Origin of the sequence: Streptomyces sp. NPDC021622 (genome assembly GCF_040640795.1) — a bacterium.
Lineage (GTDB): Bacteria > Actinomycetota > Actinomycetes > Streptomycetales > Streptomycetaceae > Streptomyces.
Map to the genome: position 1 here is coordinate 284,554 of NZ_JBFACK010000005.1, position 56,552 is coordinate 341,105.

Genomic DNA, 56,552 nt, shown 5'->3' on the forward strand with positions numbered 1-56,552 from the left:
CCAGGCGCAGCGCGCGGGCGGCGATCTCCTGAAGAAGCTGGGCGCGGCGTACTACGCGCAGCAGCGCGGGTCCGGCTCCGCGCAGGACACTCAGCAGGCCTTGCAGGCGCTGGAGTCCCACATCGCGGCGCACGGGGACGCGTTCCTGCACGGTGGCGACCACCGCGGCTGACCAAATCGGCTCGCACGGCGCCCGAACAGCCACGGAATACGTCCGAACGGCTGGTCCGGGCACCGTAGTTCCGGTAAAAGCGGACATACAAGACGGTCCGCGACCGGCGGCCGTCGTGCTCCGCAAAGGAGTCGGCCATGGCCCCACCCATGTCCGCGGGCAGGTTCCTCGACATGCTCAAGGACGAAGGCGTGACGGTCGTCGAAGTCGGCGACTGGCCGCACCACAACCGCAACCACAAGGGCCCGTGGGGCCCGGTGCACGGCGTGATGATCCACCACACGGTCACATCGGGCAGCCAGCGGACGGTGGAGATCTGCCGCGACGGCTACGCGTCCCTGCCGGGGCCGCTCTGTCACGGCGTCATCACCAAGGACGGCCGCGTGCACCTCGTCGGCTACGGCCGCGCCAATCACGCGGGCCTCGGTGACGACGACGTACTGCGCGCGGTGATCGCCGAAAAGAGGCTCCCCCCGGACAACGAGGCGAACACCGACGGCAACCGCCACTTCTACGGCTTCGAGTGCGAGAACCTCGGCGACGGCGAGGACCCGTGGCCGGATGCCCAGCTGGACGCCATCGAACGCGTCTCGGCAGCACTCTGCCGCCACCACGGCTGGACGGAACGCTCGGTAATCGGCCACCTGGAATGGCAACCGGGCAAGATCGACCCGCGCGGCTTCACCATGGACTGGATGAGGGACCGCATCGGAGAGCGCCTCAAGTAACCCACCCCTCCCCTGCAACCAGGCGGGCCACCCCGGGCCCGCCTCCACCACGACCACCCACCCAGACCGCCCGGCCGTCCCCGTTGCGGGCAGACGTTCCGCACGACGCCACCCACCCAGACCGCCCGCCCGTCCCCGTTGCGGGCAGACGTTCCGCACGACGCCACCCACCCAGACCGCCCGGCCCGTTGTGGGCAGGCGTTCCGCACGACGCCACCCACCCAGACCGCCCGGCCCGTTGTGGGCAGGCGTTCCGCACGGCGGAACGGGTGGGCACAACGCCACGCTGCCGGGCACCGACACAGCCAGGCGGCAAGCAGCACCGCACCGCAGGGCAACACAGACACAGCCCTGCCCACCGCCCAAGGTGCAGGCACAATGGCAAGGTGAGCACCACCCCGCCGACCAGCCTCCACCCGCACCTCCCGAGCCCCCTACAGGCAGTGGAGGACAGCCGCTTCAACCGGCACGGCGTGCACCTCACCCTCAAGCGCGACGACCTCATCCACCCGGACCTCCCGGGCAACAAGTACCGCAAGCTGGCCCTGAACCTGGCGGCCGCGACAGCGGCGGACCACCCCGCCCTGCTGACCTTCGGCGGCGCCTACTCCAACCACCTCAGAGCGACCGCCGCCGCCGGCCGCCTCCTCGGCATCCCCACCATCGGCATCGTCCGCGGCGACGAACTCGCCGAGCGCCCCTTGAACCCGTCCCTGGCCCGCTGCACAGCGGACGGCATGCGCCTGCACTTCATCGACAGATCGACGTATCGCCAGAAGGCAGACCCCGACACCTTGGCGGCCATCCTCCGCACAACAGGCGCAGAGAACCCCTACGTCATCCCCGAAGGCGGCAGCAACTCCCTGGCCGTACAGGGCTGTACGGCCCTCGGCGAGGAACTCCGCGGCCGCACCGACGTCGCCGCAGTGGCCTGCGGCACCGGCGGCACCCTGGCGGGCCTGGCCGCGGGCCTCGCCCCCGACCAGCGCGCCCTCGGCATACCCGTACTCAAAGGCGGCTTCCTCGGCCCCGAGATACGGACTCTGCAAGAGCGGGCCTTCGGCGCCCCCACCCCCAACTGGCAGCTGGACGACCGCTTCCACTGCGGCGGCTACGCCCGCACCACCCCCGAACTCACCGCCTTCGCCGACGACTTCGAGGACCAACACGACCTCCCCGTAGAGCGCGTCTACGTGGCCAAGCTCCTGTACGCGCTGACCACCCTCTCCGAAGAGGGCGCTTTTCCCCCCGGCTACACCGTAACGGCGGTCATCACAGCAACGGACAAGACGCCGGGACAGGCTCAGTCCTCGACCTCCCGGTAGGCGGCCGCCTCCTCAAGGTCCAGCTTGCGCAGCAGCGTCCGCATCATCTCGTCGTCGATGCGCCGCTCGTCCCGCATCTTCACGAAGACCTCCCGCTCCGCGGCGATCGCCTCCCTGGCGAGCCTGCGGTAGGTGTCGTCCGCCGACTCCCCCGTCACGGGGTTGGGTTGGCCGAGCCGCTCCCACACGGAGTTGCGACGCCGTTCGAGAACGGTGCGCAGACGGTCCTGAAGGGGCTGTGGGAGGCAGTTGCGCTCGTCCCGCATCAGTTCGTCCACCCGCTGCTCCGCGGCCTGCGAGGCGGCGTTCTGGGCCTGCGCCTCGGCGAGGGTCTCCGCCTGGGTGTCCCGGCCCGGCAGTTTCAGGACACGGATCAGCCACGGCAGCGAGAGCCCCTGCACGACCAGCGTGCCGATCACCGTGGTGAAGGTCAGGAAGAGCACCAGGTTGCGCGCGGGGAAGGGCTCCCCGTCGTCCATGACGAGGGGGATGGAGAAGGCGATGGCGAGCGAGACGACGCCGCGCATCCCGGCCCAGCTGACGATCAGCGGCCGCCGCCAGTCCATGTCGCTCTCGCGCTCCCTGATCCGCCGTGAGAAGAGCCGCGGCAGATAGGTCGCCGGATACGACCACACGAAACGCATCGCGACGACGAAGAAGAAGACCCCCAGGGCGTACCAGACGGCCTGCGCCCCGCTGTACTCGCCAAGTCCCTTGAGCACGAGCGGCAGTTGAAGCCCGATCAGTGCGAACACCGCCGACTCCAGGATGAAGGCGACCACTTTCCACACCGCGGCCTCCTGGAGCCGCGTCTCGAAGTCGACCTCCCAGGAGCGGTGCCCCAGGTACAGGGCGACGACGACCACGGCGAGCACTCCGGAGGCCCCGACCTGCTCGGCGGCCGCGTACGCGACGAACGGGATCAGCAAGGAGAGCGTGTTCTGCAGCATCGCCTCCTTCATGCACCTGCGCAGCCAGTGGATCGGCACCATGAGGACGAGCCCGACCCCGACGCCGCCGACCGCCGCCACCAGGAACTCCCTGATCCCGCCCGACCAGCTGGCACCCTCGCCGACCGCCGCCGCGAGAGCGACCTTGTAGGCGGTGATCGCGGTGGCGTCGTTCACCAGCGACTCGCCCTGCAGGATCGTGGTGATCCGCGACGGCAACCCCACCTTGCGCGCGATGGCCGTGGCCGCCACCGCGTCCGGCGGCGCGATCACCGCCCCGAGGACGAGCGCGGCGGTCAGCGGCAGGTCGGGAATGACCAGATAGGCCAGCCAGCCGACCGAGAGGGTGGCGAAGAGCGTGTACCCGACGGAGAGCAGCGCCACGGGTCTGATGTTGGCGCGCAGGTCCAGGTACGAGCTCTCCAGGGCCGCGGTGTGCAGCAGCGGCGGCAGGATCAGCGGCAGCACGATGTGCGGGTCCAGGTGGTAGTCCGGTACCCCGGGCACGTACGCGGCGCCAAGCCCCGCCGCGACGAGGAGCAGCGGCGCGGGCACCGGCGTCCAGCGGGCGGCGCCGGCCACCGCCGCACTCGCCGCGATCAGCGCCACCAGGGGCAGTGCGTCCATCGGCCAGGCCCTCCGCGATACGCGTTCCCGTCGTAACCTGGCAATCATGAACGAGTGCCCGCACGTCGCAGCGCTGCCGCACCCCGAACCGACGCCCCTGACCGATACGTGCCCGGAATGCCTGGCGGTCGGCAGTCACCCGGTGCAACTGCGGCTCTGTCTGGTCTGTGGCCATGTGGGCTGCTGCGACTCCTCGCCCTTCCGGCATGCGACGGCACACTTCAAGGACGCCGGGCACCCGGTGATGAGGACCTTCGAACCGGGCGAGAGCTGGCGTTGGTGCTTCGTGGACGGTTCGATCGTCTGAGGCCTGGGTACGTCAACCCGACGCCCGTACTCTCCAATTGGGCCCGCGCGACCCCTAGCCACTGTCCGTACCCGTAGGCTTACTATGAGTGACAGGAACGGAGCGGGGTCCCCGGGACACGGAACAGGGGAGCGCGGTAGCGTCACCGCTGAACTACGTGGCGCGTTACCCGTGTGACGCTGTACCGGACTGCCGCTGTGCGGTGGACCTGGAGCCCCGAAAGTGCTTGTACCACCTTGGAGGTGAGGGTGTCCCAGATCGCAGGCGAGCCCGGGAATCAGGACTTCGTCGAGGTCCGCCTTCCGGCTGCGGGTGCCTACCTGTCGGTGCTGCGTACGGCCACGGCCGGTCTCGCGGCGCGTTTGGACTTCACTCTCGACGAGATCGAGGACCTCCGCATCGCGGTCGACGAGGCCTGCGCGATCCTGCTCCAGCAGGCCGTGCCCGGATCGGTGCTCAGCTGCGTCTTCCGCCTTGTCGACGACTCGTTGGAGGTGACCGTATCGGCGCCGACGACCGACGGCCGGGCCCCGGAGCGGGACACCTTCGCCTGGACTGTGCTGTCCGCCCTCGCGGGTCAGGTCGACTCCTCGGTGGCCGAGGACAACACCGTCTCGATCAGCCTCTACAAGAAGCGCGGCGCGGGACCCGGGCCGGCGTGAGGAACGGGGACGGACCGGTGCGGGACGAAGAGCGCGGCACACGGGGTCTGCCGGTCGGCAGGGGCGGTACGCCCGCCGGGGGGCGCGAGACGCCCGTGGAGCCGGCCCTCGCGAGCATCCCCGAGCAGCAGGCCAGGCCGCACCCGGAGGACCCGGAGCAACCGGGCCCCTCGACGGTGGCCGACGCGTCGGAGCAGGCAGAGCCGACCGCCCAGGAGGAGCGCGAGCAGCCCTCCGTCCGGGGCGGCGCGCAACGGGCGGGATACATGAGCGAACACGGTGAGCAGCAGCACACCCGGCACGATCCGCAGGACCGCAGCGGTGCACGCGCGATGTTCATCGAGCTGCGCACACTGAAGGACGGCAGCCCCGAGTACGCGGAGCTGCGCAACCGGCTGGTCCGTATGCACCTGCCGCTCGTCGAGCACCTGGCCCGCCGCTTCCGCAACCGCGGCGAGCCCCTTGACGACCTGACGCAGGTCGCCACGATCGGTCTGATCAAGTCCGTGGACCGGTTCGACCCGGAGCGCGGCGTGGAGTTCTCCACGTACGCGACCCCGACGGTCGTCGGCGAGATCAAGCGCCATTTCCGCGACAAGGGGTGGGCGGTCCGGGTTCCGCGGCGCCTTCAGGAGCTGCGGCTCGCCCTGACCACGGCGACGGCCGAGCTCTCCCAGCAGCACGGCCGCTCTCCCACGGTGCACGAGCTCGCGCAGAAACTGGCGATCTCCGAAGAGGAGGTCCTGGAGGGCCTGGAGTCGGCCAACGCGTACTCCACGCTGTCCCTGGACGTCCCCGACACGGACGACGAGTCCCCGGCGGTCGCGGACACCCTGGGCGCCGAGGACGAGGCCCTGGAGGGCGTCGAGTACAGGGAGTCCCTCAAGCCGCTCCTGGAGGACCTCCCGCCGCGCGAGAAGCGCATCCTGCTGCTGCGGTTCTTCGGCAACATGACGCAGTCGCAGATCGCGCAGGAGGTCGGCATCTCGCAGATGCACGTCTCCCGGCTGCTCGCCCGCACCCTCGCGCAGCTGCGCGAGAAGCTCCTGGTCGAGGAGTAGGCCACCACTAGGGGACGGCTATTTCACGTCGTCCGGTACGTTGCCGGGGCCCCGGATGCCGAGGGCCTCGGTCGTGGCGGGGTTGACCAGCAGGACGAGCGCGGCGATGGCGACCGCGGCCAGCGCGATGCCGCCCGGAATGGCCACGCTGTCCGCCTGCAGCAGCTGCCAGGCCACCGGCAGCGCGAGGATCTGCGTGATGATCGCGGGACCCCTGCTCCAGCTGCGCCGCCGCAGCAGACCGCGCGCGGCGAGCAGGGGCACGAGCGCGAGGACGACGAGTGTGCCGCCGCCGGTGATGGCCTGCTGCGGGTTGTCGGGCTCACCGACGAGGCCCATCACGAGCATGTACGCACCCCCGGCGAGGAGCGCGAGGCCCTCCAGCGCGGCGAGCGCCGCGGCAGCCGTCAGGCGTGCGGGGCGCGGGCCTGATTCCGGGGCTTCGGGGGTGGGCTTCGGCTCAGTACTCACCCTTGCAGGGTAGCTGTGCGTATCCACGATCTTCTCCGCGGTCCGGACCCTCGGTCTAGGCCAGGAAAAGACCGCTAGGTACTCTGCTTCGCATGCGTGCACTTCTTGTGGTCAATCCAGCGGCAACCACCACCAGTGCGCGCACGCGTGACGTACTGATCCATGCGCTCGCCAGCGAGATGAAGCTCGAGGCGGTCACCACGGAGTACCGCGGCCACGCCCGGGACCTGGGCAGGCAGGCCGCGGAGAGCAAGGACATCGAGCTGGTCGTCGCCCTCGGCGGCGACGGCACGGTCAACGAGGTCGTGAACGGTCTGCTGCACCAGGGCCCCGACCCTGACCGGCTGCCCCGCCTCGCCGTCGTGCCCGGTGGCTCCACGAATGTCTTCGCGCGGGCCCTGGGGCTCCCGAACGACGCCGTGGAGGCGACCGGCGCCCTGCTCGACGCGTTGCGTGAGGGAAGCGAACGGACGGTGAGCCTGGGCCGCATCTCGGGCACTCCCGGCACGGAGGACGAAGCCGTCCCCGGGCGCTGGTTCACCTTCGCCGCCGGCTTCGGTTTCGACGCGGGAGTGGTCGGCCGGGTCGAACAGCAAAGGGAACGCGGGAAACGGTCCACTCATGCGCTTTATCTGCGCCAGGTGTTCCGCCAGTTCCTCGACGAGCCGCATCGCAGGCACGGAACGATCACGCTGGAACGGGCCGGCGAGGACCCCGTGACGGACCTCGTCCTTTCCATAGTCTGCAACACCTCTCCGTACACCTACCTGGGCAATCGCCCGATGTACGCCTCCCCCGGGGCCTCCTTCGACACCGGCCTCGACGTGCTCGGTCTGAGCAGGCTCTCGACCACCGCGGTGGCCCGGTACGGGACCCAGCTCCTGACCTCGACGCCCGATCGCGGACCGCACGGTAAGCACGCGGTTACGCTGCAGGACTTGACGGACTTCACCTTGCATTCGAAGGTGCCGCTCCCCCTTCAGATGGACGGCGACCACCTGGGACTGCGGACGAGCGTGACGTTCACAGGCGTACGCCGTGCACTGCGTGTGATTGTGTGAGCAGAAGGCGCCAAAGTCCTTTCACTCGAACGTTTAGGCCAGGGTCCACCCCATAGAAGTACGGCTGTGACCCAGTCGACACTGAGGAATCAAAAAAAACTTCCCGGAAGGGGTTGTATCCGCCGCCGAGGTTTGCGAATCTCTACATGGCGATCGGGACGGCCCGCAACATCGGCCCCACAGAGAGCCAGAACCCCCTCCTCAACACACAGGACATCGTCGCGTATGTGACGAAAGTCCCTTCCGTCGTCGAGGGATTCGTGAAAGCGTTCACATTCACAAGCAACCCGCTTGTAATACCTAGGAGAGGTAGCAGCCATGGACTGGCGTCACAACGCCGTTTGCCGCGAGGAAGACCCCGAGCTCTTCTTCCCCATCGGCAACACCGGTCCTGCGCTGCTGCAGATCGAGGAAGCCAAGGCCGTCTGCCGCCGCTGCCCCGTCATGGAGCAGTGCCTGCAGTGGGCGCTCGAGTCCGGCCAGGACTCCGGCGTCTGGGGTGGCCTCAGCGAGGACGAGCGCCGCGCAATGAAGCGCCGCGCCGCTCGCAACCGTGCACGCCAGGCCAGCGCCTGACGCTCACGCCCCCTACGAGCCTGAGCCCGGCGGCGCGTACAGCGAGTACGCATCTCCCGCCCCCGAGCCGCAGCCGCGCAGTACCCCCGATGCGCATCGCAACGTGAGCAGTGAGCCCCGGACCACTTCGGTCCGGGGCTCACTGCTTTTCGTATGCGGGATACGAGATACGGGCTACGGGATGCCGTAGCCCTGCGCGGGCACTACTTGTCGGCGCGTACGGGGATGTCGAGGATGACCTGCGTGCCGCGCTCCGGGGCCCGCACCATGTCGAACGTACCGCTCAACTCGCCCTCGACCAGGGTGCGGACGATCTGCAGGCCGAGGTTGCCCGAGCGGTGCGGATCGAAGTCGTCGGGCAGTCCCACGCCGTCGTCCTGGACGGTGATCAGGAGGCGGGCGTCCTTGCTGGTGCCGCCGCGCACCGCGGAGACCTCGACCGTGCCCATGTCGCCCTCGCGGAAGCCGTGTTCCAGGGCGTTCTGCAGGATCTCGGTGAGGACCATCGACAGCGGCGTCGCCACCTCGGCGTCCAGGATGCCGAAGCGTCCGGTGCGCCGGCCCGTGACCTTGCCCGGCGAGATCTCCGCCACCATCGCGAGGACGCGGTCGGCGATCTCGTCGAACTCCACGCGCTCGTCCAGGTTCTGGGACAGCGTCTCGTGCACGATGGCGATGGAGCCCACCCGGCGCACGGCCTCTTCGAGCGCCTCGCGTCCCGTGGCGGAGTCGATACGGCGGGCCTGCAGGCGCAGGAGCGCGGCGACCGTCTGGAGGTTGTTCTTCACCCGGTGGTGGATCTCCCGGATGGTCGCGTCCTTGGTGATCAACTCGCGCTCGCGGCGGCGCAGTTCGGTCACATCGCGAAGGAGTACGAGAGAACCGATGCGCGGGCCCTTGGGCTTGAGCGGGATCGCGCGGAGCTGGATCACGCCGTCGCCGCCCTCGATCTCGAACTCGCGGGGCGCCCAGCCGCTGGCGACCTTGGCGAGCGCCTCGTCCACCGGGCCGCGGGACGGGGCGAGTTCGGCGGTCGCCGTGCCGAGGTGATGTCCGACCAGGTCGGCGGCGAGGCCGAGGCGGTGGTACGCGGAGAGCGCGTTCGGCGACGCGTACTGGACGATCCCGTCGGCGTCGAGCCGCAGCAGACCGTCGCCCACGCGCGGCGAGGCGTCCATGTCGACCTGCTGGCCGGGGAACGGGAAGGAGCCGGCCGCGATCATCTGGGCCAGGTCGGACGCCGACTGGAGGTAGGTCAGCTCCAGGCGTGAGGGGGTGCGCACCGTGAGCAGATTGGTGTTGCGGGCGATGACCCCCAGGACGCGCCCTTCCCTGCGTACGGGGATGGACTCGACCCGCACCGGGACCTCTTCGCGCCACTCGGGGTCGCCCTCGCGCACGATGCGGCCCTCGTCCAGGGCGGCGTCGAGCAGTGGGCGGCGGCCGCGCGGGACGAGGTGGCCGACCATGTCGTCCTGGTAGGAGGTGGGGCCGGTGTTCGGCCGCATCTGCGCCACGGAGACATAACGGGTGCCGTCGCGGGTGGGGACCCACAGCACGAGGTCGGCGAAGGAGAGGTCGGAGAGCAGCTGCCACTCCGAGACCAGCAGATGCAACCACTCGAGATCGGAGTCACCGAGAGCGGTGTGCTGGCGGACGAGGTCGTTCATGGAGGGCACGTGTGCGAGCGTACCTGGCACCTACCGCGGGTCCGCTCCGGGCGATTCCCGACGAGCCGCGGCGCCAGGGCGGGACCCTCAACCCACCCTCGGCACCGCAGCCCTTCAGGAACACGACCACCGGAATGTGCGGTACCGGCGGCCGATCGGAGGATCCGGCACGGTCAGGGCAGAGAGTGCCGGTTCCTCGGTCCGCCCTCCTGTGCGGGAAGGGCGGATGCTTTACCAACGCATTGTGGACTAGACCATTCACCTGTGTCTATGCGTAGGCGGATGTTTATTGTTGTCTACTTCTTTCACTTCTGCCCCCGGTGCCCCAGGGATCACGCCTCCGCCGACCCGGATGCGGACGCCGGCCAGGCATGCATGGCCAGTTCGGCGACGGCTTCCAGCTCCTGCCTGGTCGCGCCGTCACGGGACTGCTGGGACATGCCCTGCAGGACCGCTCCGGTGTAGCGCGCGAGCGCGGGGGCGTCGATGGTCGAGGGTAGCTCGCCCGCGGCGATCGCGGACCTTATCCGCGACTCGATGGAGCCGACATTCGCGTTGCGCTGGTCACGCAGGCTCGCCTCGACCTCCGGCGTCGCGCAGTTCGTCGCGGCGTAGATGACGAGGCAGCCGCGGGGGTGCCCCGGCTCCGTGTACTTGGCCGCGGCCTCGTGCAGCATGCGCGCGACGCCGCCCCGGACGGTCGGCTCCTCGGCGAAGGCGCGGTCGCCGAAGCCGCCGTACGTCTGGCCGTAGACCCGCACGACCTCCTCGAACAGGGACCGCTTGTCGCCGAAGGCCGCGTACATGCTCGGCGCGCCGATCCCCATGGCCCGGGTGAGGTCCGTGACCGAGGTCGCCTCGTACCCGTGCTCCCAGAACGTGCGAATGGCCTGCTCAAGGGCGGTCTCGCGGTCGAAGGAGCGGGGGCGCCCGCGCTGTTTCGCCGGCTGCTCGGCCGATGGCCGCGCAGGGTCTCTCGTCACCATGGAGTGAATTCTATAGCGGGCGCTAGAAAAACGGGCCGGGCTCGGCTACGGTTTCTTTCTGTAGCGACCACTAGAGAAATCTTTCGACGGGAAGAGGGGGCGGCTCCCATGGGCACGCTTGCAGGGAAGACGGCACTGGTCACGGGCGGCAGCAGGGGCATCGGGCGGGGCATCGCCGAGCGTTTGGGGCGGGACGGCGCACGGGTCGCCGTGCACTACGGCAGCAATGAGGCGGCCGCGAAGGAGACGGTCGCCGCGATCGAGAGGGAGGGCGGCTCCGCCTTCTCCTTCGGCACGGAGCTGGGCGTGCCCGGTGACGCGGAGGCGCTCTGGGCCGAGTTCGACCGGCACGCGGACGGCCTGGACGTCCTGGTGAACAACGCGGGGATCGGGCTCTACAGCCTGGTGGGCGAGGTCCAGGAAGCGGATTACGACCGGGTGTTCGCGGTCAATGTGAAGGCACCGTTCTTCATCATCCAGAAGGGCCTGGACCGCCTGCGCGACGGCGGCCGCATCATCAACATCTCCTCCGGAGTCACCCGGATCGCCTTCCCGATCACCATCGGCTACTCGATGACCAAGGGCGCCCTGAACGTCCTGACGCACACCCTGGCGCAGGACCTGGGCCCGCGCGGGATCACGGTCAACGCGGTGGCGCCGGGGGTCATCGAGACGGAGATGATGGCCGGGATTCCCGACGGCCGGCACAGCGAGATGGCGAAGTACTCGGCCTTCGGCCGCATAGGCCAGCCCGCCGACGTGGCGGACATCGTCACCTTCGTCGCCTCGGACGACGCGCGCTGGATCACCGGCCAGTACATCGACGCGACGGGAGGATCGGCGCTGGGCCTGTGACGGCCCATGGCATCCGGCGTCAGCGGGTCTCCGTCACCTTCGCGAGGGCGCGGGGCGCGTCCGGGTCCTGGCCGCGGGCGATGGTGACCTCGTAGGCGAGCAGTTGGAGCGGGATGATCTCCAGGATCGGCTGGAGCTCTTCCGGTACACCGTCGGTCGGCAGCGCGAAACCGGCCGACGCCTGCTCCACCTGCCCCTTCGGGCCGACGACCACGAGGTCGGCGCCGCGCCCGCGCAGCCGGTCGAGCACGGGCTGGAGGACCTCGCCGCCCTTGCCGTCCGGGACGACCGCGATGACGGGCGAGATGTTGTCGACCATGGCGAGCGGGCCGTGCAGCAGGTCGGCGCCGGAGTAGGCGAGGGCGGGGATGTAGCTCGTCTCCATCAGCTTCAGGGCCGCTTCCTTGGCGGTCGGCAGGCCATAGCCACGGGAGGTGATCACCATGCGTTCGGCGAAGCGGTAGCGGGCGGCCAGCGTCCTGATCTCGGGCTGGCGGTCCAGGAGTTGGGCGGCGAGTTCGGGCAGCGCGGCGGCGGCCGCGACGTCACCGTCATGCAGCCCCTCGACGAAGAGATAGAGGGCCAGGAGGGACGCCGTGTAGGTCTTCGTGGCGGGGAGCGCCTTCTCCGGGCCTGCCAGGACGTCGATGTGGTGTTCGGAGACGGCGGCAAGCGGCGAGTCCGGGTTGTTGGTGACCGAGAGGGTGAGCGCGCCGGCATCGCGGGCGGCGCGGGTCGAGGCCACCAGGTCGGGCGAGCCCCCGGACTGACTGACGGTGATGACCAGGACGTCCCTCAGGTCGGGCTTGGCTCCGTAGGCCGTGATGGTGGACATGGAGCTCAGTCCGCAGGGCACGCCGAGACGGACTTCGAGGAGGTATTTGGCGTACAGGGCGGCGTGGTCGGAGGTGCCGCGTGCGGTGAGGAGGACGAAGCGGGGCTTCTTGGCGGCGACCAGCCGGGCGACCTCGCGGATCTTCGGGGCGCCGGCCTCGAGGATGCGGCGCAGCACCTCGGGCTGTTCGGCCATCTCACGGGACATGATCCGGCCCGGCTGCTCGCTCTGCGGGGCGGTCGTCGTGTCGGTCATGCCTCCACTGTGCTGGCTCGGGGCGTGGCTCGCTTGATGAGAAACCGCGCGAAAACCTCTGGCCCGAAAGCCGTAGCCGCCGGTCGGCCGACGGGCGGGGGCGGGGTGGAGAGCCGAGCATGGAAGGCGGGTACGGCTGGGGGCGGGCCGCGGGAACTCGGAGCTCCAGAACCTGGGGTGGCGGCGAGCCGGTCCTGCTAAATTGGTCTACACCACATAGTCCCTGTGAGCCCCTCTCCAGATCGGCAGGCCCAGCGTGGAAGTTGTCATCGTCCCGGACGCCCAGGCAGGCGGCGAGCTCATCGCGGAGGCCATGGCCGCCTTGGTGCGCCGTAAGCCTGACGCCCTGCTCGGTGTCGCCACCGGATCCACCCCGCTGCCCATCTACGAGGCCCTTGCCGCCAAGGTCGCCTCCGGTGCCGTGGACGCTTCGCGGGCGCGGATCTGCCAGCTCGACGAGTACGTCGGACTGCCCGCGGGGCATCCCGAGTCCTACCGGTCCGTGGTACTGCGTGAGGTCGTCGAGCCGCTGGGGCTCAGCGAGGCGTCCTTCATGGGGCCTGACGGCAGCGCGGAGGATGTGCAGGCGGCGTGCGAGGCGTACGACGAGGCACTCGCGGCGGCCGGGGGTGTCGATCTCCAGCTGCTCGGGATCGGTACGGACGGGCACATCGGGTTCAACGAGCCGTGCTCCTCGCTGGCCTCGCGTACGCGGATCAAGACGCTGACGGAGCAGACGCGGGTGGACAACGCGCGGTTCTTCGACGGGGACATCGAGCAGGTGCCGCATCACGTCATCACGCAGGGCATCGGGACGATTCTCGAGGCTCGGCATCTGGTGCTGCTTGCCACGGGTGAGGGCAAGGCGGATGCGGTGGCCGCGACGGTGGAGGGGCCTGTCGCCGCGGTGGTTCCGGCTTCGGCTCTGCAGTTGCATCCGCATGCGACGGTCGTTGTGGATGAGGCCGCCGCGTCCAAGTTGAAGCTTGGGGAGTACTTCCGGGCCACGTATGCGGCCAAGCCTGCCTGGCAGGGGCTGTAGCACTGCGCGTTACGTGAAGGTGCCGGGGTGCCCCCTTGCTGGGGGTGCCCCGGCACCTTCTGTTTGTAGCCAGTCTGCGAGTGCGCTGGGGCTGAGCGCGCAGTTCCCCGCGCCCCTTCGGGGCGCCGTCTAGGCCCCCGTAATTACCTCCGCCGCCGCCAAACCGCAGACCCTCGCCGCGCCATGCGTTGCGATGTGGAGGGAGCCCTGTGGGCGGGACTGGGGGACGCCCATTTCGACCACCACTGTGTCGGGGCGGGATGCCAGCAGGGTGTTCAGGGCCGACGCCATCCACGCGTGGCGATGGGCGTCGCGGACCACCGCCACGATCCGCCGCTCCCCCGCCTCGGCCAGCGCCAGCGCGCCCGCGTCCGGGCCGGTGAAGCTGCCCGTCTGCGTTCCCGGGAGCAGGCGTTCCAGTTCCGCCGCCACGCCCCACGGGGTCTCGTCGCCCACCGCGATGTTGGCCATCGGCGTGAAGGCGGCGACGTACGGAGCTTCGGTGAGCGGGGCGGTGCAGGAATCGCCGCGGGTGACGGTCAGGGCGCGGCGGGCCGCGACCAGGCCGATCTCGGTGTCGGGCGCGCCCCCCGAACGGTCGGCCGCGCCCGACACCGAGGTCCAGTGGGCCAGCGCACGGACGCGGGCGGCCGCGTCGGCGAGGCGTTCCTCGGAGAGTTCGCCCCGGTGGACGGCCCCCACCAGCGCGTCCCGCAGGCGAAGTACCGTCTCGTCGTCCGCGAGGCCGCCGCCCACGCAGATCGCGTCGGCGCCCGCGGCGATGGCGAGGACACTGCCCCGCTCGATCCCGTACGTCGCGGAGATGGCCTGCATCTCCATGCCGTCCGTGACGATCAGGCCGTCGTAGTTCAGTTCCTCGCGCAGTACGCCGGTCAGGATGCGGTGCGAGAGCGTTGCCGGGTACTCGGGGTCGAGCGAAGGGACCAGGATGTGCGCGCTCATCACGGCCCGCGTGCCCGCGGCGATCGCCGCGCGGAACGGGGCGAGGTCTCGGGCCCGGAGCACCTCGGGGTCGACTCCGATGCGCGGCACGTCGTGGTGTGAGTCGACCGCCGTGTCGCCGTGCCCGGGGAAGTGCTTGGTGCAGGCGGCGACGCCGGCGGACTGCAGGCCCTCCACGTAGGCGGCGGTGTGCCGGGCCACCAGAAGCGGGTCGGCGCCGAAGGAGCGTACGCCGATGACCGGGTTGTCCGGGTTGGAGTTGACGTCCGCCGAGGGTGCCCAGTTGAGGTTGACGCCGCACGCGGCGAGCCGGCGGCCCAGCTCGGCCGCCACGTCACGCGTCAGTGCCGTGTCGTCGACCGCGCCGAGCGCGTGGTTGCCCGGGAAGGAGGAGCCGGAGCGGACCTCCAGGCGGGTCACGTCACCGCCCTCCTCGTCGATGGCGACCAGGACGTCGTCACGTTCGGCCCGCAACTGGGCGGTGAGCGCCGCCAGTTGGGCGGGCGACGCGATGTTGCGGCCGAACAGGCCGACGGAGGCGAGGCCTTCGCCGATGCGGCGGAGCAGCCAGTCCGGTGCGCTGGTGCCGACGAACCCCGGCTGCAGGACGGTCAGGGCGTCCCGGGTGAGGGTGTCGGTGGGGCGAATGAGTGTCGACATATGGCGTGTTATCCCTTCACGGCGCCGTCGGTCAGACCGCTGACGGCCCTGCGCTGCAGGAAGACGAAGAGGACCAGGATCGGGATGGCGAAGAGCGAGGCGGCGGCCATGGTGGCACCCCAGTCGTCGCCGAAGGCGGTCTGGAAGCCGGAGAGCCACACCGGCAGCGTCTTGGCCTCCGCCTCCTTGTTGAGGACAAGGACCAGCGGGAATTCGTTCCAGGCCGTGATGAAGCCGAAGAGCGAGGTCGACATCAGGCCCGGCGCGAGCAGCGGCAGGATCACCCGGCGGAACGCCTGCATCCGTGAACAGCCGTCGACCATCGCCGACTCCTCGAGCTCGCGCGGCACGGCGGCGACGAAGCCGCGCAGTGTCAGGAGCGTGAAGGGCAGGATCATCACCATGTAGAAGAGGGTGAGCGGGACGAGGCTGTTCAGCATGTCGGCGTCGCGCACGATCATGTAGATGGCGATGACCATGACTTCCCAGGGCGCCATCTGGGCCAGCATGAAGCCGATGATGAAGCCGCGCCGCCCCTTGAAGCGCATCCGGGCGAGTGCGAACGCCGACGCGAGGCCGATGATCAGCGAGAAGAGCACGGCGAGGACGGTGACGGTGAGGGAGTTGCCGACCATCGTCCAGAAGTGGTCGGCCTCGACGGCCGTCTTGAAGTGCTCGAACGTCGCGTCGGTCGGGAACCACACCGGGTCCTCGCTGATGATGTCGCCGGTCGGCTTGAAGGCCGTGGCGAACATCCAGTACACGGGGAAGACGAAGCCGATGAAGAGTACGACCGCCACCGCGTTGGGCCAGATGCGGCGGAGCCGCCGAGACGAAGCGTTGCGCGTCACAGCTCGTCCTCCTCTTGCTTGAGCACGATCCGCAGGTAGAAGGAGGTCAGGGCCAGCAGGATGACGATGGTGAGCAGCGCGATCGCCGCACCCATGCCGAAGTGCTGGTTGCCCATGCCCTCGATATAGGCGTAGACGGGCAGGATCTCGGTGAGCCGGTCGGGGCCGCCCTCGTTGAGCGCGAAGACCTGCGCGAACGCCTTGAAGACCCAGATGATCTCCAGGAAGGTCGTCGCGTAGAGGAAGGGCTTCATGTACGGCAGCGTGACGTTCGTGAAGCGCTTCCACGCGCCGGCGCCGTCCAGTGACGCGGCTTCGTAGAGCTCCTTGGGGATCGTCGTCGTCGCGGCGTACAGGTTGATCGCCACGAAGGGGATCGACTGCCAGACGATCAGGACGATGACCACGAAGAACGTGGAGTACTGGCTGCCCATCCAGTCGAAATCGGCCATCGAGTGCCAGCCGGCCTTGTCCAGGACCCAGTTGACGACGCCGAAGCGCGTCGCGAACAGCCACTGGTAGACGGTCGTCGACGCGATGATCGGCATCGCCCAGGCGAGCACGAGTCCGACCAGGAGCAGCGTCCGCATTCGCTTGCCGAGCCGTGCGAGCAGCAGGCCCACCAAGGTGCCGAGCAGCATGATCAGTACGACGTTGACCGCGGTGAACGCGATCGAGCGTCCTGTGACCCGCCAGAAGTCCTCGCCGGTGAGGACCTCCTTGAAGTTGTCGATCCCGTTCCACTCCGTGAGGTGGAGGATGAACTGCCTCATGTTGAGGTTCTGGAACGACAGGATCCCGTTGTTGACCAGGGGCCAGCCGAGGAACACGAGCGTGGCCGCGATCGCGGGAAGCAGTAGCAGGTAGGGCGCGAGCGACCGGGCCCGCTCGCGGGGCTTGCCGGTGTCTCCCGGCCGTCCGTCCGTTTTCACGACGTCCGTCGGGCCTGAGGGCGGCCGTTCGGTCTGCACGGTCATGCTCGCCATCTCTTTCGTGGGCATCGCGGAACGCGGCGCTTTCGTGGGCATCGCGGAACGCAGCGCTGTGCCGGGGCATCGGGCCCGGGGGTGCTGACACCCCGGGCCCGAAGTCCCCGGCGGGAGCGCGTCCTTACTGCTTCTGCGACAGGCGCTTGTTGAGCTCGCCCTCGACCTGCTCGGCGGCCTCGTCGTTGGACTTACCGTTCAGGACCGCGGTCATGTAGTTCTTGATCGGGTTCGGCGGGTTCTCCACCGCGGCCCACTCCGGGATCAGCGGGGTCGTGCCGCCGCCGGCGGTGGCGGGGGCCATGGCCTCGGCTGCGGGATTGCCCTTGAGCTGGGCCTCCAGAGCCTGCTTGTTCGGGATGACGCCGCCTTCCTTGGCGAGCGCGCCCTCGAACTTGTCGGACAGGGCGATCTTCAGGAACTCCTTGGCGAGCTCCTGCTTCTCGCTGGTCGCGGCGACGGCGAGGTTGGAGCCGCCGAGGAAGACGCCCTCGGGCTTGTCCGCGGTGGCGCCGGGGATCGTGAAGTAGCCGATGTCCTTCTCGATCTTCGGGTTGGCCTTGATCGCGGTGGCGGCCTCCCAGCTCATGCCGACGAAGGCGCCGGTCTTGCCCTTGGCGAAGACCTCGGCCTGCTGCGGGGTGGCCTCGTCCTTGTTCTTGGGGGCCTTGGAGAGGTCCGCGAACTCCTTGTACGTCTTCATGGCCTTGGCGACCTTGGGGTCGGTGAGGTTGGAGACGTACTTGTCGCCGTCCTTCTTGACCAGTTCGGCGCCCTCGCCGATGGTCAGGCCGACGAAGTGGTACCAGTTCTGGCCGGGCATGTAGATCGGCTCGGCGTCCGTCTTGGACTCGATCGCCTTGAGGTCCTTGAGGAACTCGGCGCGGGTCTTGGGGGTGTCCTTGATGCCGGCGTCGGCCCAGACCTTCTTGTTGTAGATGACGACGCGGTTGAGGACGAACCAGGGGGCGGCGTACTGCTTGCCGTCCACGACGGACGACTTGTTGATCGACTCGGTCCAGTCGGCGCCGAGCCCTTCCTTGAGGTCGCCGAGCTCGGCGAGGCCACCGGTCTTGGCGTACGCGGCGGTCTGGGTGTTGCCGATCTCGAAGACGTCCGGCGGGTTCTCCTCGGAGAGGGCGGTGGTCAGCTTCTGCTGGATGCCGTTCCACTGCTGGACTTCGAACTTCAGCTTCGCGCCGGTCTTCTTCTCGAAGGCGGCGGTGACGTCCTTCTGCCACTTCTCCGGCGTCGAACCGTCCATCGCCCAGAGCGTCAGCGTCTCACCCTTGAAGCCGTCGGCTCCGCCGGACTTCTTGTCACCGTCGTCGCCGCCACACGCCGCGATCGAGACCAACATGCCCGCGACACCGATGGCCGCTATGAGCTTGCGCTTCACGTCACCCTCCTCAAGGGATGCCAGTCAACCCCCCACCCGCAGCGACCAAATGGACCGAGATCTGCCCGTGGGACTGGAACCTGGTCTTTAATGGTGTAGACCAGTACGGGGAGCTTGGCCTAGACCTTTAGGGGTGTCAAGGGTGTATAAGAAGGGCTGTCAGGTCCGTTATCGGACCGACACCTGAGCGGGCACATCCTGCTCAGCCCGGTACGTGCCACGATGTGAGCCGCGACAGACGGAGGAGCCGGTGACGGCAGCAGGAAGGCGGGCCATGGGCACCGAGGCGGGGAGCACAGGAACCGACGTGGACGGGGCCCCGAGCGTCGGCCGCACCGCACGCGTGCCCAAGTACTACCGCCTGAAGCGCCACTTGCTCGACATGACGGAGACCCTGCCGCCCGGCACCCCCGTCCCGCCGGAGCGCACGCTGGCCGCCGAGTTCGACACCTCGCGCACCACCGTGCGCCAGGCCCTGCAGGAGCTGGTCGTCGAGGGCCGCCTGGAGCGGATCCAGGGCAAGGGCACCTTCGTCGCCAAGCCCAAGGTCTCCCAGGCGCTGCAACTCACCTCGTACACCGAGGACATGCGTGCCCAGGGCCTCGAACCGACCTCGCAGCTCCTGGACATCGGCTACATCACCGCCGACGACACGCTCGCAGGGCTGCTCGACATCAGCACCGGCGGCCGTGTCCTCAGGATCGAGCGGCTGCGCCTGGCCAACGGCGAGGCGATGGCCATCGAGACCACCCATCTGTCGGCCAAGCGCTTCCCGGCGCTGCGCCGCTCGCTGGTCAAGTACACCTCCCTCTACACGGCCTTGGCCGAGGTGTACGACGTCCATCTCGCGGAGGCCGAGGAGACCATCGAGACCTCCCTCGCAACGCCGCGCGAGGCGGGCCTGCTCGGCACGGACGTCGGCCTGCCGATGCTGCTGCTCTCCCGGCACTCCCTCGACGGCGGCGGAAAACCGGTGGAATGGGTGCGCTCGGTCTACCGCGGCGACCGGTACAAGTTCGTGGCCCGCCTCAAACGGCCCACGGACTGACTCACCGCCCTCGCGTACGGCACCCGTCCGAGGTCTGGCGCGGATCACTTCGCTGTTCTACGTTCCTTCCGTCATCGCATGATGAACGGGAGGACGACCCGGTGCGCAGAGCAAATCCTCGATCCCTTGTCATCTGGACACTCGTCGCGCTGGTGGGCGCCTCGGGCTGGACCGTGCTCGCGCTGGCGCGCGACGAGGAGGTGTCGGCCGCCTGGATGGTGGCGGCGGCCCTCGGCTCGTACGCCATCGCGTACCGCTTCTACTCCAAATTCATCGCGTACAAAGTCCTCAAGGTCGACAAGAACCGGGCCACTCCGGCAGAACGCCTGGACAACGGCATCGACTTCCACCCGACCGACCGGCGCGTCCTGCTCGGCCACCACTTCGCGGCGATCGCGGGCGCGGGGCCGCTGGTCGGGCCGGTGCTCGCGGCGCAGATGGGCTATCTGCCGGGCACCATCTGGATCATCGTCGGGGTGATTTTCGCGGGCGCCGTGCAGGACATGGTCGTCCTCTTCTTCTCCACCCGGCGTGACGGCAAGTCGCTTGGCCAGATGGCGCGCGAGGAGATCGGTCCGTTCGGCGGGGCCGCCGCGCTGCTCGCCGCGTTCGCCATCATGATCATCCTGCTCGGGGTGCTCGCGCTTGTCATCGTGAACGCCCTCGCCGAGTCGCCGTGGGGCACGTTCTCCATCGCGATGACGATCCCGATCGCGCTGCTCATGGGCTTCTACCTGCGGGTGCTTCGCCCCGGCCGGGTCAGCGAGGTCTCCCTCATCGGGATCGCGCTGCTGCTGGTCGCGCTCGTCGCGGGCCGCTGGGTCGCCGAGTCCTCGCTCGCGGACACCTTCACGCTTGCGCCCTCGACGCTGGTCATCTGGCTGGTGGCGTACGGCTTCATCGCCTCGATCCTGCCGGTGTGGATGCTGCTCGCGCCCCGCGACTATCTCTCCACGTTCATGAAGATCGGTACGATCCTGCTGCTCGCGGTCGGCGTCATCGTCACCCTGCCGACACTGAAGATGGACCCGGTGACCGACTTCGCGTCGCGCGGCGACGGCCCGGTCTTCGCGGGCTCGCTCTTCCCCTTCGTCTTCATCACCATCGCCTGCGGGGCGCTGTCCGGCTTCCACGCGCTGATCTCGTCGGGCACCACGCCGAAGATGATCCAGAAGGAGCCGCAGGTCCGGATGATCGGCTACGGCTCCATGCTGATGGAGTCGTCCGTCGCGGTCATGGCGCTCGTCGCGGCGAGCATCATCGACCCCGGTCTGTACTTCGCGATGAACGCGCCCGCGGGCGTCATCGGGGACAACGTCCAGGCCGCGTCCCAGGCCGTCGCGAACCTCGGATACACCATCTCCCCCGAGGACTTGGCGCAGGCCGCCAAGAACGTCGAGGAGTCCTCGCTGCTCTCGCGCACGGGCGGCGCCCCGACCCTTGCGATCGGTGTCTCCGAGATCTTCTCGAAGGTCACCGGGGGCTCGATGCGGGCCTTCTGGTACCACTTCGCGATCATGTTTGAGGCGCTGTTCATCCTGACCGCGCTCGACGCGGGCACGCGCGTGGGCCGCTTCATGCTCCAGGACATGCTCGGGAACGTATACAAGCCCTTCAAGAACGTCAGTTGGAAGCCCGGGCTCATCATCACGAGCGCGGTCGTCACCGGCCTGTGGGGCTACTTCCTGTGGGTGGGCGTGCACGAGCCGCTCGGCGGGATCAACCAGCTCTTCCCGATCTTCGGCATCGCCAACCAGCTGCTCGCCGCGGTCGCCCTCGCCGTCTGCACGACCCTGCTCGTGAAGTCCGGGCGCCTCAAGTGGGCCTGGATCACCGGGATTCCGCTCGCCTGGGACGCGACGGTGACGCTCACCGCGAGCTGGCAGAAGGTGTTCTCCAGCGACCCGCGCGTCGGCTTCTTCCAGCAGCGCTCGAACTACCAGGACGCCATCGACGCGGGCAAGGTCCTGCCGCCCGCCAAGAACATGGACGACATGCACACCGTCGTCACCAACTCCACGGTGGACGGCGTCATTACGGCGGCCCTCGCCCTGCTCATCGTCATCGTGATCCTGGACGCGGCGCGGGTCTGCGTCAGACACGTCCGCAATCCGGAGGCCTCGCGGCTGAGTGAGGCTCCGTACGTGGAGTCGAAGTTGACGGCCCCGGCCGGCCTGATCGCGACGCCCGAGGAGAAGGAAGAGCAGCTCAGGAAGGAACAGGAGCTCACCCCATGACCTGGGTGCTTCGCGGGCTTCGCTGGATGCGCTGGTACGCACGGGAGTTGACCGACGAGTCCGCGTACGACCGGTATGTGACGCACACGCGGAAGACGCATCCAGGGGCATCCGTCCCCTCCCGGAGGGAGTTCGAGCGAATGCGGACGGACCAACAGGAGTCGGACCCACGGCAGGGGTTCCGCTGCTGCTGAGCAGGCACTCAACAGGCGCTGAGCAGGCACATCGACCCGTCCGTTATCCGGACGGGGGTTCCATAGATCAAGACTCTCGCTTAGATTTCCCGCACGTTAAAGGTGGGATAAGCGAGGGAGCGGAGCCGCGAAGTGTCAGATGTGTCAGATGCGCCTGAAGTGAGCAGACCGGTGATCACGCCGGTCCGCGTGGTCATTGCCCTCTGTCTCGTCGCGCCGTTCGTGGCGATGCTCTGGGTGAGTTCCTACGCGAAGATCGAACCGACCTTCATCGGCATCCCGTTCTTCTACTGGTACCAAATGCTGTGGGTGCTCATATCCACCCTCCTCACGATGATCGCGTACAAGCTGTGGCAGCGTGACCAGCGCGCCCGCAAGACCGAGCAGGTCCAAGGGGGTGCCGGCCAGTGACGACACTCGCTTCTGGAACAGGTGGCGTGAACGGCGTCGCACTCGGCGTCTTCATCTTCTTCTTCATCGCCGTCACCGTGATGGGCTTCATGGCCGCGCGCTGGCGCAAGGCCGAGAACGAGCAGAGCCTGGACGAATGGGGCCTGGGCGGACGGTCGTTCGGCACCTGGGTCACGTGGTTCCTGCTCGGCGGCGACCTGTACACGGCGTACACGTTCGTCGCCGTCCCCGCGGCGATCTACGCGGCGGGCGCGGCCGGCTTCTTCGCCGTTCCGTACACGATCCTCGTCTACCCGCTGATCTTCACCTTCCTGCCGCGCCTGTGGTCGGTGTCGCACAAGCACGGATACGTGACGACCTCGGACTTCGTGCGCGGGCGCTTCGGCTCGAAGGGACTCTCCCTTGCCGTCGCGGTCACCGGCATCCTCGCCACGATGCCGTACATCGCGCTCCAACTGGTCGGCATCCAGGCCGTCCTTGACGTCATGGGCGTCGGCGGCGGTCCGGACACCAACTGGTTCATCAAGGACCTGCCGCTGCTCATCGCCTTCGCGGTGCTCGCCGCGTACACATACTCGTCGGGTCTGCGGGCCCCCGCCCTGATCGCGTTCGTGAAGGACGGCCTGATCTATCTCGTCATCGCCGTCGCAATCATCTACATCCCGATCAAGCTGGGCGGCTTCGACGAGATCTTCCAGGCGGCGGGCGACAAGTTCTCGGCGACGAACGAGGCGGCGGGCAAGCCCGTCGCGGGTCTCGCGCCGGGTGAGCCAGGACAGTGGACGTACGCGACCCTGGCCCTCGGCTCCGCGCTCGCGCTCTTCATGTACCCGCACTCGATCACGGCGACGCTCTCCTCCAAGAGCCGCGACGTGATCCGCCGCAACACCACGATCCTGCCGCTCTATTCGCTGATGCTGGGCCTGCTCGCGCTGCTCGGCTTCATGGCGATCGCGGCCGGGGTCAAGGTCGAGAACGGCCAGCTGGCGATCCCGCAGCTGTTCGAGAACATGTTCCCCGACTGGTTCACCGGCGTCGCCTTCGCCGCGATCGGCATCGGCGCGCTCGTCCCGGCGGCGATCATGTCGATCGCGGCCGCGAATCTCTTCACGAGGAACATCTACAAGGACTTCATCAGGCCGGACGCGACGCCCGCGCAGGAGACCAAGGTCTCCAAGCTCGTCTCGCTCCTGGTGAAGGTCGGCGCGCTCGCCTTCGTCCTCACCATGGACAAGACCGTCGCGATCAACTTCCAGCTCCTGGGCGGCATCTGGATCCTGCAGACCATGCCCGCGCTGGTCGGCGGCCTGTTCACCCGGTGGTTCCACCGCTGGGCGCTGCTCGCGGGCTGGGCGGTCGGCATGATCTACGGCACGGCCGCGGCGTACGGCGTCGCCTCTCCGACGCAGAAGCACTTCGGCGGCTCGTCGGACGAGATCCCCGGCATCGGCGAGATCGGCTACATCGGCCTCACGGCGTTCGTCCTGAACGCGGTGGTCACCGTGGTCATGACGTTCGTCCTGCGCGCCATGAAGGCCCCTGACGGCATCGACGAGACCTCTCCGGAGGACTACACGGCGGACGCGGGCGACCCGGGCGTCGTGCGGGAGCTGCCGAAGGCGACGGAGGAGGCGACGGCGGGAGCGCCGGGCGGGCACTGAGCCTTCTTGTACGTACGTCATGCGGGCCGCCGGATTCCTCATCCGGCGGCCCGTCGTCGTGCGCGGGGCCTTACGAGGCCTTGTACAGCTCCGTGCGGACCCGTGCCGCCGCCTGGGCCGCCGAGGAGATCGTCAGATCCTTGTCGGAGCCCGCGTCCACCAGGACGAGCACACCGCCGACCCGCACCTCGGCCTTGTAGTGCGGAGTCTCGCCGTCGTATTCGTCGCCGCCCGTGGTCCGCGTGGTCTCCAGGATCGCCTCGTCGCCGAGGTCCGGCAGATCCTCGAGTATGTGATGCTCCGCGACCGGGGCCGCCTCGGTGTCGACGGTGACGCTGGGGCACACTTTGTGGAGCTGCCTGCGCAGTTCCACGTGCCGCCCGGCCTGCCCGACCGGCATCGACACCAGGCTCTGGGTGACGAACGGATCCCCCTCGTCGGCCATCGCCCCGGGGAAGCCGCGAATCATGTGTCCTGCGCTGCTCCCCCGCATCTCGAATAGCTCCACTCTCGCCTTGCCGCCGCGCTCGCAGGCGCTCCAGTCGCCGCCCCCGTAGTGCTGGTTGAAGCGCCCCACGCTTGCGTTGAGCGCCTCGGCCTTCGGGCCGACCGCCTTCGCCGGAAGCAGCGCCGCCTTCAGCTCGGCATCAGTGAAAACCTTGGCGGCATCGACCTCGCCGTCGACACCGGGAGCCGTGCTCGGCTTCGGGGTCGAAGTGGCCTTCGCATCGGCCGTACCCCCGTCGCCCCCGCACCCGGTGAGCACCATCACCAGTACCGCCGCACAGCCCGCGCCCCGTCCCCGCACAGCGACTCCCCCTGTTCGACGATCAGTTCGGCCGCCACCCTAGGGGATACCCATGCCGACACAAGATGTGGGGCTGCCGCGCAGAGCCAGCACAAGATGTATGCTCGTGCTCGCTGTCGCCGCAGGGGAATCCGGTGCAAGTCCGGAACTGTCCCGCAACGGTGTATGAGTACGCATTTGTCGTACCCACGAGTCCGAAGACCTGTCGACAGCGCACCCGTTCCGTCCGGTCCGGGTGCCGACGACGTCCGGGCCTCGTGGAATGGGCTGGTGGACGCGGAGCCCAGCCCTGCCCGGGGCGGCGCCCGTGTGTCCCCTCCCCCTCCGCAAGGCTCTGAGCCGAGCGAGGGAGTGCTCCACGTGACCATCGCGCCAGCCGAACCTGCGTCAGCGCAGACCACCGACGGTCAGCAGACCGCCGACGGCCCAGGCACCGCGCTGCTGCGTACCCTGACCGACCTCACCGCCGACCTCCCCGACGCCGACCCCGGCAGAGTCGCCGCCGCCGCGCTGCGCGGCCGCTCGGCCAAGGCGGACGTGTCGGAGCTGCGGGAGCTGGCCACCGAGGCGGCCGCGGGGCTCATCTCCGAGGACCCCGCGTACTCGAAGCTGGCGGCCAGGCTGCTGAGCATCAGCATCCGTGAGGAGGCCGCGTCGCAGGGCGTGCGCTCCTTCTCCGACTCGGTCGCGGTCGGTCACCGCGAGGGCCTGATCGCGGACCGCACCGCCGCGTTCGTGGTCGACCACGCGGCGCGCCTCGACGGTCTCGTGGACTCCGCGCTCGCGGACGGCGCCGACTTCCGTTTCGGCTACTTCGGCCTGCGCACCCTGCACAGCCGCTATCTCCTGCGGCACCCCATCACCCGGCATGTCATCGAGACCCCGCAGCACTTCATGCTGCGCGTCGCGAGCGGCCTGGCCGAGGACGGCAGCGCGCGCTCGGTGGACGAAGTCGCCGCCCTGTACCGCCTGATGAGCCGCCTGGACTACCTGCCGTCCTCGCCGACGCTCTTCAACTCCGGCACCCGCCACCCGCAGATGTCCTCCTGCTACCTCCTCGACTCCCCGCTGGACGAGCTGGACTCCATCTACGACCGCTACCACCAGGTCGCGCGCCTCTCCAAGCACGCGGGCGGCATCGGCCTCTCGTACTCCCGCATCCGCTCCCGCGGTTCGCTGATCCGCGGCACGAACGGGCACTCCAACGGCATCGTGCCGTTCCTGAAGACCCTGGACGCCTCCGTCGCCGCCGTGAACCAGGGCGGCCGCCGCAAGGGCGCCGCCGCGGTCTACCTGGAGACGTGGCACTCCGACATCGAGGAGTTCCTGGAGCTGCGCGACAACACGGGTGAGGACCAGCGGCGTACGCACAACCTCAACCTCGCGCACTGGATCCCGGACGAGTTCATGCGCCGGGTCGCCTCCGACCAGGACTGGTCGCTGTTCTCGCCGGCCGACGTGCCCGAGCTCGTCGACCTGTGGGGCGAGGAGTTCGACGCCGCGTACCGCAGGGCCGAGGCCGCCGGGCTCGCCAAGAAGACCATCCCGGCCCGCGACCTGTACGGCCGCATGATGCGCACCCTCGCGCAGACCGGCAACGGCTGGATGACGTTCAAGGACGCCGCCAACCGCACCGCCAACCAGACGGCGGAGCCCGGCCACACGGTGCACTCCTCGAACCTCTGCACGGAGATCCTGGAGGTGACGGACGACGGCGAGACGGCGGTCTGCAACCTCGGCTCGGTGAACCTCGGCGCCTTCGTCCTGCCGTCCGGCGACGACATCGACTGGGAGCGGCTCGACGAGACCGTCCGCACGGCCGTCACCTTCCTCGACCGTGTCGTCGACATCAACTTCTACCCGACCGAGCAGGCGGGCCGTTCGAATGCCAAGTGGCGGCCCGTGGGCCTGGGCGCCATGGGTCTGCAGGACGTCTTCTTCCAGCTGAAGCTGCCCTTCGACTCCCCCGAGGCGCGCGCCCTTTCGACGCGCATCGCCGAGCGGATCATGCTCGCCGCGTACGAGGCGTCCGCCGACCTCGCCGAGCGCAACGGGCCGCTCCCGGCCTGGGAGAAGACCCGCACCGCGCGCGGCGTGCTGCACCCCGACCACTACGGCGTCGAGCTGACCTGGCCGGAGCGCTGGGCGGCACTGCGGGAACGTATCGCCGCGACCGGCATGCGCAACTCGCTGCTTCTCGCCATCGCGCCGACCGCCACCATCGCGTCCATCGCGGGCGTCTACGAGTGCATCGAGCCGCAGGTCTCCAACCTCTTCAAGCGCGAGACGCTGTCCGGCGAGTTCCTCCAGGTCAACGCCTACCTGGTGGAGGAGCTGAAGCGGCTCGGCGTGTGGGACGCGCAGACCCGTGAGGCGCTGCGCGAGGCCAACGGCTCGGTGCAGGGCTTCAGTTGGATCCCGGCCGACGTCCGTGCGCTGTACCGCACGGCGTGGGAGATCCCGCAGCGCGGCCTGATCGACATGGCCGCCGCGCGCACGCCGTTCCTCGACCAGGCGCAGTCCCTGAACCTGTTCCTGGAGACGCCGACCATCGGCAAGCTCTCCTCGATGTACGCGTACGCCTGGCAGTCGGGCCTGAAGACGACGTACTACCTGCGCTCGCGCCCCGCCACGCGCATCGCCCGCGCGGCCGGCGGCTCGAACGCCACCGCGACCGCCCCCGTACCCGCCCAGGTCACGGCCGAAGAAGCCGTCGCCTGCTCCCTGGAAAACCCCGAGTCCTGCGAGGCCTGCCAGTAATGAGCTCCACGACCAACAGCGAGAAGAACCTCCTCGACCCGGGCTTCGAGCTGACCCTGCGTCCCATGCGCTACCCGGACTTCTACGAGCGCTACCGGGACGCGATCAAGAACACCTGGACCGTGGAGGAGGTCGACCTCCACTCGGACGTCGCCGACCTCGCCAAGCTCTCGCCGGGCGAGCAGCACATGATCGGCCGTCTTGTCGCGTTCTTCGCGACGGGCGACTCGATCGTCTCCAACAACCTGGTGCTCACGCTCTACAAGCACATCAACTCCCCCGAGGCACGGCTGTACTTGAGCCGTCAGCTCTTCGAGGAGGCCGTGCACGTCCAGTTCTATCTGACGCTGCTCGACACCTATCTGCCCGACCCGGACGACCGCGCCGCCGCGTTCGACGCGGTCGAGGAGATCCCCTCCATCCGCGAGAAGGCCGAGTTCTGCTTCAAGTGGATGGACTCCGTCGAGAAGATGGACCGCCTGGAGAGCAAGGCCGACCGGCGTCGCTTCCTGCTGAACCTGATCTGCTTCGCCGCGTGCATCGAGGGCCTCTTCTTCTACGGTGCCTTCGCGTACGTCTACTGGTTCCGCTCGCGGGGTCTGCTGCACGGCCTTGCGACCGGCACCAACTGGGTGTTCCGCGACGAGACGATGCACATGAGCTTCGCCTTCGACGTCGTGGACACCGTCCGCAAGGAGGAGCCGGAGCTCTTCGACGACGCGCTGCAGACGCAGGTCACGGACATGCTCAAGGAGGCCGTCGAGGCCGAGCTGCAGTTCGCGCGCGACCTGTGCGGTGACGGCCTGCCGGGCATGAACACCGACTCGATGCGCGAGTACCTGCAGTGCGTCGCCGACCAGCGGCTGCAGCGGCTCGGCTTCGCGCCCGTCTACGGCTCGTCAAACCCGTTCTCGTTCATGGAACTTCAGGGTGTCCAGGAGCTGACCAACTTCTTCGAGCGGCGCCCTTCGGCCTACCAGGTCGCCGTCGAGGGCTCGGTCTCCTTCGACGACGAGTTCTAGGACATCAGACTGCCGCGGGCTGCGTGGGGCACGGGGGGCCTCACGCAGTTCGCGGTCGATCCGGCGGTCGTGGACGTACCCGACCAGCGCGGGTGCGGCCAGCAGGAGGAAGACGGTCAGGACGGTCACGTATCCGAGGAATGTGTTCATGTCCTCACTGTCGTGCGTGCCGGACACGGGCGTGAGTGGCAGGACTGCCACACACCGTCGACTTACTGCCAAGGTCGCGGCACACTGGCAGCATGCTGAAGGCTGCGACACTGAAAAACGTGGCCGTCGTGCTGCTCGACGGCGTCAATCCCTTTGAACTCGGCGTCGTCTGCGAGGTGTTCGGCCTCGACCGGAGCGACGAGGGGCTTCCCGTGTACGACTTCGCGGTGGTCGCCGCGGAGAGCGGGGTGCTGAGCAACCACGCGGGGTTCTCGATCACCACGCCGTACGGCCTCGACCGCCTGGAGGAGGCCGACCTCATCGCCGTGCCGGCCGGACAGTCGTTCGTGGGCCGCGACTATCCCGAGGATCTGCTCGCCGCGCTGCGCCGCGCGGTGGACCGCGGCGCCCGCGTCCTGTCCGTCTGCTCCGGCGTCTTCGTGCTCGGCGCCGCGGGACTGCTCGACGGGCGGCGCTGCGCCGTGCACTGGCAGCACTCCACGGAGCTCGCGGTGCGCTACCCCCGGGCGCGCGTCGAGCCCGATGTGCTGTACGTGGACGAGGGTTCCGTCGTCACATCGGCGGGGACCGCCGCCGGGATCGACGCCTGTCTGCACATCGTGCGCCAGGAACACGGCACCGAGGTCGCCAACGCCATCGCCCGGCGCATGGTCGTACCGCCCCATCGCGACGGCGGCCAGGCGCAGTTCGTGGCGCGGCCGCTGCCGCGCACGGCGTGCGACACCGTCGGCGGGGTGCTCGCCTGGATGGAGCGCCACCTCGACACGGAGATCACCGTCGAGCGGCTCGCCGAGCGCGCCCATATGTCGCCGCGCACCTTCGCGCGCCGCTTCCAGCAGGAGACGGGCACCACGCCCTACCGCTGGCTGCTTCGCCAACGGGTGCTGCTTGCACAGGAGTTGCTGGAGGGTTCGGACGAGACGGTGGACGCGATCGCCGGGCGTGCCGGTTTCGGCAACGCCGCGGCGATGCGCCACCAGTTCCTGCGGGCGCTCGGCACCACGCCGAACGCCTACCGCCGCACCTTCCGCGGACCGGCGGTCAGCGCCGCTCGGCGCGAAGCACCAGACGCTTCGGATGCAGCGTGATGCCGATCTTCGTGCCGGTGTCGGTCTCCGGGACGCGCGAGAGGTGCCACCTCGGGGCCACCGTCGCCAGGATGATGACGAGTTCGGCCAACGAGAAGTGGTCACCCGGGCACTTTCGGTTACCGACGCTGAACGGCATCATCGCGAACTCCGGTACGTCACCTGCGCGTTCCGGATTCCAGCGGTCCGGGTCGAACTCCAGATGCCGCTCGAAGGAACGCGGATCGCGCTGCATCGCGTACACGCTGTACACGATGTCGGTGTCGGCCGGAATGCGGTAGCCGCCGAGGTTCGTTTCGGCTACGGACCTGCGCGTGAATATCCAGGCGGCAGGTCGTATACGCATGGCCTCGGTGACGACATTCCGGGTGTGCGGCAGGTTCTTGAGGTCCGCGAATGTGATCTCCCGGCCCGGCGCGGCGGAATTTACTTCTTCAACCAACCGCCTTTCCTGCTCCGGGTGTTCGGTGAGCAGATGGAACGTCCACGCCAGGGTCGACGCGACATTCTCGGCGCCCGCGACGACAAGCGAGACCACATGGTCGTGGACCTCCTGGTCGCTGAGCGGCTGACCCGTTTCATCGCGCGCCCGAAGCATTTCGGCCAGCAGGTCCTGCTGGCCCGAATCCGTCGCCCGCCGTTCGGCGATGATCTCGTCGACCAGCGCGTGCAGATCGTCGAGCGCGTTCTGGAAACGGCGGTTGCCCTGGGTCGGCACGCGGTAGAGCGGCCCGACCGAGAGGATCATCCGCCGGTAGAGCCCCTCGAAGACGGTGTGCAGCGAATCGGCGATGCGGTCCGCCTTCTCGCCGATCGAGTCGACCTCCAGGAGCGAGCGGGAGACGATGCGCACGGCGGTGCGGAACATCTCCGCGCTGATGTCGACCGTACGGCCGTGGTCCCAGCGCGCCGCCGTGGCGCGCGCCTCCTCCTCCATCACCTTGGCGTAGTCGGCGATCCGCTCGGGCCTGAACGCGGGCTGCATCATGCGCCGTTGACGCCGGTGCAGCTTGCCGTTGCTGGTCGCAACGCCCTTGCCGAGGAGCACTTCGAGGGTGTCCCAGAGCGGTCCGCCGACGATGTACTCCGGACTCTTGAGCATCTGCCCGACCAGCTCCGGATCGCAGACCGCGTACGCCGTCTTGGGTCCCAGCCTGATGCGTACGAGATCACCATGGTCCCGCAGCGCGACCAGGAAGCCGAGCGGGTCGCGGATCAGGTGCCAGGCGTGACCGATGAGCGGTGCGCCGCCGCCGACGAGCGGCGGCTCCGATCCTGACGGTGCGGGCGCGGGTATCGTGGATTCGACGCTCATTCCTCACCTACCAGTTCGTTTTCGGCCATGGGGTTTTCCACCAGATGGTTTTCCGTGACGTAGGGAGGCATGGACCTGTCGTCCCAGCTGTCCACGCGATAGCGGCCGGATTCATGGTGGAACCAATAGACGGACGAGAACCAGTTCCGCATATTGAAGACGCATGATTCAAGGGCTTCCGCGAGCTCTCGCCCCTTTTCCGACCCGTCCGCCAATTTATCGGCGAGCAGCAGGACTTCCTCCTCGGCCACGAGGAAATCCGCGACGCACTGACTCACCCGCCTGTGAACTTCCCTCACCGCCTCTTCGAGCGTTAATCCCTCGTGCTGGATGAGGCTGATCCCAAGATTGTGCAGTTCATCTCCCGCGAGTTCTTTGGGGAGCGAGCACAGGTCGTTGTACCAGGCGGAGAAATCCTGGGTCGCAAGCGCCGCCCGCCGGTATGCGGGATGTTTCCTTATCGCCCGCGGCAGTTCGTACCGCGCGGTGGGCTCAAGGAGGTCGATCCACGCCCAGTGCGCGAACGTCAGCCGGCGCAGTTCAATGTACGCCTCGACGGGCGGCACCGTCCCGCAGCGCCGGTTCCTGAACTCCTGGTCGTACGCCTCGATCACGGGGTGGAAGTGCCTGGCGAACCGCGCGTTCCAGCTGGGGCTCAGGAACGCGTACAGCCGCAGCACGCAGTCCGCGAAGCCGGAGACCAGCGGATCCCTGTGGTGCAGATACTCCCCCGGGTCGTTGAGGGCGCCGTGCAGGCCCCGGCACAGCCGCCGCCACTGGGCCGCCCTGCCGTGCACCGAGTCCCGGTCGTGCCGGTCGTCCCACGCGAAGAACCAGCTGCTGAGGTCTGCTATGGCGGTGAGCAACTCGTCGGGCGCGCCAATGTAGTAGCCCGCCACCAGATCGGTGTAGCAGAGGCTGTCCGCGTACCGCTCGACCTTGTCCGGGGGCATCAGGCGCATTTCGAGCAGCCAGGTCCTGGACTTCTCCTGAAGCTTTGGCCAATACGGGTGCAGACGGCGAGGAAACGCTGCTTCGATCAACGGAACGGCCAGCGCCGGTGGTACCGATACCCTCTGCGTGTGTGGCCTCGCGCATGGCTGTTTCTGTGAAGTGCTTCCGGAATATGCACACACGAACAAACCCCTCTCAGCCGCCTGGTGACGCACGCCCCTCCCGCCGTACCGGGCGCGCGCCGTTGCGTATCCCCGCGCTTTCCATTCAGCACCACAACTGACCGTTCAGGGAACAGATTTGCGCCATTCACTACCCCCCAATGCCGAGAGAATCCCCTTATGTGACTGAATATGGATCACGAGCAGCCGGATTTGCTCGCACACGCGAGCGGCCCATGCGAACGGCCCCTGGCCGGGAGGGAGTTCCCGGCCAGGGGCCGCTCGTGTCACGCGGTTCCCACGCCTCTCAGGCGTCGCGCGCGTCAGTCATTGGCCACCACGGGGTAGCGCGGAGTGCCCTCCTCCATCTGCCGCAGCGCGTCCTTGCGGTCCCGCTTGGAGAGGCGGTCGATGTAGAGGTAGCCGTACAGGTGGTCCGTCTCGTGCTGCAGGCAGCGCGAGAAGTAGCCCGTGCCGCGCACCTTGATCGGGTTGCCCTTCTCGTCCTGCCCGGTCACCTCGGCGTAGTCCGGGCGTGCCAGCTCCGCGTACGCGGTGGGGACGGAGAGGCAGCCCTCGTTCGACTCGTCCAGCTGACGGCGGTCGGCGGGCAGCTCCTGCAGGACCGGGTTGCAGACGACACCCACGTGCCGCGTGCCCTCGTCGTCCATGCAGTCGTAGACGAAGACCTTCAGGTCCACGCCGATCTGGTTGGCGGCCAGGCCCACGCCCTCGGCGGTCCGCTGGCTGGCGAACATGTCGTCGACGAGCTTGGCGAGCTCGTCGTCGAAGGCGGTGACGTCCTTGCACTCCTTGTGCAGCACAGGGTTGCCGACGACCGTGATGGGCCGTGCCGTGCCCCGCTCGCGGTAGGCCGTCTCCCGCTCCTCGCAGTCCTCCGTGTCGATGACGAAGCCCTCGTCGCCGACGGGAAGCACCCCGCCCGAGGCCTGCTGCTCAGTGTCCTGCGCCATTGTCCGACGTACGCCTTCCTGGGATCCCACAAGAGATGGTGCCCGTACAGCCTACGGGCACCGGTCAGCAGACCTCTTCCAGATCCCGCCAGTCACGGGAGTCCGGGCTGTCCGCGACCCAGCCGTCGAGCAGCCCGCGCACCAGGGCGGCGGGCGCCGCGATGCCGCACTCCCGCTCGGGCACCCACAGGGCGCCGGGGCTGCGGTGGCCGAGCGGCCCGGGATGGCCGGGCTCGCTGTGGTCGTGCGGGTCCAGGTGCTCGCCGTCGCCCTCGTCGCTCGGCATCCGGCTCTCGGAGCACATCCGGCAGAGCAGCCGTACGGACGAGGACCAGTCCTCGGCGGCGAAGCCCGCGTCGGCGGCGAGCTTCTCCAGGGCGTCCCGGTCGTCCTCGGTGGCGGCCTCCAGGAGAACCACCCAGGTGGGGACCGGCGAGGGCGCCCACAGCTCGATCTCGTCGAAGACCGGGTAGGAGTGCCCGGCCGCCGTCGAGCGCTCGCCGTGCGGTACGCCGTCGTGCAGCACGACCTCGCCCCAGCGGCGCCCGGAGGACGGCAGCGGAATGGAGAGCACCTCCATCCGCGCGGGGTCGAGCCTGCGCCCCCACACCACCTCGGCCTCGCCCTCGGGCGAAAGGCGCACCGCGGCGCTGCCCAGGTCCATGCCGGTGGGCTCACCGGAGGCGGCGACACCGCCCGGAACGCGCAGCCCGTACGCCTGCCAGGCGCGGCGGGCAAGGGGCCAGTCCTGGAGGGCGGTGGCGGCGATCCCCACGTTCCACCAGTCGGGGGCGCCGGCGGACCGGTCGAGCAGCGCGACGGCCCGCAGGCCGGCGGCCCGCGCCTGCTCCCAGTCGTGCCGGAACTTGTGGAGCAGCGCGAGATTGAACCAGGACTCCGAGAGCCAGGGCTCCAGATCCGCCGCGCGGGTAAGGAGCGCGCCCGCGTCCTCGTACCGCCCGTCGCCGATCAGCGTGAAGGCGCGGTCGGTGGCCTGCCGCCATGAGGCGGAGGGCCGGTGCCGTCCCTTGCCGAAGATCCTCACGATTCCCGCCTGCCAGTTACCGAGTTCCAGAGATCCTGCTGTATTCGAGGGCCTCTTCGCATCCAACCACGTACGGTCGGACGGGCGCTCATTACCCATGGGTTACCCAGCGGGCACGCGGTCACGCCCGCCCGCTCCGGGCCCGTGTGGGACACGGCTATTTCCCCCTCGCGAGCACCCTGGCCAGGGCTTCCACGACCTCCGGCTGATAGTCGTGGCCGGTGGCGAGGCGCAGCCGCTCCAGGGCGTTGAGCGGGCCTCCCGGCCCTTCTCCCCGCGCCATCTCGTCGTATGCGTTCGCCGTCCGCACGATACGGGCGGTGAGCGGCTGATCGCGGTACGGATCCGCCTGCCGCTCCACGACCACGGCAACGTCCCCGTCCACCCCCGTCTGCCGCACGACGGCGCCCCCGAGCAGGGCGATGCGCCGCTGCTCCGCCTCCGGCAGGGCGGCCGTCGCCCCCGCGGGCACCGGGTCGAGCAGGGAGAGCTGCCCGATGTCGTGCATCAGCGCCGCGTGCTCGAGGACGGCGAGGTCCGGCTCCAGGAGCCCCAGCTCGCGCCCCACGGCCCTGCTGAGCGCGGCGACGCGGCGCGCGTGGCCCGGCGGGGTGTACCCGGCGATCTCGGTGGCCCTGGCCAGCGAGGCGATGGTCTGCCGATACGTGGTCCGCACGGCGGCGTACCGGCGGAAGGACAGCTGGGTGAGCAGCAGCGGGAGGCTGAACACGGGGAGCGCCCAGAGCCCCGCGACGGCGACCGCGAGCGCCATGACGGCTCCCGTCGCGCACACCGCGGACCCGATGCCGAGCATGGCCCGCAACTCGTCCCGCAGGATCGGCCCGAACGGCCACCCCGTGCGGGCGTACGCCATGGCCGCGGCGAGCACGGCGTCGCAGAGGGCTGTCAGGGCGAGCAGCGCGACGATGAACGCGGCGAAGGCGGGCCCCTTGCCCACCCACTCCTCCAACTTCCCCGAGTTGTACAGCGGCTGGAAGCACACCGCCGCGAACCCGACGGTCAGCACCCGCCGGGCCACGTGGTCAAGGGCGGGCCCCTTGCCGAGCGCCACATGCGGTACGGCGCCGACGAGCGCGGCGGCGACCACGACGGCGATCACCTGCAGCACGCCGTGATGCGTGGCCCGCCCGCCGATCTCCCCGAGCAGCGCGTACGCAAGAGCCCCCGCGGCCCCGAGCGGCGCGGGCTCCCGATCACTCCCCCCGGCCGTCCACCGGGCAAGCTCCCCCACAGCGACAAGCCCCCCGAAGGCAAGCGCGATGCCACCTTCGGTGACGCCGTGCCAGAGGGTGAAGGCCAGGGCGATGAGGGTGAGCAGACCGGCGGCGCCGTAAACAACGACCGTCACCGTTGTGGGCAGGCGTTCCGCACGGCGAGTGGGGCCTCCTCTGCTCGAGCGGAGCCGAGAGCTTGGGGAAGGGTGGGCACAACCCCCACTGCCGGGTTCCGACGAAGCGGCGCTCACCGCGCTGCCGAACCCGGTGCCGCGGGAACCCCGGAAGCCCCCCGCCGGGGAGACGGCACACCCCCGGCGACATCAGCAGTCACCTCCGGATTCCACCCATACCGCTCCAGCGCCCGCTGCAACGCGGAAACCATCACGGGGTCGAACTGCGCCCCCGCGCAGCGGGACAACTCGGCGAGGGCGGCATCGACAGGCCGCCCTCGCCGGTAGGACCTGGTGGACGTCATGGCGTCAAACGCGTCCGCAACGGCCACCACCCGCGCAAACTCCGGAATCTGCCGCCCCACAAGCCCGTAGGGATACCCGCTCCCGTCGATCCGCTCGTGGTGATGCAGGATCGCCGCCCGCGCCTCCCCGAGAAACCCGATCCCGCGCACCATCTCGTGTCCGTACTCGGGATGCAGCTCGATGACCCGCCGCTCCTCGGGAGTCAGCGGCCCGTCCTTGCGCAACAGCCGCGTCGGCACGCCGAGTTTGCCGACGTCGTGCAGGATCCCGGCGAACCGCAGGCTCTCCACCCGCTCGTCCGTCATGCCGAGCTCGCGGGCGATCATCACGGAGGCCCGCCCCACCCGCTCGCTGTGCCCGCGGGTGTACCGGTCCTTGATGTCGACGGCCTGCACGAGCGCCCGGATCGTGGCCTGGTGGGCGGCCCGCTCGCGGTGGTACTGCGCGAACACCCAGCAGGACACGCCCATCGGAAGCAGCACGAGCAGCGCGGCGAGCGGCCCGTAGGGGCTGCGCCACAGCACGGCCATCATCAGCCCGGCAAGACCGTGCACCGCGACGGGCGCGAACGACCGCAGGAAGAGCCCCCGCCACGCGGCCCGCACCGGCACCCGCTCCGCCGTCGCCAGAATGCCGCCGTCCAGGACGGTCAGTACGCCGGAGAAGGCGATGACGGCGGCCGCCGCGGGCCCGAGTGCGTACGGAAAATCGGCCGCGGCCACCGCGGCGGGCCCGCCGCACGCCCCGTACACCCGGGCCGACGCCCAGGCGGCGAGGGCGAGTTGAGCGGCGCGCCAGAGTCTGCGCACCCACCGGGGGCGCCGCTCCACGCGGGCGAGCAGCGATCCCGGCAGCGCGACGAGCGCCGCGCCGGCGGGCGGCAGCAGGAACACGGCGGCGAGCAGGACCGGGAAGAACGTGCCGAGGCCGCCCGGCGCGCGGCGGCCGATGACCCGGCACCGCGAGACCTGCTCGCACCCGGCGCAGAGCGCGGCGAGCAGCGCGACGGCGGCCCACGGAGTGCGCGCGCTCAGCGCGGGCGCGGCGCAGGCGGCGGCGCCCAGGGCGACGCACAGGATGTAGGCGCGGGCCCACGGAGCGATGGACCGCATGGCGCTGTCTCCTCCCCCGTGACCCCCATGGCCAAGTTCCGAATGACCAAGTTCCGAGGTCCGGAGAGTAGAACGGCTACCCCCCACTCCGAGCCCCGCGTGCGGAAATTGGCACGTACGAGTGACAGTGGACAGAAAGAAAGCAGGCCGTGACGTGTTTCCGTCACGGCCTGCCAACGCTCAACTACAGGAAGCTCAGGCTTCCGTCACATCATGCTCCGGCACTGCCTCGCCCGAGCGGATCAGATCGATCCGGCCCATGACCTTGGCCCGCAGGTCGACGGGCACGTCGTCGTGGCCGCAGCAGCGCTTCACCAGCTTCTTGACCGCCTGCTCAAGGCCGTACTTCTCCAGGCACGGGGAGCACTCCTCGAAGTGCGTCTCGAACTTGGTGCAGTCACTGTCCGGCATCTCACGGTCCAGGAACTCGTACAAATGGTCCAGGACTTCACTGCAATCCGTCTCGTGCGGCTCTCCGCAGCTCATGAGCCTGAGCCTTTCGCTTCGTTCGACGACTCTGACGCGGCGCCGGCGGGGACGAGGCCGCGGTCGCGGGCGTAGTCCTCGAGCATGCCGCGCAGTTGGCGACGGCCGCGGTGCAACCGGGACATCACCGTACCGATGGGTGTCCCCATAATGTCCGCGATCTCCTTGTAGGCAAAGCCCTCTACGTCGGCCAGATAGACGGCGATGCGGAATTCCTCGGGGATCGCCTGCAGCGCGGACTTCACGTCCGAGTCGGGCAGGTGGTCCAGCGCCTGCGACTCGGCCGAGCGCAGACCGGTGGACATGTGCGACTCGGCGCGTGCGAGCTGCCAGTCCTCGATCTCCTCGGCGGCGCTGCGCTGGGGCTCGCGCTGCTTCTTGCGGTACGAGTTGATGAACGTGTTGGTGAGGATGCGGTACAGCCACGCCTTGAGGTTGGTGCCCTCACGGAACTGGTGGAACGACGCGTACGCCTTCGCGTAGGTCTCCTGCACCAGGTCCTCCGCGTCCGCCGGGTTGCGCGTCATGCGCAGCGCCGCCGAGTACATCTGGTCGAGGAAGCCCAAGGCGTCCCGCTCGAAGCGGGCCGTGCGCTCCGCCGCCGTCTCCTCGGGCTGCGCCTGGCCGTTCTCGGCCCCTGCGTCGGTCCCAGTGACCGGACCCACCTCCTCCAAAGACGTGGTGAGACCGAATGCAGCCCCACTCGAATCGGAGGATAGACGACGATCCGGTACCGCCGCCGCTCGAATAGGAGCGGTCTTGGGCGCGCTCAGCACCGTCCACTCCAGGTCAGAGGCACTGGTGCGGCTCGGGCAGATGGTCGAACCCATGCGGCGGACTTCCTCTCGTACGAACAGCGTTTAACGTCTGTTCGGCACAACAGAGGTCACCCACCCAACATTCCCGTCCACCGTGTGACGCCATCCGTGATGATCCTCATGGCCTCGGCCTCGTCGATCGGGGCGCGCTTGGGGATCGCGAACCCGTGGTCTCCGAAGGGCACCTCCACCCATTCGTACGTCCCCTCGGGGAACTCGGCGGGCTTCCCGAACGGGTCGTTGCCGCCCTGCACGACGAGGGTGGGCACCCCGGCGTCGAGCAGCTCGTCGGCGCGTGACTTCTCCGGCTTGCCCGGCGGGTGCAGCGGGAAGCTGAGGGCGAGCACGGCGACGGCGCCGAGTTCGGTGGCGGTGCGGCAGGCGACGCGGGCCCCCGCGCTGCGGCCGCCCGCGATCACCGGGAGGCCGGGCTTGGCGAGCGCGGGCCACAGACCCCGCCATCCGACGTCCAGAGTCTTCGGCGCGGGCGCCACCTTCTTGCCCGCAACGCGCCAGGGCTGCTCGACGAGGGCGACGCTCACGCCGTGCGCGGGCAGGGCGGCGGCGATGGCCTTCAGGTCGCGCGCCTCGATGCCGCCGCCGGCGCCGTGGCTGAGGGCGAGCACGAACCGCGCCTTCTTCTTCGGCGCGGGGTGCCAGGTGATGCGCGCGTCACCGGCGTCGGTCTGGACGATCTCACTCTTGGTCACGTCAGAACTCTTGGTCACGTCAGAAGAGTGTGCCTTCTTCGGGCCCCTCCAGCTCCTTCAACAGCTCCGGGCCGTTGTTGCGTACGTTGCTGACCGCCGTCGAGACCGGGTAGGCCCGCATCAGGCCGTGCGGCGGCGGCTCCAGGAGCGGCCGCAGGTCGTCGACGTCCGTGCGGGACGGGTCGAGCCAGGCGTCCCAGCGGTCCGGCGTCAGCATCAGCGGCATCCGCGGGTGGATGTCGGCCAGCGAGCGCGGCCCCTCCTTCGGCGCGACCGCCAGGGGTGTGGCCTCCGCCTCCGTGGTGATCACCGTGCAGGTCACCCACCAGGCCAGGGGGTGCTCGTCGGGCAGTGTCTTGTCGCGCCAGAATTCGTAGAGCCCGGCCATGGCGAAGACCGAGCCGTCGGCCGGCGTCACGAAGTACGGCTGCTTGCGCGGCCGCTTCTTCTTGCCCTCGACCTCCAGTTCCCGCTCGCCGGCGGCGGTGACCCACTCGTAGTAGCCGTCCGCCGGGATGACGCAGCGGCGGGCGGCGAAGGCCCGGCGGTAGGAGGGCTTCTCGTATACGGTCTCGGCGCGCGCGTTGATCATCCGGGCGCCGCCCTCGGGCGTCTTGGCCCAGGACGGCACGAGGCCCCACTTGAGCGTGCGCAGCTGGCGAACCGGGCGGCGGTCGTCGGCGTCTTTCAGTGGACGGTCCAGGACCGCGTAGACCTCCTTGGTGGGGGCCACGTTGAAATCGGGGGCGAGCGCCTCCTCGGGCTCCCACTTCTCGATCTCAAAGATTCCTGCGAGATCCTCGGGCTTACGACTCGATGCATACCGTCCGCACATACGTGCCAGACTGCCAGACCCCGTACGACCAGAGGAGCCGGTCTAAGCAATGGCCCGAGCAATGGAAAGCACCGCGAACGCCAGCCTGGCCGACCTCTGGGACCGGGTCTTCGGTACGCAGGCCGCGCCCGACGAGTGGCTGGTGATCGTCACCGGCGTCGTCGCCCTCGCCGTCGTCGTCCCGCACGGCGTCTGGCGGGTCGCCCGCAACGCGATCACCATCGCGCACGAGGGCGGCCACGGCCTGATCGCCCTGCTGACCGGGCGCCGCCTCGACGGCATCCGGCTGCACTCCGACACCAGCGGCCTCACCGTCAGCCGCGGCAAGCCCACCGGCATCGGCATGATCCTCACCGCCGCCGCGGGCTACACCGCGCCGCCGCTGCTCGGTCTCGGCGGTGCCGCGCTGCTCGCCGCGGACCGCATCACGGCCTTCCTGTGGATCGCGACGGCGCTGCTCCTCGTGATGCTGGTGATGATCCGCAACGCGTACGGCGCCCTCACCATGGTCATCACCGGCGGCGCCTTCCTGCTGGTCTCCTGGCTGACCAGCTCGCAGGTGCAGGCGGCGTTCGCGTACGTGGTGGTGTGGTTCCTGCTCCTCGGCGGCGTGCGTCCCGCCTTCGAGCTGCAGTCCAAGCGCAGGCGCGGTGGCGCGGGCGACTCGGACGCGGACCAGTTGTCGCGGCTCACGCATGTTCCGGCGGGGATGTGGCTCTTCCTCTTCCACGCCGTCTCACTGTGCTCACTGATAGGCGGAGGGCGCTGGCTGCTCGGTCTGTGAGAAATCCTGCGGGGATCTGAGAGGTCCTACAGGGCTCTGGCCTCTACCAGTTCTCTGTTTCGCCTGGGTTTCACCACATTTGATCAAGATCCGGCGTCACCGTCAGCCACTAAAGTGTGGGCATGACCGTGAACCCAGCGCACAGCACCCTCTGGCCAGCCCCGCACGCGAGCGGAGCCGTCGCCGCGACGGTCCATGTGCCCGGGTCCAAATCGGTCACCAACCGCGCCCTCGTCCTCGCCGCCCTCGCCGCCGAGCCGGGCTGGCTCCGCCGCCCCCTGCGCTCCCGCGACACGCTCCTGATGGCGGGCGCCCTGCGCGCCATGGGCGTCGGCATCGAGGAGGGCGTCGGCCCCGACGGCTCCGGCGAGGCCTGGCGCGTCATCCCCTCCGGTCTGCACGGCCCGGCCACGGTCGACGTCGGCAACGCGGGCACGGTCATGCGCTTCCTGCCGCCGGTCGCGGCCCTGGCCGACGGCCCGATCCGCTTCGACGGCGACCCCCGTTCCTACGAGCGGCCGCTGCACGGCGTGATCGACGGCCTGCGCGCCCTCGGCGCCCGTATCGACGACGACAGCCGCGGCGCCCTCCCGCTGACCGTGCACGGCGGCGGTGGCATCGACGGCGGCCCGGTCGAGATCGACGCCTCCTCGTCATCGCAGTTCGTGAGCGCCCTGCTGCTCTCGGGCCCGCGCTTCAACCAGGGCGTCGAGGTCCGGCACACCGGCTCCGCGCTGCCCTCCATGCCGCACATCCGGATGACCGTCGACATGCTCCGCGCGATCGGCGCCCAGGTGGACACCCCGGAGTCGGGCGGCGAGCCGAACGTGTGGCGGGTCACCCCCGGCGCGCTGCTCGGCCGCGATCTGACCGTCGAGCCGGACCTCTCCAACGCGCAGCCGTTCCTGGCGGCGGCCCTGGTCACCGGCGGCACGGTCACGATCCCCGACTGGCCCGCGCACACCACGCAGCCCGGCGACGCGCTGCGCCAGATCTTCACGGAGATGGGCGGCTCCTGCGAGCTGACCGAGCAGGGCCTGGTGTTCACAGGATCCGGCTCGATCCACGGCATCGACGTGGACCTGAGCGAGGTCGGCGAGCTCACCCCCGGCATCGCGGCCGTCGCGGCCCTTGCCGACTCCCCCTCGACCCTGCGCGGCGTCGCCCACCTGCGCCTGCACGAGACGGACCGCCTGGCCGCGCTCACCAAGGAGATCAACGAACTGGGCGGTGACGTCACGGAGACCGCCGACGGTCTGCACATCCGCCCGCGCCGGCTGCACGGCGGGATCTTCCACACGTACGACGACCACCGCATGGCCACCGCGGGCGCCATCATCGGCCTCGCCGTGGAGGGCGTACAGATCGAGAATGTCGCGACGACGGCGAAGACGCTGCCCGACTTCCCCGACCTGTGGGCCGGAATGCTCGGGAACTGACGGGCTGATCCAGACATGCGCCGCTACGGAAAGAACCCCGACGAGGACGACATCCGCGTCCGCCCCAACCGCAAGGGCAACCGCCCCCGCACCCACATCAGGCCCAAGCACGAGGACGCGTCGGACGGCATGGTCCTCACCGTCGACCGGGGGCGTCTGACGGTCCTGGTCGACGACCGGATCGTGATGGCCATGAAGGCCCGCGAACTGGGCCGCAAGGCAGCGGTGGTGGGCGACCGGGTCGCGCTCGTCGGTGACCTCTCCGGCAAGAAGGACACCCTCGCGCGGATCGTGCGCATCGAGCCGCGTACGTCGGTGCTGCGACGCACGGCGGACGACGACGACCCCTACGAGCGGGTGGTCGTCGCCAACGCCGACCAACTGGCGATCGTCACCGCGCTCGCCGACCCGGAGCCGCGCCCGCGCCTGATCGACCGGTGCATCGTGGCGGCGTTCGACGGCGGTCTGAAGCCGATCCTCGTCCTGACCAAGTCCGACCTGGCATCGGCGGACAAGATCCTGGAGACGTACTCCACGCTCGACGTGCCCTATGTCGTCACCAGCCGCGAGGAGTTCACCGACGGCGCGGAGCTCGCCCAGGTGCACGAGCTGCTCGACGGCAAGATCACCGCGTTCGTCGGCCACTCCGGAGTGGGCAAGACGACGCTGGTGAACGCGCTGGTCCCGGAAGACCGCCGACGCACGACCGGCCATGTCAACGCCGTCACGGGCCGCGGCCGCCACACCACCACGTCCGCCCTCGCGCTCCCCCTGGAAGGCTCCGACAGCTGGGTCATCGACACTCCGGGCGTACGGTCCTTCGGCCTCCACCACGTCGACCCGTCCCGCGTCATCCACGCCTTCCCCGACCTGGAGGCGGGCACCGAAGGCTGTCCGCGCGCGTGCAGCCATGACGAGCCGGACTGCGCACTGGACGAGTGGGTGGCTCAGGGACACGCGGATCCCGCGCGTCTTTACTCACTGCGCAGGCTGCTCGCAACGCGGGAGCGACGCGACGGCGACTGACCTCACCGTTGTTTGCACCCCGGGCACAGTGGCAAGTGCATAATCGCACCAAGCCTGATCCAAGCCAGGCGAAGCGGTCACGGAACGTTCAGTTGCGGGAGGCAGATACATGGCGTGGCTGCTGGTCATTGTCGCCGGGTTCCTGGAGACCGGATTCGCGGTCTGCCTGAAGCTCTCGCACGGCTTCACCCGGCTCTGGCCCACGATCACCTTCGCCGCCTTCGCGCTCGGCAGCTTCGGCCTGCTCACCCTCGCCCTGCGCAAGCTCGACGTGGGTCCTGCGTACGCGGTCTGGACGGGCATCGGCGCCGCGGGCACCGCGGTCTACGGAATGATCTTCCTTGGTGACGTGGTCTCCACCCTCAAGCTCGTCTCGATCTCGCTGGTGATCGTCGGCGTCATCGGCCTCCAGCTCTCGGGCTCCGCGCACTGACACCGGGCGCCGCTCACGGATTGCTCCACAGACCGAGGACCCCGCGCACCAGCTCCACCGGGTCCTCGCCCTTCGGCGAGGGCGCGATGACGTACGAAAGCGCCATCCGCACGGCACTCTCGCAGGCCATGGCCAGCTCTTCCGTGTCCTTCGGCCGGGCCCTGCCGTTCAGCGCGTGCACCGCCTTGTCCCGTACGAGGGCGAGCAGTTCGGCGGGGGTCGGGACACCGGCGTCCGCGCGCCGCTGCGCGGGCACGGGCGACGAGGAGACCCCGGGGCGGCTCGGCGCGGGCAGGCGTTCGCCCCAGCAGCCGGTGAGCATGGCCCGCACCAGGGCGTTTGCGCGCGCGGCGCCGATCGTCCAGGAGGTCACGGCGGCGAGCCGGTCCACGGCGCCGCCCTCCGTGGCGAGCGCGCGCTCCACCCCGTGCAGATACTGGTCGGTCTCGCGCCTCAGCAGGGCGCGCGCGAGGCCGTCCTTGCTGCCGAACTCGTTGTAGAGGGTCTGCCGGGACACCCCGGCCACCGCCGCGACGTCCACCATGCGCACCCCCGGCCACGGGCGGCGGGCGAGCGCCGTATAGGCCGCGTCCAGTAAGGATTCCCGAGCTGCAGGCATCGTCGCCTCCATGGGCCGAGCGGCTCTGCGGCCAGAGTTGACGCGCTCGGGGGCACTGTCAATAGCTCCGGCGCGAGCCCGCTGCGTATGCGTCATGTCCGGGAATGGCCCGGACATACGGCGCTGTGGCTCAGGCAGATCGAGATCGATACTGTTCACCCATGCCCGACTACCACGATGATCTGCGTCTCGCCCACGTCCTTGCGGACGCCGCCGACGCCGCGACGATGGACCGGTTCAAGGCCCTCGACCTGAAGGTCGAGACCAAGCCGGACATGACGCCGGTGAGCGAGGCCGACAAAGCGGCCGAGGAGCTGATCCGCTCCTCGCTGCAGCGCGCCCGGCCGCGCGACGCGATCCTCGGCGAGGAGTACGGCATCGAGGGCACGGGCCCGCGCCGCTGGGTGATCGACCCGATCGACGGCACCAAGAACTATGTACGCGGCGTGCCGGTCTGGGCCACGCTGATCTCCCTGATGGAGGCCGGCGAGGGCGGCTATCAGCCGGTGGTCGGCGTCGTCTCGGCGCCCGCGCTCGGCCGCCGCTGGTGGGCGGCGAAGGGCGGCGGCGCGTACACCGGGCGCAGCCTGACCTCCGCTTCGCGGCTCAAGGTCTCCCAGGTCTCGCGCATGCAGGACGCCTCGTTCGCGTACTCCTCGCTCACGGGCTGGGAGGAGCAGGGCCGCCTCGACGGCTTCATGGACCTCACGCGCGCGGTCTGGCGCACCCGGGGCTACGGCGATTTCTGGCCGTACATGATGGTCGCCGAGGGCTCGGTCGACATCTGCGCGGAACCCGAGCTCTCCCTCTGGGACATGGCGGCGAACGCGATCATCGTGACGGAGGCCGGCGGTACCTTCACCGGCCTCGACGGCACCCCGGGCCCGCACAGCGGCAACGCGGCGGCGTCGAACGGCCTGCTCCACGACGAGCTGCTCGGATACCTCAACCAGCGCTACTGAGGGCGTACGCCACACGGGTGCACGCCCTGAACCGGCAGCACGCGCCCCCTTGTTGACGGCCCGCATGGCTGCGACTCTGAGAGTCCCCCCACTTGTGAACTTGTGAATCGCTTCTCGTAGCGATCCACCCAGGAGGTGGCTCAAGCCCATGCTCGTCCGCGACGCCATGAGCACGATGGTTCTGACCATCGGCCCCGCCCACACCCTGCGCCAGGCGGCCCGGCTGATGTCGACGCGCCGCGTCGGCGCGGCCGTCGTCCTCGACCCCGACACCTGCGGCCTGGGAATCCTGACCGAGCGCGACGTCCTCATCTCGCTGGGCGCGGGGCAGAACCCCGACATCGAGACCGCGGGCACCCACACCACGACCGACGTCGTCTTCGCCACCCCGGCGTGGACCCTGGAGGAGGCCGCGGACGCCATGTCGCACGGCGGCTTCCGGCACCTGATCGTGATGGACGGCAATGAACCGACCGGCATCGTCTCCGTCCGCGACATCATCCGCTGCTGGGCGCCGAACCGCAGGGGCACACAGACGCTGACGGCCTGAGCTGCACTTCTTTCGGATACGGAAGGCGGGCCGGACCCCGAGGGGATCCGGCCCGCCTTTTCTCCCTACGACAAGCCCCGTCAGCCGCGAAGGGCCTGGACCGCGGCTTCGAGCCGCTTGCCGAAGTCACCGTCCGCCTGGCGGAAGTTGTCGATCGCGCGCTCGGCGATGTCGTCGCGCGAGACACCCGCGATGTTGCCCGCGAGGTTCTCGATCAGACGGGCCTTCTCGTCCTCGGACATCAGGCGGTAGAGGTTGCCCGCCTGCACGAAGTCGGTGTCCTCGGCGTGCGAGGGCGCCTCGTGGTTGCCGGTGCCACCGGTGACGGCGGACGTCACCCACAGCGGCCGGTCCGTCTGGAAGGGACCGCCGAAGGAGTTCGGCTCGTAGTTCTTGGCACCCTTGTGCCGGCCGTCGTACAAGAAGCCGTCACGCGAGTTGGTGCGCGCCTCGGTGGCGTGCGGGCGGTTCACCGGCAGGTGGTCGGCGTTGATGCCGACGCGGTAGCGGTGCGCGTCGCCGTACGCGAAGAGGCGGCCCTGGAGCATCTTGTCGGGCGAGGGACCGATGCCCGGCACGAAGTGCGCGGGGCTGAAGATCGCCTGCTCCACCTCGGCGAAGATGTTCTCCGGGTTGCGGTTGAGCTCCAGCTTGCCGATCTCGATCGGCGGGTAGTCCTCGTGCGGCCACACCTTGGTGAGGTCGAACGGGTTGAAGCGGTAGTTCGCCGCGTCGGCCGCCGGCATGATCTGCACCTGCACGGTCCAGGTCGGGAAGTCACCGCGCTCGATGGCCTCGCGCAGGTCGCGCTGGTGGGAGTCGGGGTCCTCGCCCGCGAGCACGGCCGCGTCGGCGGCGGTGAGGTTCTTGATCCCCTGGTCGGTCTTGAAGTGGTACTTGACCCAGAAGACCTCGCCGGCCTCGTTGTTCCACTGGAACGTGTGCGAGCCGTAGCCGTTCATGTGGCGGTACGAAGCCGGGATGCCCCGGTCACCGAAGAGCCAGGTCACCTGGTGCGTGGCCTCCGGGCTCAGTCCCCAGAAGTCCCACACGTTGTCAGCCTCCTGGCTGCCCGTGTACGGGTCGCGCTTCTGCGTGTGGATGAAGTCCGGGAACTTGATGGCGTCCTTGATGAAGAACACCGGGGTGTTGTTGCCGACGAGGTCGTAATTGCCCTCCTCGGTGTAGAACTTCAACGCCCAGCCCCGCGGGTCACGCACCGCGTCGGCCGCACCGAGGTTTCCGGCGACGGTGGAGAACCGCAGAAACGTCTCGGTCTCCTTCCCGACCTCGGAGAGGAACTTGGCACGCGTCCACTGCGAGACGTCACGGGTGAGGGTGAAGGTGCCGTACGCACCGGCGCCGCGCGCATGCACGATGCGCTCCGGAATGCGCTCGCGGTTGAAGTGCGCGAGCTTCTCGAGCAGCAGCTGGTCCTGGACCAGTACCGGACCGCCGACGCCCGCGGTCTCGCTGTTCTGGTTGTCGGCGACCGGCGCGCCGGCCTCCGTGGTGAGCGGTCCCTGCGTCACGTGCGCCTCCTGCGTATTTCCTGCAAGTCCTGTCCCTTGGCGTTTGCCGTACTCGATCCTACGATGGACTTTGTCTAAGTCAAGTAAGCATCCAAAGTCACACCTGTTCGGGACCTGGTCCCGCTCCCTGTTAAGGTGGCCCTTATGAGTGACCTCCTGGAACGACTGCGCGGACGCGGCTGGCGCATGACCGCACAGCGGCGCGTCGTGGCCGAGGTCCTCGACGGCGAGCACGTCCATCTGACGGCCGACGAGGTGCATGCCCGCGCCGTGGACAAGCTGCCCGAGATCTCCCGGGCGACCGTCTACAACACCCTGGGCGAGCTGGTGACCCTCGGCGAGGTCCTTGAGGTCTCGACGGACCGCAGGGCGAAGCGCTACGACCCGAACGCGCACACGCCTCACCAGCACCTGGTCTGCGCCAAATGCGGCGCGATCCGCGACGTCCACCCCACAGGCAACCCCCTGACCAACCTCCCCACCTCAGAACGCTTCGGCTTCACGGTCGAGGGAGTAGAGGTCACGTACAGGGGCACGTGCCCCAACTGCGCGGCGGCGGCTTAACACTGGGCTGTCTGGTTTGTGGGCAGGCGTTCCGCACGGCGGAACGGGTGGGCACAAACCGGACCACGACCCGCGGATAACGGCGAATCTCAGCCAGGGCAGACCTCTTCCAAGATCTGACGGTGCGTCATATTCTCGGCGGCGCCCAACATCCGCCTGCCCTCCGCAAGGAGACCCCGTGGGAGATCCGCACCCCAAACTAGAAGCCCACGCAGTAACAAGAACCTTCGGCCGAGGCGCCAAGGCGGTAGCCGCACTAGGCCCCGTAGACCTGAGAATCGCCCCAGGCGAGTTCACCTGCATAGTCGGCCCATCCGGCTGCGGAAAGTCGACCCTGCTCCGGATAGCAGCAGGCCTGCTCAAGCCCAGCAGGGGCGAGCTGAAGATCCGCACAACCGCCCAGCGCCCCGCAGCGATGATCTTCCAGGACTACGGCATCTACGACTGGAAAACCGTCCAGGCAAACGTCAGATTCGGCCTGGACGTCCACCTCAAGGTCCTGCCGACCCCCGACGCGCTCCCCCTCCTGGCCAAGGGAGACATCGACGCCCAGTGGGCCGCCCCCGAGGCCGCCGTGATGAACGGCATCACCAGCGGCTTCACCATCAAGTGGGCGGCCGGGAACTTCTCCCCCGACCCGCAGTCCAAGAGCGGCCTGTGGGTGAAGCTGAAGAAGGGCGAGCACGCGGACCACGTCCCGATGGCCGGCCGCAAACTCGGCACCATGATCGGCAAAGGGTCGGTCATCTCGTACCCCATGGGCAAGGCCCTGAAGAAGCACGGCGGCGGCCTCGACAAGATCCAGTTCCAGCAGCTCGGCTCCGCGGACGTCCTGACCGCCCTCCAGAACGGCGGCACCGACTCCGCCTGGCTCCTTGACCCGGTCTGGCGCAAGGTCGACGGCGACAAGCGGTACGCCTTCCTGGGCGGCCAGCCCCAGGGCGAACCCCTCGGCGGCCTCCTGTTCGGCCCCGATCTCCTGACCGAGGACCCGGACGCGGGCGTGGCGCTGCTCCGCGCGTACATCAGGACGGTGAACACCTACTTCGCCGGCGACTACAAGGCGGACAAGGCCTTCGTCTCCGAACTGGCAAAGCTCCTGAAGACCGACGAGGCAGTCCTGAGGTCGACTCCGTCACTCCGCATGGACTGGGAGATCCGCTCGGGCACGACGGACCGGCTCCAGGACGCGTACGAGGCCGCGGGCGTCACCGAGGGCGACAAGGTCCCGGAGGAGAAGGCGGTGGACCGCAAGCTGTACGGGGAGGCGGTGGGCCACAAATAACGCCGAAGGTCCGGAACCCTGATGGGTTCCGGACCTTCGGTTTCAGTAGCGGGGACAGGATTTGAACCTGCGACCTCTGGGTTATGAGCCCAGCGAGCTACCGAGCTGCTCCACCCCGCGTCGGTAAACGCAACTCTACGTCAAGCCCACGACCAGCGCAAATCTACTTCCGCGCCTTGCTGTGGGCAGGCGTTCCGCAGGGCGAAACGGGTGGGCACAGCCCACCCACCGCCCTGCACCCGCCCGACAACGCCAAGGTACAAACAGCGTGGGCGAGCTAAGCCGTCAGTTCCTGCTGAAGCGCCTCGCGCAACCGAGCCGCCCGCTCGGAGACCTCAGCAGGCCCAAGATCAACGGCACGAGAAGCCCACCGCTGCCCCTCCACCAGCTGCCCGCGCCGAGCGTAAAGCAGCGCAAGCCGCAGCGCCGCCCGCCCATGCCCCGCGTCAGCGGCCCGCGTCCACCACAGCGCCGCCTCGGGCTCACTGCCCTCACGAGCAAGCAGCAGCCCCAGGTTGAACGCCCCGTTCCGGCTGCCCGCCTCCGCGGCAAGGCGGTACCACCGAGCGGCCTCGACGACGTCGCCACGCCCCGCGGCCAGCATCCCGACCCGCACCTGCGCACGCCGGTGCCCCTGCTCGGCGGCCCGCTCGTACCACTCCTCGCACTCGGTCTTCTCGGCAGCGGGCTCCCCGAGCGCGGGCGGACCCGCGGGCGGTCGCCGCGCATCGAGCACGGTGCCGAGCCGATACGCCGCCTCCGCACTGCCGCCACCGGCCGCGCACCGCAGATGCCGCTCGGCGTCCTGTTCGTCGCCCTCGCGCAGCCGCGCCGTGCCGACCTGGAGCGCGGCCTCGGTGTGCCCGGCGGCCGCCGCACGCTCGTACCAGGGCAGCGCCGCACCCTCGTCGTCACGCGACGCGTACAGGATCCCGAGGTTGAAGGCCGCGTCCACACTGCCCGCCTCGGCGGCCTTGGAGAACCACGGCTCGGCGCCCGCCGCATCGCCGCCCTGCAGGAGCAGCACCGCCAGCGCGTTCGCCGCCTCGCGGTGGCCGGCGTACGCCGCACGCCGGTACCACTGGTCGGCCTGCGCGGTCCGCCCCTGCTCGGCGCAGAGCAGCCCGAGGTTGTAGGCGCCGTTCACATCGCCCGCGTCCATGGCCGCGCGGTACCACCGCTCGGCGGTCTGGGTCTCGCCCCGCTCGGCATGCAGCGCGCCGAGCGCGTTCGCGGCGTTACCGTCCCCGTCCTGGGCGGCTTTCAGCCACCAGACGGCGGCGCTCTCCGTGTCGCCGGCGTCCCGCAGCAGGAAGCCGAGGGCGCAGGCGGCGCGCGCCTCGCCGTCCTTGGCGGAGTTCAGGTACCAGCGGCCGGCCTCCTTCAGCTCGCCGCGCTGCTCCAGGATCGCGCCGAGGTGCAGCGCGGCACGCCGGTGCCCGCGCGCGGCGGCCTGGCGGTACCACTGCTCGGCCTCCGCGGCGGCGGACCGTACACCTTCGTCTTGGGCGGACTCGGCGGACTCGGCAGGCTCGGCGCGCTCGGCGGCGGACCGCCGGTCGAGGGCGCGGGCGATCCGGTACGCGGCCTCGCGGTGGCCGCGCTCGGCGGATGCCCGCATCCAGCGCTCGGCGCCCGCGTCACCGCGGTGCTCCAGGAGGTCGGCGAGGGCGTACGCCCCCAGCGCGTGGCCCTGCTCGGCGGACTGCCGCAGCCAGTACTCGGCGGCCGGCTCGTCGCCGCGCTCACGGTGGTGCCGCCCGAGCGCGTGTGCGGCCGCGGCGGATCCGGCGACGGCGGCGACCCGCCACCAGCCGGCCGCCTCATCGGCGTATCCACGCTGGTGGAGCAGGACTCCGAGGTTGTTGGCCGCCGCCCGGTCGCCCTCGGCGGTCGCCGCGCGCAGCATGGATTCGGCCCCGTCGAGATCACCGCGGCGCAGCAGAAGGCTTCCCAGGACGCTCATCGCGTCGACATCTCCGGCCTCGGCGGCGAGCCGATGGCGCAACTCCTCGGCGGCCGCCCCGGGATCCTCCCGGTCGGCCGGCTGCACAAACCGCCCTGTCTCCAACAGAGTTGCCTTGTCCCCCATAACGTCCATCGTCGCACCACCTGCAACCTGGGTACACCTGGTATACCGCAGCCAGTGAGGTCACTTCAGCGTTTTGTCGACATGCCCACAGAGAGATAAGTGAAACACAGATTCCCCAACTCCCCCCGGCCGGAGCATGCTTCGCACAGAACAGCGCACGCCGACACGGCACCACGGGCACATGACGAAGGCCCGGATCCGATAAGGATCCGGGCCTTCGTCTTCTAGTAGCGGGGACAGGATTTGAACCTGCGACCTCTGGGTTATGAGCCCAGCGAGCTACCGAGCTGCTCCACCCCGCGCCGTTGTGTTGAAACAGTACCACGGCGCGGGGTAGGTGCTTTACACCTGGTCAGCCGCCCTTGTTGTTGCCCTTCGGCTCCTTGGACTGGGCGTCCTCTGCTCGCTGCAGCGCTTCCTCGAGGTCCTTCTGCGCCTCGCCGTACGCCTTCCAGTCGCCGTCCTTCAGCGCCTGCTGGCCGTCCTCGAAGGCCTTCTGCGCGTCGTCGAGCGCCGCCTGGACCGTCGGGTCGTCGGACTTCGGCGGTTCGGGTTTCTCCTCGTCGCCCGGTGGTGGCTCCTCGACCGGTGGCGCACCGTCCTTGCCGAACACCTGGTTCAGGGCCTCCTCCAAGGTGTTCTCGAAGGCGATCTTGCTGCCGTAGGTGACGAGGACCTTCTTGAGAAGCGGGTACTTGAGCCCGCCGCCCTTCACGTAGACGGGTTCCACATAGAGCAGGCCGCCGTCCAACGGCACGGTCAGCAGATTGCCGTAGTCGACCTCTGAGTCACCGCCCTTCAGGAGCCTGATCTGCTCGGCGATGTCCTCGTTGGAGTTGAACTTGCTCTGTACCTGCTTTGGTCCGTCGACCGTTCTGCTTGACGGCATCTTCAGTATTCTGATCTTGCCGTAATCGCTGGTCCCGGCCTCGGCGTTGACCGCCATGAAGGCGCTCAGGTTGTCCCGGCCATTCGGCGTGAAGGACGTCGTCAGCGAGAAGTCCTGCTTCTTCTGGTCCGGCATCTTCATGCTCAGGTAGTACGGCGGGACGGCGCTGCCCGACTTGTTCGTCGGGTCGTCGGGCACCTGCCACACCTCACTGCCGCTGAGGAACGTCTCGGCGTCCTTCACGTGGTAGCGGGAGAGCAGCTCGCGCTGGACCTTGAACAGGTCCTGCGGATACCGCATGTGGTCCATCAGGGCCTGCGAGATCTCGCTCTTGTCCTTGACCGTGCCCGGGAACGCCTTGCGCCAGGTCTTCAGGACCGGGTCCTTGGTGTCCCACTCGTAGAGCTTGACCTCGCCGGTGTACGCGTCGACGGTCGCCTTCACCGAGTTGCGGATGTAGTTGACCTGGTTCTGCTGGGCCACCACCGCACGCTGGTTGTTGGCTGCGGTCAGCGAGTCGGCCGTGGTGTCCCCCAGCGTCGTACGCGACGCGTAGGGATAGCCATTGGTGGTGGTGTAGGCGTCGACGATCCACTGGATCTTGTTGCCGACCACCGCCGGATAGGCGTCGCCGTCGATGGTCAGCCAGGGGGCCACCGCCTCGACGCGGTCCTTGGGCGTGCGGTTGTAGAGGATCCGCGAACCCTCGCCGATCGCTCCGGAGTAGAGCATCTGCGGCTCACCGAACGACACCGCGTACGCGGCCCTGTTGATCGGGTTGGAGAGATTGACGCCGCTGTCGCCCTTGTAGCTCGTCGTCTTCTCGCCGCTGTCGTCGGAGTAGTCGATCTCCTTCTGCGGGCCGCCGACGATCGAGTACTGCGTCGTCTTCTCGCCGTAGTAGATCCGCTGCTCGTACGACCCGAGATTGCCCTTGGACGGCAGGTCGGACTCGGTGAAGACCGGTCGTCCCTGGCTGTCCGCCTCGGTGCCCTTGGCCGCGACCACGCCATACCCGTGGGTGTAGCGGAAGTGGTCGTTGATCCAGTTGTTCTTGGGCACGCCGTCGAGGTTCAGCTCGCGCAGGCCGATGACCGTGTCCTGGTCCTTGCCGTCCTTGCTGTAACGGTCGACGTCCAGGTTCGACGGGAAGCCGTAGTAGTTCTTCATCTGCTGCAGCTGCTGGAACGTCGGCGAGACGATGTTCGGGTCGAGCAGCCGGACGCTCGCGGCGCCGTTCGCGTCGTCGCGCAGCTTCGTCTGGTCGGCCGTCCTGCTGACGCCGGGGTACTCCTTGACCTCGGTGCCGCCGATCCCGTACGCCGCGCGGGTGGCCTTGAGGTTCTTCTCCACGTACGGAGATTCCTTGGCCTGCTCGTTCGGCTGGACCTGGAACTTCTGCACGATGGCCGGGTACAGACCGCCGATGAGGATGGCGGAGAGCACCATCAGGCCGAAGCCGATGACCGGCAGCTGCCAGGTGCGCCGCCACAGCGTCGCGAAGAACAGCAGGGCGCAGATGACGGCGATGCAGAACAGGATCGTCTTCGCCGGCAGATACGCGTTCGCGTCCACGTAGCGCAGGCCCGTCCAGTTGCCCGTCGCCTTGAAGTCACTGGACTTCACCGCGAGGCCGTACCGGTCGAGCCAGTAGGCCACGGCCTTGAGCGTCACGAAGATGCCGAGCAGCACCGACAGATGACCCGTCGACGCCGCCGTCGCCCGCGCGCCGGGGCTGGTGATCCGCAGCCCGCCGTACAGGTAGTGCGTGAGCGCGGCGGCGATCAGGGAGAGCACCGTCGCCGCGAAACCGAAGCCGAGCAGGAAGCGGTACCAGGGAAGGTCGAACGCGAAGAACGACACGTCCATGTGGAACTGCGGGTCCTTCTGGCCGAAGGAGACGCCGTTCACCCACATCAGCCACGTGCGCCACTGGCCCGCGGCGGACGCGCCCGCGATCAGGCCGACCAGCGTCGCGATCCCGAGCAGCAGCCACTTCTTGTACGGCGCGATGCTCATGCGGTACCGGTCGAGGCTCTGCTGCTCCATCGACATGGCGCTCAGCGGCGGGCGCAGCCGGTGCGCCAGCCAGATGTTCACGCCGACCGCGGCCGCCATGAGCAGGCCGAAGACGAAGAACAGGCCTACCTTGGTCCACAGGGTCGTCGTGAAGACCGACGAATAGTTGACCGAGCGGTACCAGAGCCAGTCCGTCCAGAACCCCGCGAACATGACGAAGAGCATGGCCAGTACGGCCAGGATGCCCAGTGTCATGAGCAGGGTCCGGACGCGACGGGACGGTCGGCCCACTCTGATCCGTGGCCCCGTCGGGCCTCCGCCGCGGTCCGGCATCTGGAAAGCCAAGGTGCGCACCTCGAAGTTCGATGTTGATTCTGTTGATCCGTCAGGGCCCTGTGATCGTGGACCCACACCTATGCAACTTACTCACGCTTTACTCGGTTCCCGTTTCTCGGGACTAACGAGGCAGGATTGTGACCATGTCCAACACTCCCATGGCAGCGAGCCCCCTCACCCGTGCCGTCCTCGAGATCGACGAGTACGCGTCCGGTCTGGGCTGGGACCGGCCCGCACGCCTCTTCGCGCTCGTCGACACGGCGCGACTGCGCACCCAAGAACCCGGCCTCGCCTCACAGCTCGGCCTCGACGAATCCCAGGAAGACACCGGCCTGACCCCCATCGAGCAGGAGGAGCTTCCCGAAGGGAAGCCGCTCGACGAGTTCCTCGGCACCATCGCCTGGCCGGACGCGGTGGCGGGCTGCGCGCTCACCGTGGAGCGCATGATGCTGCCGCCGTCCGCGGAGACCTCCGTCCCGGAGGGGCTCAGCGAGGGCAAGCTCGCGAAGTGGGTTGCCGAGCACCCGGACCGTCAGGAGGTCCGTATGACGGTCGCGGTGCTCCGTGACGGCGCGCGCGAGTCGGCGCTGCGGCTGCGCGAGAAGGACTCCGCGACGGAGGTCCTCACGGGCTCCGACCTGGTCCCGGGCCTGGCGGACGCGCTGGCCGCGACGTTCGCCGAGTAACTCGGCCGTCATGCGCCTGCGCCGCCGCCGGGTTCTCCGGCGGCGGCGCAGGCGTCTGTCACTTCTTGGCGGTGCACTGCGGCAGGTCCGCGGTGTCGCCCTTGCGTATGTCCTGGAGGGCGTCCACCGCGTCGTCGATGGTGTTCACCTTGACCAGCGTGAGCCCGTCGGGGATGTCCTTGGCGGCGGTGGCGCAGTTGTCCTTCGGCGTCAGGAAGTACTCGGCGCCCTTGTCGCGCGCTCCGACGGTCTTCATCTCGATGCCGCCGATCGGGCCGACCTTGCCGCTGTCGTCGATGGTGCCGGTGCCCGCCACGAACTTGCCTCCCGTGAGGTCGTCCGGGGTCAGCTTGTCGACGATGCCGAGCGCGAACATCAGTCCGGCGCTGGGGCCGCCCACGTCCGCGAGCTTGATGTCGATGGTGAACGGGAAGGTGTGGTCGGTGCCCGCCTGGATGCCGACGATCGCGCGGCCGTCCTTCGCCTTCTCCGTGGTGATCTCGACGTCGTCGGTCTCCGTGGCCTCCTTGCCGGCCTTCTCCGCCGCGGCGGCCTCCTTGACGGGGACGACACTGAAGACGACGTTCTGGCCCGGCTTGTGCTTGGTGACCAGCTTGGCGACGTCCGTCATCTCCTTCACGGGCGTGCCGTCGACCTTCTTGATGACGTCGCCCGCGTGCAGCTTGCCCTCGGCCGGGCTCTTCTTGAAGACGGTGGAGACGACCACCTGCGACTTCACCGGAAGGTCCAGCTCCCGCAGCGCCGCGACCTTGGCGCTCTCCTGGGACTGGCTGAACTCTTCCGCGTTCTCCTGGGACGACTGCTGCTCCGTCTTGCCGTCCGGGTAGAGGGTGTCGTGCGGCACGACGATGTTGTCGTGGGCCAGCCAGCCGTAGACGGCCTCCGCGATGTTCATGTTGTAGTCGGCGCTGGTCACCCGGACCGTGGTCATGTTGAGGTGACCGGTCGTCGGGTACGTCTTGTGGCCGGAGATCTGCAGCACCGGCTCGCCGCCGTGGTCGCCGAGGGTGTTCACCGTGGGGCCCGGGGACATCTCCGCGTACGGGACTTTGATGAGGACTCCCGCGCAGAGCAGCGCGATCAGCATCAGGGTGGAGGCGAGCATCGTCGCGGTGCGGCGTGGCATGGAACGACAGTACGGGACCTGTCTGTCAGTGCACCCCTGGGGCCAGTCCGTACGGGGCCTTCAGGCTCCGGGGCGGGACATCGGGTCGCTCAGTGCGACTTGTCCATGGCCTTGCGGAAGGCCGCGTAGCCGTTGAGCTCCGTGGCGTCGCCCGTCTTGCCCGACTTGCGGTTACGAGTGGCCCAGCCACCCCACAGACCCGCACCGACCGCCGCCGCAAACG

Annotated in this window: 53 protein-coding genes, 2 tRNA genes and 1 riboswitch (2 of these 56 only partly in view); of the genes, 27 read left to right on the forward strand and 28 right to left on the reverse strand. The window is 69.1% G+C overall.

Annotated features, from left to right (window positions below):
• The 3 genes from AB0G47_RS12120 to AB0G47_RS12130 all read left to right on the forward strand — a co-directional run.
• Positions 1-172, forward strand: partial view of a hypothetical protein gene (locus tag AB0G47_RS12120; RefSeq protein WP_360767484.1) — the 3' portion only. It extends 77 nt beyond the left edge of the window; the window shows 172 of its 249 coding nt (coding positions 78-249); its start codon lies beyond the left edge, outside the window; it ends in the stop codon at positions 170-172.
• Between the two features lie 137 nt (positions 173-309).
• Positions 310-900: an N-acetylmuramoyl-L-alanine amidase gene (locus tag AB0G47_RS12125; protein ID WP_360767487.1), complete on the forward strand. Its 591-nt coding sequence runs from the start codon at positions 310-312 to the stop codon at positions 898-900.
• Positions 901-1,286: 386 nt separating this feature from the next.
• On the forward strand, positions 1,287-2,225 hold the full coding sequence (locus AB0G47_RS12130; protein WP_360767490.1) for a pyridoxal-phosphate dependent enzyme: 939 nt from the start codon (positions 1,287-1,289) through the stop codon (positions 2,223-2,225).
• Here the strand turns inward: AB0G47_RS12130 and AB0G47_RS12135 are convergent.
• Positions 2,204-3,802: a Na+/H+ antiporter gene (locus AB0G47_RS12135; RefSeq protein WP_360767493.1), complete on the reverse strand. Its 1,599-nt coding sequence runs from the start codon at positions 3,800-3,802 to the stop codon at positions 2,204-2,206. The genes AB0G47_RS12130 and AB0G47_RS12135 overlap by 22 nt on opposite strands.
• A gap of 46 nt (positions 3,803-3,848) precedes the next feature.
• Here AB0G47_RS12135 and AB0G47_RS12140 point away from each other — a divergent pair, with 46 nt between their 5' ends.
• From AB0G47_RS12140 to AB0G47_RS12150, 3 genes are all read left to right on the forward strand, one after another.
• Positions 3,849-4,109, forward strand: coding sequence for a UBP-type zinc finger domain-containing protein (locus tag AB0G47_RS12140; RefSeq protein WP_360767496.1), 261 nt, complete (start codon positions 3,849-3,851; stop codon positions 4,107-4,109).
• A 248-nt stretch (positions 4,110-4,357) separates the two neighbouring features.
• Positions 4,358-4,771 carry an anti-sigma regulatory factor gene (locus AB0G47_RS12145; protein WP_135332116.1) on the forward strand — a complete coding sequence of 138 codons (414 nt, stop codon included), beginning with the start codon at positions 4,358-4,360 and terminating at the stop codon, positions 4,769-4,771.
• The gene (locus tag AB0G47_RS12150) at positions 4,768-5,832 is read left to right on the forward strand and encodes an RNA polymerase sigma factor SigF (protein ID WP_360767498.1); all 1,065 of its coding nucleotides are present in this window, start codon (positions 4,768-4,770) and stop codon (positions 5,830-5,832) included. The genes AB0G47_RS12145 and AB0G47_RS12150 overlap by 4 nt, the downstream gene beginning before the upstream one ends.
• Positions 5,833-5,850: 18 nt before the next feature.
• Here the strand turns inward: AB0G47_RS12150 and AB0G47_RS12155 are convergent, their stop codons facing one another.
• Entirely contained in the window at positions 5,851-6,303 is a 453-nt protein-coding gene (locus AB0G47_RS12155) for a hypothetical protein (RefSeq protein WP_360767501.1), read from the reverse strand.
• A 92-nt stretch (positions 6,304-6,395) separates the two neighbouring features.
• Here AB0G47_RS12155 and AB0G47_RS12160 point away from each other — a divergent pair, with 92 nt between their 5' ends.
• Both AB0G47_RS12160 and AB0G47_RS12165 read left to right on the forward strand, forming a co-directional pair.
• Positions 6,396-7,364: a diacylglycerol kinase family protein gene (locus AB0G47_RS12160; RefSeq protein WP_360767504.1), complete on the forward strand. Its 969-nt coding sequence runs from the start codon at positions 6,396-6,398 to the stop codon at positions 7,362-7,364.
• A gap of 318 nt (positions 7,365-7,682) precedes the next feature.
• Entirely contained in the window at positions 7,683-7,940 is a 258-nt protein-coding gene (locus tag AB0G47_RS12165; protein WP_016639615.1) for a WhiB family transcriptional regulator, read from the forward strand.
• A 203-nt stretch (positions 7,941-8,143) separates the two neighbouring features.
• On the opposite strand, the gene AB0G47_RS12170 is transcribed toward AB0G47_RS12165, so the two are convergent.
• Together AB0G47_RS12170 and AB0G47_RS12175 are read right to left on the reverse strand one after the other, a co-directional pair.
• On the reverse strand, positions 8,144-9,610 hold the full coding sequence (locus AB0G47_RS12170; protein ID WP_266873117.1) for a PAS domain-containing sensor histidine kinase: 1,467 nt from the start codon (positions 9,608-9,610) through the stop codon (positions 8,144-8,146).
• Positions 9,611-9,942: 332 nt separating this feature from the next.
• Entirely contained in the window at positions 9,943-10,596 is a 654-nt protein-coding gene (locus AB0G47_RS12175; protein WP_360767508.1) for a TetR/AcrR family transcriptional regulator, read from the reverse strand.
• Positions 10,597-10,704: 108 nt separating this feature from the next.
• Here AB0G47_RS12175 and AB0G47_RS12180 point away from each other — a divergent pair, with 108 nt between their 5' ends.
• Entirely contained in the window at positions 10,705-11,451 is a 747-nt protein-coding gene (locus tag AB0G47_RS12180) for an SDR family oxidoreductase (RefSeq protein WP_360767510.1), read from the forward strand.
• Positions 11,452-11,470: 19 nt separating this feature from the next.
• Here AB0G47_RS12180 and AB0G47_RS12185 read toward each other — a convergent pair whose 3' ends face one another.
• Complete coding sequence (locus tag AB0G47_RS12185) at positions 11,471-12,541, reverse strand: SIS domain-containing protein (protein ID WP_360767513.1); 1,071 nt, start codon at positions 12,539-12,541, stop codon at positions 11,471-11,473.
• A 256-nt stretch (positions 12,542-12,797) separates the two neighbouring features.
• Here AB0G47_RS12185 and nagB point away from each other — a divergent pair, with 256 nt between their 5' ends.
• Positions 12,798-13,583: a glucosamine-6-phosphate deaminase gene (gene nagB, locus AB0G47_RS12190; protein WP_360767515.1), complete on the forward strand. Its 786-nt coding sequence runs from the start codon at positions 12,798-12,800 to the stop codon at positions 13,581-13,583.
• A gap of 129 nt (positions 13,584-13,712) precedes the next feature.
• Here nagB and AB0G47_RS12195 read toward each other — a convergent pair whose 3' ends face one another.
• From AB0G47_RS12195 to AB0G47_RS12210, 4 genes are all read right to left on the reverse strand, one after another.
• On the reverse strand, positions 13,713-15,206 hold the full coding sequence (locus AB0G47_RS12195) for a glycoside hydrolase family 3 protein (RefSeq protein WP_360767518.1): 1,494 nt from the start codon (positions 15,204-15,206) through the stop codon (positions 13,713-13,715).
• 8 nt (positions 15,207-15,214) lie between these two features.
• Positions 15,215-16,021, reverse strand: coding sequence for a carbohydrate ABC transporter permease (locus AB0G47_RS12200; RefSeq protein WP_266873116.1), 807 nt, complete (start codon positions 16,019-16,021; stop codon positions 15,215-15,217).
• A 32-nt stretch (positions 16,022-16,053) separates the two neighbouring features.
• On the reverse strand, positions 16,054-17,034 hold the full coding sequence (locus tag AB0G47_RS12205) for a sugar ABC transporter permease (protein ID WP_360767521.1): 981 nt from the start codon (positions 17,032-17,034) through the stop codon (positions 16,054-16,056).
• A gap of 133 nt (positions 17,035-17,167) precedes the next feature.
• Complete coding sequence (locus tag AB0G47_RS12210) at positions 17,168-18,442, reverse strand: extracellular solute-binding protein (RefSeq protein ID WP_360767524.1); 1,275 nt, start codon at positions 18,440-18,442, stop codon at positions 17,168-17,170.
• Positions 18,443-18,716: 274 nt separating this feature from the next.
• Between AB0G47_RS12210 and AB0G47_RS12215 the strand changes: the two genes are divergently transcribed.
• The 5 genes from AB0G47_RS12215 to mctP all read left to right on the forward strand — a co-directional run bounded on the left by AB0G47_RS12215 (position 18,717) and on the right by mctP (position 23,993).
• Positions 18,717-19,490: a GntR family transcriptional regulator gene (locus AB0G47_RS12215; RefSeq protein ID WP_266873115.1), complete on the forward strand. Its 774-nt coding sequence runs from the start codon at positions 18,717-18,719 to the stop codon at positions 19,488-19,490.
• A 101-nt stretch (positions 19,491-19,591) separates the two neighbouring features.
• The gene (locus tag AB0G47_RS12220) at positions 19,592-21,727 is read left to right on the forward strand and encodes a carbon starvation CstA family protein (RefSeq protein ID WP_360767527.1); all 2,136 of its coding nucleotides are present in this window, start codon (positions 19,592-19,594) and stop codon (positions 21,725-21,727) included.
• Positions 21,724-21,921 (forward strand): YbdD/YjiX family protein, encoded by a 198-nt coding sequence (locus tag AB0G47_RS12225; protein WP_360767530.1) that lies wholly within the window; start codon positions 21,724-21,726, stop codon positions 21,919-21,921. The genes AB0G47_RS12220 and AB0G47_RS12225 overlap by 4 nt, the downstream gene beginning before the upstream one ends.
• Positions 21,922-22,062: 141 nt before the next feature.
• A complete protein-coding gene (locus AB0G47_RS12230; protein ID WP_266870651.1) occupies positions 22,063-22,332 on the forward strand; it encodes a DUF3311 domain-containing protein in 270 nt (89 codons plus the stop codon).
• A gap of 80 nt (positions 22,333-22,412) precedes the next feature.
• Positions 22,413-23,993 (forward strand): monocarboxylate uptake permease MctP, encoded by a 1,581-nt coding sequence (gene mctP / locus AB0G47_RS12235; protein WP_360768011.1) that lies wholly within the window; start codon positions 22,413-22,415, stop codon positions 23,991-23,993.
• A gap of 70 nt (positions 23,994-24,063) precedes the next feature.
• Here the strand turns inward: mctP and AB0G47_RS12240 are convergent, their stop codons facing one another.
• Positions 24,064-24,801, reverse strand: coding sequence for a hypothetical protein (locus tag AB0G47_RS12240; protein WP_360767533.1), 738 nt, complete (start codon positions 24,799-24,801; stop codon positions 24,064-24,066).
• A 125-nt stretch (positions 24,802-24,926) separates the two neighbouring features.
• Positions 24,927-25,004, forward strand: a riboswitch (cobalamin riboswitch).
• A 157-nt stretch (positions 25,005-25,161) separates the two neighbouring features.
• Between AB0G47_RS12240 and AB0G47_RS12245 the strand changes: the two genes are divergently transcribed.
• From AB0G47_RS12245 to AB0G47_RS12255, 3 genes are all read left to right on the forward strand, one after another.
• Positions 25,162-27,561: a ribonucleoside-diphosphate reductase subunit alpha gene (locus AB0G47_RS12245; RefSeq protein WP_360767536.1), complete on the forward strand. Its 2,400-nt coding sequence runs from the start codon at positions 25,162-25,164 to the stop codon at positions 27,559-27,561.
• Positions 27,561-28,583, forward strand: coding sequence for a ribonucleotide-diphosphate reductase subunit beta (locus AB0G47_RS12250; RefSeq protein ID WP_360767538.1), 1,023 nt, complete (start codon positions 27,561-27,563; stop codon positions 28,581-28,583). Before AB0G47_RS12245 ends, AB0G47_RS12250 begins: the two co-directional genes overlap by 1 nt.
• Before the next feature lie 242 nt (positions 28,584-28,825).
• Positions 28,826-29,842, forward strand: coding sequence for a helix-turn-helix domain-containing protein (locus AB0G47_RS12255; protein WP_360767541.1), 1,017 nt, complete (start codon positions 28,826-28,828; stop codon positions 29,840-29,842).
• On the opposite strand, the gene AB0G47_RS12260 is transcribed toward AB0G47_RS12255, so the two are convergent.
• From AB0G47_RS12260 to AB0G47_RS12305, 10 genes are all read right to left on the reverse strand, one after another.
• Complete coding sequence (locus AB0G47_RS12260) at positions 29,796-31,157, reverse strand: cytochrome P450 (RefSeq protein ID WP_360767543.1); 1,362 nt, start codon at positions 31,155-31,157, stop codon at positions 29,796-29,798. The two genes, AB0G47_RS12255 and AB0G47_RS12260, sit on opposite strands and share 47 nt — an antisense overlap.
• Positions 31,154-32,326: an epi-isozizaene synthase gene (cyc1, locus tag AB0G47_RS12265; protein WP_360767546.1), complete on the reverse strand. Its 1,173-nt coding sequence runs from the start codon at positions 32,324-32,326 to the stop codon at positions 31,154-31,156. The genes AB0G47_RS12260 and cyc1 overlap by 4 nt, the downstream gene beginning before the upstream one ends.
• A 269-nt stretch (positions 32,327-32,595) precedes the next feature.
• On the reverse strand, positions 32,596-33,246 hold the full coding sequence (def, locus tag AB0G47_RS12270) for a peptide deformylase (protein WP_266870643.1): 651 nt from the start codon (positions 33,244-33,246) through the stop codon (positions 32,596-32,598).
• Positions 33,247-33,310: 64 nt separating this feature from the next.
• A complete protein-coding gene (locus AB0G47_RS12275; RefSeq protein WP_360767549.1) occupies positions 33,311-34,291 on the reverse strand; it encodes a hypothetical protein in 981 nt (326 codons plus the stop codon).
• Between the two features lie 157 nt (positions 34,292-34,448).
• Positions 34,449-35,660 (reverse strand): HD domain-containing protein, encoded by a 1,212-nt coding sequence (locus tag AB0G47_RS12280; protein WP_360767552.1) that lies wholly within the window; start codon positions 35,658-35,660, stop codon positions 34,449-34,451.
• Between the two features lie 113 nt (positions 35,661-35,773).
• Positions 35,774-37,117: an HD-GYP domain-containing protein gene (locus tag AB0G47_RS12285; protein WP_360767555.1), complete on the reverse strand. Its 1,344-nt coding sequence runs from the start codon at positions 37,115-37,117 to the stop codon at positions 35,774-35,776.
• A gap of 195 nt (positions 37,118-37,312) precedes the next feature.
• Positions 37,313-37,603, reverse strand: a complete 291-nt coding sequence (rsrA, locus tag AB0G47_RS12290; RefSeq protein ID WP_135334984.1) for a mycothiol system anti-sigma-R factor — start codon at positions 37,601-37,603, stop codon at positions 37,313-37,315.
• Positions 37,600-38,268: a sigma-70 family RNA polymerase sigma factor gene (locus AB0G47_RS12295; RefSeq protein WP_360767558.1), complete on the reverse strand. Its 669-nt coding sequence runs from the start codon at positions 38,266-38,268 to the stop codon at positions 37,600-37,602. Before AB0G47_RS12295 ends, rsrA begins: the two co-directional genes overlap by 4 nt.
• Positions 38,269-38,489: 221 nt before the next feature.
• Positions 38,490-39,149, reverse strand: a complete 660-nt coding sequence (locus tag AB0G47_RS12300) for an alpha/beta family hydrolase (RefSeq protein ID WP_360767560.1) — start codon at positions 39,147-39,149, stop codon at positions 38,490-38,492.
• A 1-nt stretch (position 39,150) separates the two neighbouring features.
• The gene (locus AB0G47_RS12305; RefSeq protein ID WP_360767563.1) at positions 39,151-39,966 is read right to left on the reverse strand and encodes an SOS response-associated peptidase; all 816 of its coding nucleotides are present in this window, start codon (positions 39,964-39,966) and stop codon (positions 39,151-39,153) included.
• A gap of 61 nt (positions 39,967-40,027) precedes the next feature.
• Here AB0G47_RS12305 and AB0G47_RS12310 point away from each other — a divergent pair, with 61 nt between their 5' ends.
• From AB0G47_RS12310 to AB0G47_RS12325, 4 genes are all read left to right on the forward strand, one after another.
• The gene (locus AB0G47_RS12310; protein WP_360767565.1) at positions 40,028-40,750 is read left to right on the forward strand and encodes a M50 family metallopeptidase; all 723 of its coding nucleotides are present in this window, start codon (positions 40,028-40,030) and stop codon (positions 40,748-40,750) included.
• Positions 40,751-40,872: 122 nt separating this feature from the next.
• Positions 40,873-42,189, forward strand: coding sequence for a 3-phosphoshikimate 1-carboxyvinyltransferase (aroA, locus tag AB0G47_RS12315; protein WP_360767568.1), 1,317 nt, complete (start codon positions 40,873-40,875; stop codon positions 42,187-42,189).
• Between the two features lie 15 nt (positions 42,190-42,204).
• Positions 42,205-43,215 carry a ribosome small subunit-dependent GTPase A gene (gene rsgA, locus AB0G47_RS12320; RefSeq protein WP_360767570.1) on the forward strand — a complete coding sequence of 337 codons (1,011 nt, stop codon included), beginning with the start codon at positions 42,205-42,207 and terminating at the stop codon, positions 43,213-43,215.
• Between the two features lie 109 nt (positions 43,216-43,324).
• Positions 43,325-43,648, forward strand: coding sequence for a multidrug efflux SMR transporter (locus AB0G47_RS12325; protein ID WP_360767573.1), 324 nt, complete (start codon positions 43,325-43,327; stop codon positions 43,646-43,648).
• A 13-nt stretch (positions 43,649-43,661) separates the two neighbouring features.
• Here the strand turns inward: AB0G47_RS12325 and AB0G47_RS12330 are convergent, their stop codons facing one another.
• Positions 43,662-44,267: a TetR/AcrR family transcriptional regulator gene (locus AB0G47_RS12330; protein WP_360767575.1), complete on the reverse strand. Its 606-nt coding sequence runs from the start codon at positions 44,265-44,267 to the stop codon at positions 43,662-43,664.
• Positions 44,268-44,428: 161 nt separating this feature from the next.
• On the opposite strand from AB0G47_RS12330, the gene hisN reads away from it, so the two are divergent.
• Entirely contained in the window at positions 44,429-45,229 is an 801-nt protein-coding gene (gene hisN / locus AB0G47_RS12335) for a histidinol-phosphatase (protein ID WP_360767578.1), read from the forward strand.
• 148 nt (positions 45,230-45,377) lie between these two features.
• Entirely contained in the window at positions 45,378-45,779 is a 402-nt protein-coding gene (locus AB0G47_RS12340; protein ID WP_360767580.1) for a CBS domain-containing protein, read from the forward strand.
• An 80-nt stretch (positions 45,780-45,859) separates the two neighbouring features.
• Here AB0G47_RS12340 and AB0G47_RS12345 read toward each other — a convergent pair whose 3' ends face one another.
• On the reverse strand, positions 45,860-47,311 hold the full coding sequence (locus tag AB0G47_RS12345) for a catalase (protein WP_360767583.1): 1,452 nt from the start codon (positions 47,309-47,311) through the stop codon (positions 45,860-45,862).
• A 144-nt stretch (positions 47,312-47,455) separates the two neighbouring features.
• On the opposite strand from AB0G47_RS12345, the gene AB0G47_RS12350 reads away from it, so the two are divergent.
• Both AB0G47_RS12350 and AB0G47_RS12355 read left to right on the forward strand, forming a co-directional pair.
• The gene (locus tag AB0G47_RS12350) at positions 47,456-47,875 is read left to right on the forward strand and encodes a Fur family transcriptional regulator (RefSeq protein WP_360767586.1); all 420 of its coding nucleotides are present in this window, start codon (positions 47,456-47,458) and stop codon (positions 47,873-47,875) included.
• A 178-nt stretch (positions 47,876-48,053) separates the two neighbouring features.
• Positions 48,054-49,160, forward strand: coding sequence for an ATP-binding cassette domain-containing protein (locus tag AB0G47_RS12355; RefSeq protein ID WP_360767589.1), 1,107 nt, complete (start codon positions 48,054-48,056; stop codon positions 49,158-49,160).
• Between the two features lie 46 nt (positions 49,161-49,206).
• Here AB0G47_RS12355 and AB0G47_RS12360 read toward each other — a convergent pair.
• From AB0G47_RS12360 to AB0G47_RS12375, 4 genes are all read right to left on the reverse strand, one after another.
• Positions 49,207-49,280, reverse strand: a tRNA-Met gene (locus AB0G47_RS12360).
• Between the two features lie 157 nt (positions 49,281-49,437).
• Positions 49,438-51,261 (reverse strand): sel1 repeat family protein, encoded by a 1,824-nt coding sequence (locus tag AB0G47_RS12365; protein ID WP_360767591.1) that lies wholly within the window; start codon positions 51,259-51,261, stop codon positions 49,438-49,440.
• 219 nt (positions 51,262-51,480) lie between these two features.
• A tRNA-Met gene (locus tag AB0G47_RS12370) sits at positions 51,481-51,554 on the reverse strand.
• Between the two features lie 50 nt (positions 51,555-51,604).
• Positions 51,605-54,493: a UPF0182 family protein gene (locus AB0G47_RS12375; protein ID WP_360768014.1), complete on the reverse strand. Its 2,889-nt coding sequence runs from the start codon at positions 54,491-54,493 to the stop codon at positions 51,605-51,607.
• 146 nt (positions 54,494-54,639) lie between these two features.
• Between AB0G47_RS12375 and AB0G47_RS12380 the strand changes: the two genes are divergently transcribed.
• A complete protein-coding gene (locus tag AB0G47_RS12380; RefSeq protein ID WP_360767594.1) occupies positions 54,640-55,182 on the forward strand; it encodes a PPA1309 family protein in 543 nt (180 codons plus the stop codon).
• 58 nt (positions 55,183-55,240) lie between these two features.
• On the opposite strand, the gene AB0G47_RS12385 is transcribed toward AB0G47_RS12380, so the two are convergent.
• Together AB0G47_RS12385 and AB0G47_RS12390 are read right to left on the reverse strand one after the other, a co-directional pair.
• Positions 55,241-56,329, reverse strand: coding sequence for a PDZ domain-containing protein (locus AB0G47_RS12385; RefSeq protein ID WP_360767597.1), 1,089 nt, complete (start codon positions 56,327-56,329; stop codon positions 55,241-55,243).
• 89 nt (positions 56,330-56,418) lie between these two features.
• Positions 56,419-56,552: the 3' portion of a hypothetical protein gene (locus AB0G47_RS12390; RefSeq protein ID WP_360767599.1), read on the reverse strand. It continues 28 nt past the right edge of the window; the window shows 134 of its 162 coding nt (coding positions 29-162); its start codon lies beyond the right edge, outside the window; it ends in the stop codon at positions 56,419-56,421.

Coding starts and splice junctions, on each gene's coding strand:
- AB0G47_RS12125 (WP_360767487.1), top strand. CDS start 310: ATGGCCCCACCCATGTCCGCGGGCAGGTTCCTCGACATGCTCAAGGAC.
- AB0G47_RS12135 (WP_360767493.1), bottom strand. CDS start 3,802: ATGGACGCACTGCCCCTGGTGGCGCTGATCGCGGCGAGTGCGGCGGTG.
- AB0G47_RS12140 (WP_360767496.1), top strand. CDS start 3,849: ATGAACGAGTGCCCGCACGTCGCAGCGCTGCCGCACCCCGAACCGACG.
- AB0G47_RS12160 (WP_360767504.1), top strand. CDS start 6,396: ATGCGTGCACTTCTTGTGGTCAATCCAGCGGCAACCACCACCAGTGCG.
- AB0G47_RS12165 (WP_016639615.1), top strand. CDS start 7,683: ATGGACTGGCGTCACAACGCCGTTTGCCGCGAGGAAGACCCCGAGCTC.
- AB0G47_RS12170 (WP_266873117.1), bottom strand. CDS start 9,610: ATGAACGACCTCGTCCGCCAGCACACCGCTCTCGGTGACTCCGATCTC.
- AB0G47_RS12175 (WP_360767508.1), bottom strand. CDS start 10,596: ATGGTGACGAGAGACCCTGCGCGGCCATCGGCCGAGCAGCCGGCGAAA.
- AB0G47_RS12180 (WP_360767510.1), top strand. CDS start 10,705: ATGGGCACGCTTGCAGGGAAGACGGCACTGGTCACGGGCGGCAGCAGG.
- AB0G47_RS12185 (WP_360767513.1), bottom strand. CDS start 12,541: ATGACCGACACGACGACCGCCCCGCAGAGCGAGCAGCCGGGCCGGATC.
- AB0G47_RS12195 (WP_360767518.1), bottom strand. CDS start 15,206: ATGTCGACACTCATTCGCCCCACCGACACCCTCACCCGGGACGCCCTG.
- AB0G47_RS12205 (WP_360767521.1), bottom strand. CDS start 17,034: ATGACCGTGCAGACCGAACGGCCGCCCTCAGGCCCGACGGACGTCGTG.
- AB0G47_RS12215 (WP_266873115.1), top strand. CDS start 18,717: ATGGGCACCGAGGCGGGGAGCACAGGAACCGACGTGGACGGGGCCCCG.
- AB0G47_RS12225 (WP_360767530.1), top strand. CDS start 21,724: ATGACCTGGGTGCTTCGCGGGCTTCGCTGGATGCGCTGGTACGCACGG.
- mctP (WP_360768011.1), top strand. CDS start 22,413: ATGGGCTTCATGGCCGCGCGCTGGCGCAAGGCCGAGAACGAGCAGAGC.
- AB0G47_RS12250 (WP_360767538.1), top strand. CDS start 27,561: ATGAGCTCCACGACCAACAGCGAGAAGAACCTCCTCGACCCGGGCTTC.
- AB0G47_RS12255 (WP_360767541.1), top strand. CDS start 28,826: ATGCTGAAGGCTGCGACACTGAAAAACGTGGCCGTCGTGCTGCTCGAC.
- AB0G47_RS12260 (WP_360767543.1), bottom strand. CDS start 31,157: ATGAGCGTCGAATCCACGATACCCGCGCCCGCACCGTCAGGATCGGAG.
- def (WP_266870643.1), bottom strand. CDS start 33,246: ATGGCGCAGGACACTGAGCAGCAGGCCTCGGGCGGGGTGCTTCCCGTC.
- AB0G47_RS12285 (WP_360767555.1), bottom strand. CDS start 37,117: ATGCGGTCCATCGCTCCGTGGGCCCGCGCCTACATCCTGTGCGTCGCC.
- rsrA (WP_135334984.1), bottom strand. CDS start 37,603: ATGAGCTGCGGAGAGCCGCACGAGACGGATTGCAGTGAAGTCCTGGAC.
- AB0G47_RS12305 (WP_360767563.1), bottom strand. CDS start 39,966: ATGTGCGGACGGTATGCATCGAGTCGTAAGCCCGAGGATCTCGCAGGA.
- AB0G47_RS12310 (WP_360767565.1), top strand. CDS start 40,028: ATGGAAAGCACCGCGAACGCCAGCCTGGCCGACCTCTGGGACCGGGTC.
- aroA (WP_360767568.1), top strand. CDS start 40,873: ATGACCGTGAACCCAGCGCACAGCACCCTCTGGCCAGCCCCGCACGCG.
- rsgA (WP_360767570.1), top strand. CDS start 42,205: ATGCGCCGCTACGGAAAGAACCCCGACGAGGACGACATCCGCGTCCGC.
- AB0G47_RS12325 (WP_360767573.1), top strand. CDS start 43,325: ATGGCGTGGCTGCTGGTCATTGTCGCCGGGTTCCTGGAGACCGGATTC.
- AB0G47_RS12330 (WP_360767575.1), bottom strand. CDS start 44,267: ATGCCTGCAGCTCGGGAATCCTTACTGGACGCGGCCTATACGGCGCTC.
- hisN (WP_360767578.1), top strand. CDS start 44,429: ATGCCCGACTACCACGATGATCTGCGTCTCGCCCACGTCCTTGCGGAC.
- AB0G47_RS12340 (WP_360767580.1), top strand. CDS start 45,378: ATGCTCGTCCGCGACGCCATGAGCACGATGGTTCTGACCATCGGCCCC.
- AB0G47_RS12350 (WP_360767586.1), top strand. CDS start 47,456: ATGAGTGACCTCCTGGAACGACTGCGCGGACGCGGCTGGCGCATGACC.
- AB0G47_RS12365 (WP_360767591.1), bottom strand. CDS start 51,261: ATGGACGTTATGGGGGACAAGGCAACTCTGTTGGAGACAGGGCGGTTT.
- AB0G47_RS12375 (WP_360768014.1), bottom strand. CDS start 54,493: ATGCCGGACCGCGGCGGAGGCCCGACGGGGCCACGGATCAGAGTGGGC.
- AB0G47_RS12380 (WP_360767594.1), top strand. CDS start 54,640: ATGTCCAACACTCCCATGGCAGCGAGCCCCCTCACCCGTGCCGTCCTC.
- AB0G47_RS12385 (WP_360767597.1), bottom strand. CDS start 56,329: ATGCCACGCCGCACCGCGACGATGCTCGCCTCCACCCTGATGCTGATC.